The 55,041-nt window shown below is 73.7% G+C and carries 52 protein-coding genes and 1 pseudogene (2 of these 53 cut by a window edge); 24 read left to right on the top strand and 29 right to left on the bottom strand.

Annotation, left to right across the window (positions count from 1 at the left end; genetic code table 11):
- Window positions 1–87, bottom strand: partial view of a redox-sensitive transcriptional activator SoxR gene (soxR, locus tag IEZ05_RS14245; protein WP_189230458.1) — the 5' portion only. Its footprint begins 432 nt before the window's first position; only the first 87 of its 519 coding nucleotides appear in the window; the start codon lies at window positions 85–87; its stop codon lies off the left edge, out of view.
- A 141-nt stretch (window positions 88–228) separates the two neighbouring features.
- Here soxR and IEZ05_RS14240 point away from each other — a divergent pair, with 141 nt between their 5' ends.
- On the top strand, window positions 229–690 hold the full coding sequence (locus IEZ05_RS14240; RefSeq protein WP_189230457.1) for a MaoC family dehydratase: 462 nt from the start codon (window positions 229–231) through the stop codon (window positions 688–690).
- Window positions 691–694: 4 nt separating this feature from the next.
- On the opposite strand, the gene IEZ05_RS14235 is transcribed toward IEZ05_RS14240, so the two are convergent.
- From IEZ05_RS14235 to IEZ05_RS14225, 3 genes are all read right to left on the bottom strand, one after another.
- Complete coding sequence (locus IEZ05_RS14235; protein ID WP_189230456.1) at window positions 695–1,342, bottom strand: TetR/AcrR family transcriptional regulator; 648 nt, start codon at window positions 1,340–1,342, stop codon at window positions 695–697.
- An 81-nt stretch (window positions 1,343–1,423) separates the two neighbouring features.
- A complete protein-coding gene (locus IEZ05_RS14230; protein ID WP_189230455.1) occupies window positions 1,424–1,714 on the bottom strand; it encodes a YiaA/YiaB family inner membrane protein in 291 nt (96 codons plus the stop codon).
- Window positions 1,715–1,775: 61 nt separating this feature from the next.
- Window positions 1,776–2,927 carry an acyl-CoA dehydrogenase family protein gene (locus tag IEZ05_RS14225; protein ID WP_189230454.1) on the bottom strand — a complete coding sequence of 384 codons (1,152 nt, stop codon included), beginning with the start codon at window positions 2,925–2,927 and terminating at the stop codon, window positions 1,776–1,778.
- Window positions 2,928–3,030: 103 nt separating this feature from the next.
- On the opposite strand from IEZ05_RS14225, the gene IEZ05_RS14220 reads away from it, so the two are divergent.
- The 3 genes from IEZ05_RS14220 (at window position 3,031) to IEZ05_RS14210 (ending at window position 5,447) form a co-directional block, all read left to right on the top strand.
- Window positions 3,031–3,672, top strand: a complete 642-nt coding sequence (locus IEZ05_RS14220) for a TetR/AcrR family transcriptional regulator (RefSeq protein ID WP_189230453.1) — start codon at window positions 3,031–3,033, stop codon at window positions 3,670–3,672.
- A 46-nt stretch (window positions 3,673–3,718) separates the two neighbouring features.
- A complete protein-coding gene (locus IEZ05_RS14215) occupies window positions 3,719–4,432 on the top strand; it encodes an ArsR/SmtB family transcription factor (RefSeq protein WP_189230452.1) in 714 nt (237 codons plus the stop codon).
- A gap of 67 nt (window positions 4,433–4,499) precedes the next feature.
- Window positions 4,500–5,447, top strand: a complete 948-nt coding sequence (locus IEZ05_RS14210; RefSeq protein WP_373298784.1) for a DMT family transporter — start codon at window positions 4,500–4,502, stop codon at window positions 5,445–5,447.
- A 287-nt stretch (window positions 5,448–5,734) separates the two neighbouring features.
- Here the strand turns inward: IEZ05_RS14210 and IEZ05_RS14205 are convergent, their stop codons facing one another.
- From IEZ05_RS14205 to IEZ05_RS14170, 8 genes are all read right to left on the bottom strand, one after another.
- A complete protein-coding gene (locus tag IEZ05_RS14205; RefSeq protein ID WP_189230450.1) occupies window positions 5,735–6,832 on the bottom strand; it encodes a Zn-dependent alcohol dehydrogenase in 1,098 nt (365 codons plus the stop codon).
- A 21-nt stretch (window positions 6,833–6,853) separates the two neighbouring features.
- Complete coding sequence (locus IEZ05_RS14200; protein ID WP_189230449.1) at window positions 6,854–8,242, bottom strand: aldehyde dehydrogenase family protein; 1,389 nt, start codon at window positions 8,240–8,242, stop codon at window positions 6,854–6,856.
- 122 nt (window positions 8,243–8,364) lie between these two features.
- Window positions 8,365–9,702 carry an ABC transporter ATP-binding protein gene (locus IEZ05_RS14195; protein ID WP_189230448.1) on the bottom strand — a complete coding sequence of 446 codons (1,338 nt, stop codon included), beginning with the start codon at window positions 9,700–9,702 and terminating at the stop codon, window positions 8,365–8,367.
- A gap of 358 nt (window positions 9,703–10,060) precedes the next feature.
- Window positions 10,061–11,335, bottom strand: coding sequence for an MFS transporter (locus IEZ05_RS14190; RefSeq protein ID WP_229869716.1), 1,275 nt, complete (start codon window positions 11,333–11,335; stop codon window positions 10,061–10,063).
- 20 nt (window positions 11,336–11,355) lie between these two features.
- Window positions 11,356–12,804, bottom strand: coding sequence for a CitMHS family transporter (locus IEZ05_RS14185; RefSeq protein ID WP_189230447.1), 1,449 nt, complete (start codon window positions 12,802–12,804; stop codon window positions 11,356–11,358).
- A 151-nt stretch (window positions 12,805–12,955) separates the two neighbouring features.
- Window positions 12,956–15,193, bottom strand: a complete 2,238-nt coding sequence (locus IEZ05_RS14180) for a molybdopterin oxidoreductase family protein (protein WP_189230446.1) — start codon at window positions 15,191–15,193, stop codon at window positions 12,956–12,958.
- Between the two features lie 112 nt (window positions 15,194–15,305).
- Window positions 15,306–15,923 carry a TetR/AcrR family transcriptional regulator gene (locus tag IEZ05_RS14175; protein WP_189230445.1) on the bottom strand — a complete coding sequence of 206 codons (618 nt, stop codon included), beginning with the start codon at window positions 15,921–15,923 and terminating at the stop codon, window positions 15,306–15,308.
- Window positions 15,920–16,534, bottom strand: coding sequence for a hypothetical protein (locus IEZ05_RS14170; RefSeq protein WP_189230444.1), 615 nt, complete (start codon window positions 16,532–16,534; stop codon window positions 15,920–15,922). Before IEZ05_RS14170 ends, IEZ05_RS14175 begins: the two co-directional genes overlap by 4 nt.
- A 161-nt stretch (window positions 16,535–16,695) precedes the next feature.
- On the opposite strand from IEZ05_RS14170, the gene hmgA reads away from it, so the two are divergent.
- The 3 genes from hmgA to IEZ05_RS14155 are packed head-to-tail and all read left to right on the top strand — an operon-like array spanning window position 16,696 to window position 19,969.
- Window positions 16,696–18,012, top strand: coding sequence for a homogentisate 1,2-dioxygenase (gene hmgA, locus IEZ05_RS14165; protein ID WP_189230443.1), 1,317 nt, complete (start codon window positions 16,696–16,698; stop codon window positions 18,010–18,012).
- Window positions 18,013–18,039: 27 nt separating this feature from the next.
- Window positions 18,040–18,789 (top strand): GntR family transcriptional regulator, encoded by a 750-nt coding sequence (locus IEZ05_RS14160; protein WP_189230442.1) that lies wholly within the window; start codon window positions 18,040–18,042, stop codon window positions 18,787–18,789.
- Window positions 18,790–18,811: 22 nt separating this feature from the next.
- Complete coding sequence (locus IEZ05_RS14155; protein ID WP_189230441.1) at window positions 18,812–19,969, top strand: type ISP restriction/modification enzyme; 1,158 nt, start codon at window positions 18,812–18,814, stop codon at window positions 19,967–19,969.
- A gap of 179 nt (window positions 19,970–20,148) precedes the next feature.
- Here IEZ05_RS14155 and IEZ05_RS14150 read toward each other — a convergent pair whose 3' ends face one another.
- A complete protein-coding gene (locus tag IEZ05_RS14150; RefSeq protein ID WP_189230440.1) occupies window positions 20,149–20,853 on the bottom strand; it encodes a TetR/AcrR family transcriptional regulator in 705 nt (234 codons plus the stop codon).
- A gap of 63 nt (window positions 20,854–20,916) precedes the next feature.
- Between IEZ05_RS14150 and IEZ05_RS14145 the strand changes: the two genes are divergently transcribed.
- Window positions 20,917–21,861 (top strand): ATP-binding cassette domain-containing protein, encoded by a 945-nt coding sequence (locus IEZ05_RS14145; protein WP_189230439.1) that lies wholly within the window; start codon window positions 20,917–20,919, stop codon window positions 21,859–21,861.
- Complete coding sequence (locus tag IEZ05_RS14140) at window positions 21,858–22,676, top strand: ABC transporter permease (protein ID WP_189230438.1); 819 nt, start codon at window positions 21,858–21,860, stop codon at window positions 22,674–22,676. The genes IEZ05_RS14145 and IEZ05_RS14140 overlap by 4 nt, the downstream gene beginning before the upstream one ends.
- A gap of 154 nt (window positions 22,677–22,830) precedes the next feature.
- Here IEZ05_RS14140 and IEZ05_RS14135 read toward each other — a convergent pair whose 3' ends face one another.
- The 3 genes from IEZ05_RS14135 to IEZ05_RS14125 all read right to left on the bottom strand — a co-directional run bounded on the left by IEZ05_RS14135 (window position 22,831) and on the right by IEZ05_RS14125 (window position 24,570).
- The gene (locus tag IEZ05_RS14135) at window positions 22,831–23,100 is read right to left on the bottom strand and encodes a hypothetical protein (protein WP_189230437.1); all 270 of its coding nucleotides are present in this window, start codon (window positions 23,098–23,100) and stop codon (window positions 22,831–22,833) included.
- Window positions 23,101–23,215: 115 nt separating this feature from the next.
- Entirely contained in the window at window positions 23,216–24,031 is an 816-nt protein-coding gene (locus IEZ05_RS14130; protein WP_189230436.1) for an anti-sigma factor, read from the bottom strand.
- Complete coding sequence (locus tag IEZ05_RS14125) at window positions 24,028–24,570, bottom strand: sigma-70 family RNA polymerase sigma factor (RefSeq protein WP_189230435.1); 543 nt, start codon at window positions 24,568–24,570, stop codon at window positions 24,028–24,030. The genes IEZ05_RS14130 and IEZ05_RS14125 overlap by 4 nt, the downstream gene beginning before the upstream one ends.
- Window positions 24,571–24,790: 220 nt before the next feature.
- Here IEZ05_RS14125 and IEZ05_RS14120 point away from each other — a divergent pair.
- The 4 genes and pseudogenes from IEZ05_RS14120 (at window position 24,791) to IEZ05_RS14105 (ending at window position 31,052) form a co-directional block, all read left to right on the top strand.
- A pseudogene (locus IEZ05_RS14120) lies at window positions 24,791–26,329 on the top strand (DUF4331 domain-containing protein).
- 98 nt (window positions 26,330–26,427) lie between these two features.
- The gene (locus IEZ05_RS14115) at window positions 26,428–27,864 is read left to right on the top strand and encodes a tetratricopeptide repeat protein (protein WP_189230434.1); all 1,437 of its coding nucleotides are present in this window, start codon (window positions 26,428–26,430) and stop codon (window positions 27,862–27,864) included.
- Window positions 27,861–29,330 carry an urease accessory protein UreH domain-containing protein gene (locus IEZ05_RS14110; RefSeq protein WP_373298770.1) on the top strand — a complete coding sequence of 490 codons (1,470 nt, stop codon included), beginning with the start codon at window positions 27,861–27,863 and terminating at the stop codon, window positions 29,328–29,330. The genes IEZ05_RS14115 and IEZ05_RS14110 overlap by 4 nt, the downstream gene beginning before the upstream one ends.
- Window positions 29,331–29,399: 69 nt before the next feature.
- On the top strand, window positions 29,400–31,052 hold the full coding sequence (locus IEZ05_RS14105) for a serine/threonine-protein kinase (RefSeq protein WP_268255198.1): 1,653 nt from the start codon (window positions 29,400–29,402) through the stop codon (window positions 31,050–31,052).
- Here the strand turns inward: IEZ05_RS14105 and IEZ05_RS14100 are convergent.
- On the bottom strand, window positions 31,022–31,828 hold the full coding sequence (locus tag IEZ05_RS14100; RefSeq protein WP_189230433.1) for an SGNH/GDSL hydrolase family protein: 807 nt from the start codon (window positions 31,826–31,828) through the stop codon (window positions 31,022–31,024). The genes IEZ05_RS14105 and IEZ05_RS14100 overlap by 31 nt on opposite strands.
- Window positions 31,829–32,447: 619 nt before the next feature.
- Here IEZ05_RS14100 and IEZ05_RS14095 point away from each other — a divergent pair.
- From IEZ05_RS14095 to IEZ05_RS14075, 5 genes are all read left to right on the top strand, one after another.
- A complete protein-coding gene (locus tag IEZ05_RS14095) occupies window positions 32,448–33,275 on the top strand; it encodes a glycosyltransferase family 2 protein (RefSeq protein WP_189230432.1) in 828 nt (275 codons plus the stop codon).
- Complete coding sequence (locus IEZ05_RS14090) at window positions 33,272–34,282, top strand: glycosyltransferase family 2 protein (protein ID WP_229869715.1); 1,011 nt, start codon at window positions 33,272–33,274, stop codon at window positions 34,280–34,282. Before IEZ05_RS14095 ends, IEZ05_RS14090 begins: the two co-directional genes overlap by 4 nt.
- Complete coding sequence (locus tag IEZ05_RS14085) at window positions 34,275–35,090, top strand: polysaccharide deacetylase family protein (RefSeq protein ID WP_229869714.1); 816 nt, start codon at window positions 34,275–34,277, stop codon at window positions 35,088–35,090. Before IEZ05_RS14090 ends, IEZ05_RS14085 begins: the two co-directional genes overlap by 8 nt.
- Window positions 35,091–35,174: 84 nt before the next feature.
- On the top strand, window positions 35,175–36,269 hold the full coding sequence (locus IEZ05_RS14080) for a DUF5925 domain-containing protein (protein ID WP_189230430.1): 1,095 nt from the start codon (window positions 35,175–35,177) through the stop codon (window positions 36,267–36,269).
- 15 nt (window positions 36,270–36,284) lie between these two features.
- Window positions 36,285–37,037, top strand: a complete 753-nt coding sequence (locus IEZ05_RS14075; protein WP_189230429.1) for a DUF72 domain-containing protein — start codon at window positions 36,285–36,287, stop codon at window positions 37,035–37,037.
- A gap of 70 nt (window positions 37,038–37,107) precedes the next feature.
- On the opposite strand, the gene IEZ05_RS14070 is transcribed toward IEZ05_RS14075, so the two are convergent.
- Window positions 37,108–37,476, bottom strand: a complete 369-nt coding sequence (locus tag IEZ05_RS14070; protein ID WP_189230428.1) for a GntR family transcriptional regulator — start codon at window positions 37,474–37,476, stop codon at window positions 37,108–37,110.
- A 71-nt stretch (window positions 37,477–37,547) separates the two neighbouring features.
- Between IEZ05_RS14070 and IEZ05_RS14065 the strand changes: the two genes are divergently transcribed.
- A complete protein-coding gene (locus IEZ05_RS14065) occupies window positions 37,548–38,474 on the top strand; it encodes a GNAT family N-acetyltransferase (protein ID WP_189230427.1) in 927 nt (308 codons plus the stop codon).
- Complete coding sequence (locus tag IEZ05_RS14060; protein WP_189230426.1) at window positions 38,455–38,955, top strand: DUF402 domain-containing protein; 501 nt, start codon at window positions 38,455–38,457, stop codon at window positions 38,953–38,955. Before IEZ05_RS14065 ends, IEZ05_RS14060 begins: the two co-directional genes overlap by 20 nt.
- Window positions 38,956–38,966: 11 nt before the next feature.
- Here the strand turns inward: IEZ05_RS14060 and IEZ05_RS14055 are convergent, their stop codons facing one another.
- Window positions 38,967–39,584, bottom strand: a complete 618-nt coding sequence (locus IEZ05_RS14055) for a class I SAM-dependent methyltransferase (protein ID WP_189230425.1) — start codon at window positions 39,582–39,584, stop codon at window positions 38,967–38,969.
- Between the two features lie 112 nt (window positions 39,585–39,696).
- On the opposite strand from IEZ05_RS14055, the gene IEZ05_RS36775 reads away from it, so the two are divergent.
- The gene (locus IEZ05_RS36775) at window positions 39,697–39,831 is read left to right on the top strand and encodes a hypothetical protein (protein ID WP_268255197.1); all 135 of its coding nucleotides are present in this window, start codon (window positions 39,697–39,699) and stop codon (window positions 39,829–39,831) included.
- 25 nt (window positions 39,832–39,856) lie between these two features.
- On the opposite strand, the gene IEZ05_RS14050 is transcribed toward IEZ05_RS36775, so the two are convergent.
- On the bottom strand, window positions 39,857–40,318 hold the full coding sequence (locus IEZ05_RS14050; protein ID WP_189230424.1) for a GNAT family N-acetyltransferase: 462 nt from the start codon (window positions 40,316–40,318) through the stop codon (window positions 39,857–39,859).
- A gap of 166 nt (window positions 40,319–40,484) precedes the next feature.
- Between IEZ05_RS14050 and IEZ05_RS14045 the strand changes: the two genes are divergently transcribed.
- Window positions 40,485–41,537: a lytic polysaccharide monooxygenase auxiliary activity family 9 protein gene (locus IEZ05_RS14045; RefSeq protein ID WP_189230423.1), complete on the top strand. Its 1,053-nt coding sequence runs from the start codon at window positions 40,485–40,487 to the stop codon at window positions 41,535–41,537.
- An 85-nt stretch (window positions 41,538–41,622) separates the two neighbouring features.
- Here the strand turns inward: IEZ05_RS14045 and IEZ05_RS14040 are convergent, their stop codons facing one another.
- Together IEZ05_RS14040 and IEZ05_RS14035 are read right to left on the bottom strand one after the other, a co-directional pair.
- The gene (locus IEZ05_RS14040) at window positions 41,623–42,486 is read right to left on the bottom strand and encodes an esterase/lipase family protein (RefSeq protein ID WP_189230422.1); all 864 of its coding nucleotides are present in this window, start codon (window positions 42,484–42,486) and stop codon (window positions 41,623–41,625) included.
- A 173-nt stretch (window positions 42,487–42,659) separates the two neighbouring features.
- Window positions 42,660–43,106: a MarR family winged helix-turn-helix transcriptional regulator gene (locus tag IEZ05_RS14035; RefSeq protein WP_189230421.1), complete on the bottom strand. Its 447-nt coding sequence runs from the start codon at window positions 43,104–43,106 to the stop codon at window positions 42,660–42,662.
- A 100-nt stretch (window positions 43,107–43,206) separates the two neighbouring features.
- Here IEZ05_RS14035 and IEZ05_RS14030 point away from each other — a divergent pair, with 100 nt between their 5' ends.
- Complete coding sequence (locus IEZ05_RS14030; RefSeq protein WP_189230420.1) at window positions 43,207–43,581, top strand: cupin domain-containing protein; 375 nt, start codon at window positions 43,207–43,209, stop codon at window positions 43,579–43,581.
- Between the two features lie 12 nt (window positions 43,582–43,593).
- Here the strand turns inward: IEZ05_RS14030 and IEZ05_RS14025 are convergent, their stop codons facing one another.
- Together IEZ05_RS14025 and IEZ05_RS14020 are read right to left on the bottom strand one after the other, a co-directional pair.
- Window positions 43,594–44,562 carry a DNA polymerase Y family protein gene (locus IEZ05_RS14025; RefSeq protein ID WP_189230419.1) on the bottom strand — a complete coding sequence of 323 codons (969 nt, stop codon included), beginning with the start codon at window positions 44,560–44,562 and terminating at the stop codon, window positions 43,594–43,596.
- On the bottom strand, window positions 44,559–48,086 hold the full coding sequence (locus tag IEZ05_RS14020; protein ID WP_189230418.1) for a DNA polymerase III subunit alpha: 3,528 nt from the start codon (window positions 48,084–48,086) through the stop codon (window positions 44,559–44,561). Before IEZ05_RS14020 ends, IEZ05_RS14025 begins: the two co-directional genes overlap by 4 nt.
- A 153-nt stretch (window positions 48,087–48,239) precedes the next feature.
- On the opposite strand from IEZ05_RS14020, the gene IEZ05_RS14015 reads away from it, so the two are divergent.
- Window positions 48,240–49,298: an ABC-2 transporter permease gene (locus tag IEZ05_RS14015; protein WP_189230417.1), complete on the top strand. Its 1,059-nt coding sequence runs from the start codon at window positions 48,240–48,242 to the stop codon at window positions 49,296–49,298.
- A gap of 69 nt (window positions 49,299–49,367) precedes the next feature.
- Here IEZ05_RS14015 and IEZ05_RS14010 read toward each other — a convergent pair whose 3' ends face one another.
- The 5 genes from IEZ05_RS14010 to IEZ05_RS13990 form a co-directional block, all read right to left on the bottom strand.
- A complete protein-coding gene (locus IEZ05_RS14010) occupies window positions 49,368–50,450 on the bottom strand; it encodes a S1 family peptidase (protein ID WP_189230416.1) in 1,083 nt (360 codons plus the stop codon).
- Window positions 50,451–50,751: 301 nt separating this feature from the next.
- A complete protein-coding gene (locus IEZ05_RS14005) occupies window positions 50,752–51,660 on the bottom strand; it encodes a S1 family peptidase (RefSeq protein WP_189230415.1) in 909 nt (302 codons plus the stop codon).
- Window positions 51,661–51,869: 209 nt separating this feature from the next.
- On the bottom strand, window positions 51,870–52,655 hold the full coding sequence (locus IEZ05_RS14000; RefSeq protein ID WP_189230414.1) for a DUF1684 domain-containing protein: 786 nt from the start codon (window positions 52,653–52,655) through the stop codon (window positions 51,870–51,872).
- A gap of 3 nt (window positions 52,656–52,658) precedes the next feature.
- On the bottom strand, window positions 52,659–53,957 hold the full coding sequence (locus IEZ05_RS13995) for an NtaA/DmoA family FMN-dependent monooxygenase (RefSeq protein ID WP_189230413.1): 1,299 nt from the start codon (window positions 53,955–53,957) through the stop codon (window positions 52,659–52,661).
- Window positions 53,954–55,041: the 3' portion of an LLM class flavin-dependent oxidoreductase gene (locus IEZ05_RS13990; protein ID WP_189230412.1), read on the bottom strand. It continues 1 nt past the right edge of the window; the window shows 1,088 of its 1,089 coding nt (coding positions 2–1,089); the start codon is cut by the window's right edge — 2 of its three bases fall inside, at window positions 55,040–55,041; the stop codon is at window positions 53,954–53,956. Before IEZ05_RS13990 ends, IEZ05_RS13995 begins: the two co-directional genes overlap by 4 nt.

Raw genomic sequence — 55,041 nt, 5'->3', positions numbered from 1 at the left:
GAAGTGCAGGGCGGAGACGGCGGCGCCGCTGCGCGCGGCGAGCTGGCCGACCGTGAGCTCGTGAATCTTCTCGGGAATCTGAGGCACTCCCCGAACCCTACCCACCCGCTCGACCCTCGGGTCCGTTGACATGGGCCTCACCGACTACCATGCTAAGCAGTTGCTTAGCAACGCCCGGCAGGCACGGGCAAGCAGAGCCACGAAACCTTTGACGCGAGAGGCCGGGACATGGCAGAGCCGAGGATCTTCACATCCGCCGACGACGTGAAGGCGGCGGTGGGCGAGCAGCTGGGGTACACCGACTGGCTGGAGGTCGACCAGAAGCGCATCGACCTGTTCGCGGAGGCGACCGGCGACCACCAGTGGATCCACGTGGACCCGGAGCAGGCCGCCGCGGGCCCGTTCGGCACGACCATCGCGCACGGGTATCTGACCCTGTCGCTGCTCCCGCTCTTCGGCCCGCAGCTGATCAAGGTCGAGGGCGTGAAGATGGGTGTCAACTACGGCACCAACAAGGTCCGTTTCCCCTCCCCCGTCCCGGTCGGCTCGCGGCTGCGCGCCACGGCGACGATCACCGGCGTCGAGGACGTCAAGGGAGGGATCCAGGTGGCCGTCGCCTTCACCGTGGAGCGCGAGGGCGGCGACAAGCCGGTGTGTGTCGCCGAGTCCGTCTCGCGCTACTACCTGTGAGCCGCTACCGCCCCTGAGCGGCGCCGGGCTCCTTGGCCCGCACCATCCGCAGCACGAGGTCGGCGTAGAGCGCGCCGACCTCGTCGGGCGTCCGGGGGCCGTTCACGTTGAACCAGCGGGCGACGTCGATGCAGAGGGAGAGCACGGCGAGCGTCGTGCCCTGCACGTCCGCCACCTCGAACTCGCCCGAGGCCACGCCCTCCTCGATGATGCCGCGCACCTGAGCGTCGACCTGGCGGCGCAGCGCGACGATCTCGGCGCGGGCGTCCGGCCCGAGCGCGTCCAGCTCGTACTGCACCACGCGCGCGGTGGTGCGCCGCCCGGCGTGCCAGCGCACGAAGGAGCTGACCGCGTCGGCGAGCCGCTCCGTGGCGCTGCCCTCGCCCTCGGCGGCCGTGCGCAGGATGCCGAGCGCCCGGTCGTGGCCGATCCGGCTGATGCGGTGGAGCAGCTCTTCCTTGGTCTTGTAGTGGATGTAGAGCGCGGCCGGGCTCATGCCGGCCCGCCCGGCGATGTCGCGGGTCGTGGTCGCGTGGTAACCGCGCTCGGCGAAGGCCTCCACGGCGGCGACCAGCAGTCGCCGGGCCGCGTCAGGCGTGACCTCTTCCCACGGCTCGATGTCGCCGCCCGCCGTCTCGGCCGCCGTACTCATCGCTTGTTCGCCCCTCTCGGTGACAGGAGCTCCACCATACCGCCGAAGCTGAGCGGGCGCTTAGGGCGCCCGCCGCACAGGTCACCCCAGCTTCTCGAAGGGGTCGTGCTCGGCGAGGAGCTTCTCCAGCCGCGCCTGGTCGACCCGGCTGACGATCTGCCCGGCCTCCTGCCGGTCCCGGATGATCTTGGCCAGGGTGAAGGCGGACGTGACGAGGTACAGGACGGCGATGGCGAGGAAGGCGCGCACCCACGCGTCGGCCTCGAGCCGGTAGATGCCGATGGCGGTGGCGATCATGGCGACGGCGAACGACGCGACGGCCTGCCCGTAGAAGGCGGCGGTGCTCTGCTGCTTGACCGGTGTGTCACTCATGGGGACAAGCGTCGGCGGATGCGGCTGTGACCACATCCGCCGTCGTACTCAGTTCGGCTACTCAGAAGGCCGAGACGCCCGTCAGCGCGCGCCCGATGACCAGCTTCTGGATCTGGCTGGTGCCCTCGTACAGGGTCATGACGCGGGCGTCGCGCAGCAGCTTGCCGGCCGGGTACTCGTCGATGTAGCCGTAGCCGCCGAAGACCTGGAGGGCGTTGTTGGCGGCGCGGACGGCGGCCTCCGAGGCGAACAGCTTGGCCTTGGAGGACTCGACGGTGAAGGGCTGCCCGCGGTCGATCAGGTCGGCGACCCGCCAGGTCAGCAGCCGGGCCGCATCCACGTCGAGGGCGATGTCGCTGATCAGCTCCTGCACCAGCTGGTGGTGGGCGATGGTCTTCCCGAACTGCTCGCGCTCGCCCGCGTACCGCACGGCCGCGTCCAGGGCGGCCTGCGCGATGCCGACGCAGCCGGCCGCGACCGACATCCGCCCCTTGGCGAGGGCCGACATGGCGACCGAGAAGCCCTTGCCCTCGGGGGCCAGCATCGCCGAGGCGGGGACGCGGACGTCCTCCAGGACCAGTTCGGCGGTGGCCTGGCCGCGCAGCCCGAGCTTGCCGTGGATGGTGCGGCGGGTCAGGCCGGGGGTGTCGGTGGGCACCAGGAAGGCGGAGACGCCCTTGTGGCCGGGGGCGTCCGTGGAGCGGGCGAAGAGCAGGACGACGTCGGCCCAGGTGCCGTTGGTGATGAACATCTTGGTGCCGTTGACGACATAGTCGTCGCCGTCGCGGACCGCGCGCGTGGAGAGGTTCCCGGCGTCCGAGCCCGTGCCGGGCTCGGTCAGGCCGAAGCAGCCGACGTACTCGCCGGAGGTCAGCCCCGGCAGCCAGCGGCGCTTCTGCTCCTCGTCGCCCCAGGCGGCGATGGTCTTGGCGACCAGGCCGAGGGAGACGGAGACGATGCCGCGCACGGAGCTGTCACCGCGCCCCAGCTCCTCCGTCACCAGGCAGTACGCGAGGTGGTCGCCGCCGGAGCCGCCGTACTCCTCGTCGACGGTGAGCCCGAGGAAGCCGACCTCGCCGAGCTTCTTGACGATGGACCGGTCCACCTCCTCGGCGCGGTCCCAGGCGACGACGTGGGGGGCGATCTCGCGCTCCACGAAGTCCCGGGCGAGCTGCCGTACGGCGGTCTGCTCCTCGCTGAGCTCCAGGTTCATGACGGGTCACCCCACAGTAGACGGATCCGGACAGACGTATCTTGAAAGCCGGACATTTAAATTAGCACTGCTAGTTTAAGGTCGCAGCCCTACTATGTGCGCCATGGCCCGACCGCGCAAGCCCCTGCTCAGCACCGACCGGATCGTCGAGACGGCCCGCGCGCTGGTGGACGCGGAGGGCCTCGCGGCCGTCTCCACGCGCCGGCTCGCGGCGGAACTGGGGGTGAGCGGGCCCTCGCTCTACAACCACTTCCGCACCAAGGACGAGATCCTGGAGGCCGTCGCCGACTCGGTCAGCGCGCAGGTCGACCTCTCGATGTTCGAGGACGGCCGGGACTGGCGGACCGCGCTGCACGACTGGGCCGTCTCCTACCGGGCGGCCCTGCGCGACCACCCCAACATCGTCCCGGTGCTGGCCCACGGACCGGGGCGCCGCCCGGCCGCGCTGCACCTCGCGGACGCCGTCTACGGCGCGATGGTCGCGGCGGGCTGGCCGCCGGCGCAGGCCACGTCCATCGGCGCGCTGATGCGGTACTTCGTCATGGGCTCCGCGCTCGGCTCCTTCGCGCGGGGTTTCCCGGACGACGCCGGCGCCTACGATCCCGCCGACTACCCCCACCTCGGCAAGGCGCACCTCCTGGCCGAGCAGCAGGAGAAGATCGACGAGCGGGCCTTCGAGACCGGGCTGACGGCCCTGCTGGACGGGCTGGCGCAGCAGTACCGGCAGGCGGGGCGGAACGACTGAGGACACTTCGGCGCCCGCCGAAGTGTCCGTGCCCCATCCTGGACACATGAGCGACAAGGACGGCGAAGCACCCGGGCTCGCGCGGCTGGCCGGGCTGATCGCCGACGAGACCAGGGCCGCCTGCCTGCTGGCGCTGCTCGACGGGCGGGCGTGGACCGCCGGCGAGCTGGCCCGGCACGCGGGCGTCGCCGCGTCGACGCTGAGCGAACACCTCGGCAAGCTCGTCGCCGGCGGCCTGCTCGCCGAGGAGCGCCAGGGCCGGCACCGGTACGTGCGGCTGGCCGACGAGCGGATCGCGCACCTGGTGGAGGACCTGGCCGCGCAGGTCGCGCCCGAGGCGGCGGCCCGGCGTCCGCGCACCCTGCGCGCGTCGAGCGCCGGGTCGGCGATGGCCCGCGGGCGCACCTGCTACGACCATCTCGCCGGGCGGCTCGGGATCGCGGTCACCGACGCGCTGACCGGGCGCGGGCTGCTGCGCCAGGACACCGGCTTCGCGCTCACCGACGCGGGACTCGGCTGGTTCGACGCCGCCGGGATCCGCCTCGACCGGACGAACCGCCGTCCGCTGGCCCGCGCCTGCCTGGACTGGACGGAACGCCGCCCCCACCTCGCGGGTGTCGCGGGCGCGGCCCTGTGCCGGCACGCCCTGGACACGGGCTGGTGCGTGCGCATCGGCTCGGAGCGGGCGGTGAAGGTGACGCCGGCCGGCGAGGACGCGCTGTCCGGGCTGCTGGGCATCGACCCGGCACTGCTGCGCTGAGCGCGCGGGCGCCCCGTCCGGAATCCGCCAGTCCCCCGCCCCCTTCCCGCCTAGCCTCTGGAGCATGATGAGCACCGCCCCGACCCGCCGTGCCGGCCTTCTCGCCGCCGGCGCCGCCACCGTCACCGTCGTTCTGTGGGCCTCCGCCTTCGTCTCCATCCGCAGCGCGGGCGAGGCGTACTCGCCGGGCGCGCTGGCGCTCGGGCGGCTGCTGTCGGGCGCGCTGACGCTGGGGGCGATCTGCCTGGTGCGCCGGGAGGGGCTGCCGCCCCGGCCGGCCTGGCGGGGGATCGCGATATCCGGGCTGCTGTGGTTCGGCTTCTACATGGTCGTCCTGAACTGGGGCGAGCAGCAGGTGGACGCCGGCACGGCCGCCCTGGTGGTGAACGTCGGTCCGATCCTCATCGCGCTGCTCGGCGCCCGGCTGCTCGGTGACGCGTTGCCGCCGCGGCTGCTGACGGGGATGGCGGTGTCGTTCGCCGGTGCGGTGACCGTGGGCCTGTCGATGTCCGGCGAGGGCGGCTCCTCGCTGTTCGGGGTGGTGCTGTGCCTGCTGGCGGCGGTGGCGTACGCGGGCGGGGTCGTCGCGCAGAAGCCGGCCCTGGGCCGGGCGAGCGCGCTGCAGGTGACGACGTTCGGGTGCCTGGTCGGGGCGGTGGTCTGTCTGCCGTTCGCCGGGCAGCTGGTGCAGGAGGCGGCGAAGGCGCCCGCGTCGGCGACGCTCAACATGGTCTACCTGGGTGTGTTCCCGACCGCCCTGGCGTTCACGACGTGGGCGTACGCCCTGGCCCGGACGACCGCCGGCCGGATGGGCGCCACGACGTACGCGGTGCCCGCCCTCGTCGTCCTGATGTCGTGGCTGGCGCTCGGCGAGGTGCCGGGGCTGTTCACGCTGGCGGGCGGGGCGCTGTGCCTGGCGGGCGTGGCGGTGTCGCGGTCCAGGAAGCGCGCGGCGGCGGCTCCGGAGCCGGGCGGGACCCCGGAACCGCGCCGCGAGGACGTGGGCCGGCGGTAGGGCCCCGCCCGGCCGTGCGCGCCTGCCCCGCGGCGCCCGGCGCGCACGCTCGCCGCGGGGCCCGCCCTTCGGGCGCGCGACGGTCGTGGCCCGACGGGGCCTGGGGGCCTCGTTCGGATCTTGCCGGAATCGCGGGGCCTGGCACGCACACCTGCGGCGTTGTCGTCGGTTGCCAGGGCTCCGCCCTGTCGCCCTCCTCCGCCTTGCAGCCGCACGCACCGGACCCCGCTCACAGGTCGGCCACCAGGCACCGTCGCCCGGAGCCGGCCCGCTCCGAACGACACCCCCTAGAAGACCACCAGCGCACGGCCGCCCTTGCCGGCCAGCATGTTGTCGAAGGCCGCCGGGATGCCGTCCAGGGCGATGTGTTCGGTCACCAGGGCGCCCAGGTCCAGGCGGCCGGTGCGGACGTGCTCGGCCAGGACCGGGAGGTCGCGGGCCGGGTCGGCGTTGCCGTAGACGCAGCCGGACAGGGTGCGGCCCCAGTGGAAGATCTCCAGGGCGTTGAAGGTGACGTGCTGGTCCTTGCCGCCGATGCCGACGACCGTGGTGCGTCCGCCGCGCCGGGTGGAGTCCCAGGCGGTGCGGATGGTGACCGCGCGGCCGACGCACTCGACGGCCGCGTCCACGCCCTGCTTGCCGGTGAGGGCGCGGATCTCGCGGGCGGTGGTGTCGGAGGCGATCAGATAGTCGGTGGCGCCGGCGGCGCGGGCCAGCTCCTCCTTCTCCGGCGACACGTCGACCGCGACGATCTTCGAGGCGCCCGCGATCCGGGCCGCCTGGAGGGTGGCGAGACCCACTCCCCCGACGCCGAACACGGCGACCGTCTCGCCCTCCCGGACCTTCGCCGAGTGGTGGACGGCGCCGTAGCCGGTGAGGACGGCGCAGCCGAGCAGCGCGGCGTCGGTGAGCGGGATGCCGTCCGGGCAGGGCAGGACGCAGGACGCGGACACCACCGTCTCCTCGGCGAACGCGGCGACGTTCAGGCCGGGGTGCAGGTCGGTGCCGTCGTCGGCGCGGCGGGCGTGCGTGTTCGCCGCGCCGGCCAGGGCGTTCGCGCACAGCCAGACCTCGCCGAGCGAGCAGGGGTGGCAGGCGCCGCAGGACGGGGCCCAGTTGAGGACGACGCCGTCGCCGGGCGCGACGTGGGTGACGCCCTCGCCGACGGCGACGACCGTGCCGGCGCCCTCGTGGCCGAGGACGGCGGGGAGCGGCACGCGCATGGTGCCGTTGGACAGGGACAGGTCGGAGTGGCAGACCCCGGCGGCGGCGAGCCTCACCCGGACCTGGCCGGGGCCGGGCTCGGGCAGCTCGATGCCGGTGACCTCCAGCGGGGAGCCGACAGCGGGTACGACAGCGGCGCGGACGACATCACGGACGGCCATGACGTGGGCAACTCCCCTGGACTAGAACTGGAGGGACTTGGTCTGGAGGTACTCGGTGAGGCCGTGCGAGCCCAGTTCGCGGCCGACGCCGGACTGCTTGTAGCCGCCGAAGGGGGCCAGCGGGTTGAAACGGCCGCCGTTGATGTCGACCTGGCCGGTGTCCATGCGGCGGGCGAAGGCGACCGCCTCCGCCTCGTCCGCGGCCCAGACGGCGCCGGCGAGGCCGTACACCGTGCCGTTGGCGATCCGCAGGGCGTCCTCCTCGTCCCCGTAGCGCAGGACGGACAGGACAGGACCGAAGATCTCCTCCTGGGCCACGGTCATGTCCTCGGTCACGTCGGCGAGGACGGTCGGGCTGACGAAGTACCCCCGCTCGCGCGGGGCTTCGGGGCCGCCCGCGACGAGGCGCGCGCCCTCCGCGACGCCCTTCTCGATGTAGCCGCGCACCCGCTCCTGCTGCTTGGCGTTGACGACCGGGCCGATCCGGTCGCCGTACTTCGCGGCGGCCTCGGCGGCCAGCTCGACGGCCTCGTCGTACTGGTCGCGGTGGACCAGCATCCGGGTCCAGGCGCTGCACGTCTGGCCGGAGTTGGACATGACGTTGGCGACGCCGACGTTCACGGCCTTGGCCAGGTCGGCGCTCGGGAGGATCACGTTGGCGGACTTGCCGCCGAGTTCCAGGGCGACCTTCTTGACGGCGGCGCCGGCGATCGCGCCGATGCGGCGGCCGACGGCGGTGGAACCGGTGAAGGAGACCAGGTCGACGTCCGCGTGCTCGGCGAGGGCCTGGCCGGCGACCGGGCCGAGGCCGGTGACCAGGTTGAAGACGCCCGCCGGGACGCCGGCCTCGTGCACCGCCTCGGCGAAGAGCTGGGCGGTGAGCGGGGTGTCCTCGGCGGGCTTGAGGACGACCGTGCAGCCGGCCGCGAGCGCCGGGGCGACCTTGGCGACGATCTGGTGGAGGGGGTAGTTCCAGGGGGTGATGGCGCCGACCACGCCGATCGGCTCGTGGTGGACGACGGAGTTGCCGACCTTTTCCTCGAAGGCGTACGTCGCCGCCAGCTCGGCGTAGGAGCCCGCGACCGCGATCGGGGCGCCGGCGTGCACGGCCTGCGAGAACTTCAGCGGTGAGCCCAGCTCGGCGGTGACGGTCTCGGCGATCTCGTCCTTGCGGGCCACCAGCACGTCCCGCAGGGCGGTCAGACGCGCGGCGCGCTCGGCGGGCGGGGTGGCGGCCCAGCCCGGCAGGGCGGCGCGGGCGGCCCGTACGGCGGTGTCCACGTCCAGGGCGGTGCCGGCGGGGACCTTGCCGATCACCTGCTCGTCGGCCGGGTTCACCACGTCGATCGTGTCCCGGCCGTCGGCGGGGCGCCAGGCTCCGTCGATGTACATGCCGTCGTGTGCCTTCATCGCGTTCCTTCCGGGCGGGCCTCGTCGTCCAGCCCCAAACTAGCGCCGATAGTTTTACGGCACCAGGGGCGGCCACCATGGTGGCGCGGCTCACCCTCCCAGAGGGCCGGATGTCGGCGGGATCACTCCTCCAGATCCGGCAGGCGCGCGGGGGCGGGGCAGATCCGTTCGCCGTGCTGGTCGAAGACGAACAGGTGGGCGAGGTCGACGAGGAGGGGGACCTGCATGCCGTGGCGGAGGTGGACGTCGGGGGTGGTGCGGACGATCAGGTCGCCGGGCAGACGGCCGTCGGGGGCGGTGACGGCGGGTCCGGCGTCCTCCGGGTCGTCCATGACCACCACGGGACCGGCCCGCAGGGCGCCCGCCCGCTCCTTCAGCCGGTCGAGGACCGTGCCGTCGCGGCGGCGGCGCCCCGCGGGGCGGGCGTCGGGCCGCGGGGCCTCCAGGTCGGGCACGACGGCGGGCCGCGAACCGGTGTTGAAGTGGACGAGGACCTCGTGGCCCTGGAACTCGACGTGCTCCACCAGGCCGGTGAGGAGCACCTCGCCGGGGCGGGCGGAGGCGGCGTCCGCGATCCGGACGGCCTCGGACCGCAGGCCCACGATGACCTCGCGGCCCTGCTGGACCCGGAGCAACTGGTGGTCCAGGGACAGCGGTTCGGGCAGACGCAGGTACTGCTTGCCCAGGCTGATGGTCATCGCGCCGTCCAGCGGGGCGCGTACGAGGCCGCGCAGCAGGTTGATGCGCGGGGTGCCGATGAAGGCGGCGACGAAGACGTTGCGCGGCAGGGAGTAGACGGTGCGCGGGGTGTCCACCTGCTGGAGCGTGCCGCCGCGCAGGACGGCGACGCGGTCGCCGAGGGACATGGCCTCGGACTGGTCGTGGGTGACGTAGACGGTGGTGACGCCCAGTTCGCGGGTCAGCCCGGTGATCTCGGCGCGCAGGTGGTTGCGGAGTTTGGCGTCGAGGTTGGACAGCGGCTCGTCCATCAGGAAGGCGGTGGGCCGGCGGGAGATGGCCCGGCCCATGGCGACGCGCTGGCGTTCGCCGCCGGAGAGCTGGGCGGGGAAGCGGTCGAGGAGGTCCTCGATGCCCAGCATGCGGGCGGTGGCGTCCACGCGGGGGCCGTGGTCGGCCTGGGGCGCCTCGACGCGCAGCGGGAAGCCGATGTTCCCGCGGGTCGTCATGTTGGGGTACAGGGCGAAGTTCTGGAAGACCATCGACATGCGCCGCTCGGCGGGGAGCAGGTCGTTGGCGTACGCGCCGTCGAGCAGCAGCCTGCCCTCGGTGATCTCCTCCAGCCCCGCGATCATGCGCAGGACGGTGGACTTGCCGCAGCCGGAGGGGCCGAGGAGGACGAGGAACTCGCCGGGCGCGATGTCCAGCGACAGCCGGTCCACCACGCGGACGCCTCGCGCGTAGGTCTTGCTCACGTCGTGCAGGGAGATGGCGCGTGTCATGGAGTGCCCCCGGGGGCTCACTGGCGCTGGGTCTTCGTGGACGGACGCCTCGTACGGGACGCACGGGGCGTGTGAGTCACGGAAGTTAACGGACTGTGCGCGGCCGGGGGAAGACACCGGACCGCAACTCGCGGGAGCGTCCATATGGCGAGAAAGCGGACGATCGAATTCAGCGCGGAGGGCGTCTCACGGGGTGATCACGGCCGGGCACGGGTCCGGGCCCGGCCGTGCCGTCGCCCCCGCTCGACGTCCGGTGCGAGCGGCTGGACCGGAGCCCGGCCGCCGGGGTCGCGCCCGCCACTGCGCGGGCCCGCCGCGGCCCCCGGGCAGCCCGCACGACGCGGGCGCGTCCTCGCCGTCATCCCCCGTTGCCCGGCGGGCCGTCGCGGCGCTCACCGCCCTGACACGCCGTACGACGCGAGGGCCGGGTCCCGCCGGGGCTGCCGGCGGACGTGCGCTCGGGTGCCGGTCCGGACGGGGAGCGCAGGGCCACGCCCGAGGACAGCAGGAGCAGCGCGCCGAGCATCACGAAGGGCGCGGCCACACCCGCGACACCGGCGATCAGACCGGCCGCGGCGGGTGCGGCGACCTGGCCGAGGCGGTTGCCGGTCAGGCGCAGGGCGAGGGCGGTGGAGCGGGCCTCGTCGGGGGCCGCCTGGACGACGGTCGTCATGGACAGCGGCTGGCCGACGCCCAGGCAGAAGCCGAGGACGACGAGCATCACGCCCAGCGCCCACACCGGCACCGGCAGCGCGACGCCGGCGCACAGCACGGCCGCCAGCAGACAGGTGACGGTGAGCAGGACGGTGCGGCCGAGCCAGCGCAGCAGGGGCGTCAGCACCAGCCGGCAGGCGATCGTGGCCGCCGCGCGCAGGCTGAGCAGCACCCCGATGACGGCCGGGGAGATGCCCCGGTGCTCGCCGACCACCGGCAGGTAGGCGGTGAGGATGTCGGTCGCGGACAGCACCGACAGACTGATCAGGATGCCCGCGGGCACGCCCCGGGCGCGCAGGATGCCCCCCACCGGGACGCGCGGCCCCTTTTCCGCACCGGACCCGGCGGCCGTCGGATGCTCTATGCGCCACAGCGACGTGAACGCGACCGCCGCTCCCGCGCCCGCGACGACCAGGGCGAGCGCGCTGCTGCCGGCCATGTCGGGGCCGCCGATCAGGGCGCCCGCGGCGACGGGACCGATGAGCTGGCCGAGCGAGGCGCCGATGGTGAAGTGGCCGAAGTTGCGGTCCTGCTCGTGCGGCGCGGACTGGCGGGCGACCAGCGACTGGGCGCCGATGACGAAGCAGAGGTGCCCGAGGCCCATGACGCCGCTCCACAGCGCCATCGTCCACAGCGACCCGGCGACGCCGCTCAGCGCGCAGCCGCCGGCGATGAGCACCACCCCGACGGGCAGCAGCGGCGCGCAGCGTCCGTGGTCGGTGCGGCGGCCCAGCGGCACGGCGGCGAACAGCGGCAGCAGCGCGTACACACCCGCGATGACGCCGACCGCCCGCTCGTCCGCGCCCAGCGCGAGGGCCCGGTAGGAGACGGCGGGCCGGGCCATCGACACCGCCCCCTGCGCGAAGCCGAAGGCGATGACGAGGCGGAGCAGCCAGCCGCGGTTCCCACCGGGCGCCATGATCGTGTCCTTCCTGACGATCAGATGATGCCGAACAGGATGCCCGCCGCGAGGATCACCAGGCTGGTCAGGACCGCCCACTTCACGACGAACCGGGTGTGGTCGCCGAACTCGACCTTGGCCATGCCGACCAGGACGTACACGGCGGGGACGAGCGGGCTGGACATGTGCAGCGGCTGGCCGACGATCGAGGCGCGGGCGATCTCCAGCGTCGACACGCCATGCGCGTGGCCGGCCTCGGCGAGCACCGGCAGGACGCCGAAGTAGAAGCCGTCGTTCGACATGAAGTAGGTGAGCGGCAGGCTCAGCAGGCCGGTGACGAGGCCCATGTGCGGGCCCATGCCGTCGGGGATGGTGTCCACCAGCCAGTTGGCCATGTGGTCGACCATGCCGGTGCCGGTGAGGACGCCGGTGAAGACGGCGGCGGCGAAGACCATGCCGGAGACGTTGAGGACGTTGTCGGCGTGGGCCGCGATCCGGGCCTTCTGGTCGGGTATCTGCGGGAAGTTGACGGTGAGGGCGAGGGCGGCGCCGATCAGGAACAGCACCGGGATCGGCAGCAGCTCCATGATCATGGCGGTCAGCAGGGCGACCGTGAGCAGCGCGTTGAACCAGTACAGCTTGGGGCGCAGGGTGGCCCGGTGCGGGTCGAGGCCCTGGAATTCGTCGTCCGCGGCGCCGTCCCGGCCGGCCGGGTCCTCGGAGCCCGCGGACGCGTTGCCGGCACCGGAGCCCTTGCCGGCACCCGCGCCGGAGGCCCTGCCCGGGCCCGTGCCGGCCGCCGCGCCGGCGCCCGCGCCGACCAGCACCGTCTCGGTCTCGTCCTGCCGCACCAGCGCCTCGTCCAGCGTCAGGGTGCCGAGCCGCCGGCGCTCGCGCAGACCGAGGACGTAGGCCAGGACGACGACCGCGACCAGGCCGACGGCCAGGGCCGGGATCATCGGCACGAAGATGTCGGTGGCGTCGACCTTCAGCGCGGTGGCGGCGCGGGCGGTGGGACCGCCCCAGGGCAGGGTGTTCATCACACCGTTGGCCATCGCGGCGACACCGGTCATCACGACCAGGCTCATCTTGAGGCGCTTGTACAGCGGGTACATCGCCGAGACCGTGATCATGAAGGTGGTCGAGCCGTCGCCGTCCAGGGAGACGATCGCGGCCAGCAGCGCCGTACCGACGACGATCCGCATCGGGTCGGCCTTGCAGAACTTCAGGATCGCGCGGACGATCGGGTCGAACAGCCCGACGTCGATCATCACCCCGAAGTAGACGATCGCGAACATGAGCATCGCCGCGGTGGGGGCGAGGCTGGACACGCCGTCGATGACGTAGTCGCCGAGCTGGGCGCCCTTGCCGACGAACACGCAGAACAGCGCGGGAATCAGCACGAGCGCCGCGATCGGCGACATCTTCTTCATCATGATCAGGACCAGGAAGGTCGCGATCATGGCGAAGCCGAGGATGGTCAGCATGAATGGATACCTAACGTTCGCCCTTGAACATCCCACCGGGGCAGGCGGTGCGAGCGACGTTAGGTGGCGCGAAGCCGCGTTAACAAGACGTTGACATGCGAGCAATAAGCGCAAAATTCCAGGTCACAGCTTTGCCAGGTCAGGGGTCGGGTCAGGGCGCGGTCACGGGGGCGACCTCGACGGGTACGCCGTTGAGGACCGCGTTGCCCGACAGCGGGTCCAGCAGGCTGCCGTCGAGGAGCTGGTTGACGTTGACGCCGGGGTCGCCGGCGGCGTGGGTGAGGCGGGTGCCGGGCCGGTCGTGGCCCCAGCCGTGCGGGAGGCTGACCACGCCCGGCCGGACCGTGTCGGTGACCTCGGCGGGGGCGGTCACCTCTCCCCCGGCGCCCTTGACGCGCACCGGCTCCCCGTCCCGCACGCCGAGCCGGCCGGCGTCGTCGGGGTTCAGGTGCAGGGTGCAGCGGTTGGAGCCGCCGGTGAGGGCGGGGACGTTGTGCATCCAGCTGTTGTTGGACCGCAGGTGGCGGCGGCCGACCAGGACGAGCCCGCCGGGGCGCTCGGCCATGGCGCGCCGCAGGCGCGGCAGGTCGGCGGCGATCGGTGCGGGCAGCAGTTCCACCTTGCCGCTGCGGGTCTTCAGCGGCTGCGGCAGGCGCGGGCGCAGCGGGCCGAGGTCGATGCCGTGCGGGTGGGCGAGCAGCCGCTCCAGCGACAGTCCGTCGGGGCGGGCGCCGAAGCCGTCGCCGTAGGGGCCGAGGCGCAGCATCATGTCGAGCCGCCGTTCGGGCCCGTCGCTGCCGGTGAGGCGTGCGGCGAGGTCGCCCGGGTCGCGTCCGTGCACCGGTGAGTGCGGGTCCCGTACGGCCTTGCCGAGGGTCTGCTCGATCACCATGGCGTCGACGGCGGCCGGGTCGGCGCCGTGCATGCCGGTGGCGGCGAGGATCAGCCGGGCGAGGATCTCGGTCTCGGCCATGCGGCCGGGTTCGAGCGGGACGGCGGGGCGGGTGTAGCGGACCTGGTTGCGCACGGCGAGGGTGTTGAAGGCGAAGTCGTGGTGCGGACTCTGGGCCGGCGGGGGCGGCGGCAGGACGACGTGGGCGTGGCGCGAGGTCTCGTTCAGGTACGGGTCGACGCTCACCATGAAGTCGAGGGAGTCCAGCGCCTTGTCGAGCCGGTCGCCGTCGGGTGCGGACAGGACGGGGTTGGCGGCGATCGTGATCAGTGCGCGGACCGGATCGCCCTCGTCGGTGGTGGTGTCGATCTCCTCGGCGAGGGCGGACAGCGGCAGCTCGCCCTTCGCCTCGGGATGTCCGCTCACCCGCGAGTGCCAGCGGCCGAGCGCGAAGCCGTGTCCGGGTCCGGCGGGGCGCGGGGTCCGGTCGGTGGCGGCCTGCGGGAAGAGGGCGCCACCGGGCCGGTCGAGGTTGCCGGTGAGGATGTTGAGGACGTCCACGAGCCAGCTGGCGAGGGTGCCGTGCGGGACTGTGCAGCTGCCGATGCGGCCGTAGACGGCGGCGGTGGGGGCGGCGGCGAGTTCGCGGGCCAGGGCGCGCGTCGTCCCGGCGTCGACGTCGCAGGCGGCGGCGACGGACTCCGGAGTGAAGTCCCTCACGGCGTCGGCGAGTTCCTCGACCCCCTCGACGTGCGGGGCGAGGGCGCCGAGGTCGGCCAGGCCCTCCTCGAACAGGACGTGGGCCATCGCGGCGAGGAGCAGGGCGTCCGTGCCGGGGCGGATCGCCACGTGCCGGTCGGCGAGCCTGGCGGTGCGGGTGCGGCGCGGGTCGACGACGGTGAGGGTGCCGCCGCGGGCCTTGAGGGCCTTGAGCCGGCCGGGGAAGTCGGGTGCGGTGCACAGACTGCCGTTGGACTCCAGCGGGTTGGCGCCGATGAGGAGCAGGTGGTCGGTGCGGTCGAGGTCGGGCACCGGGATGGCGTTCGCGTCGCCGAAGAGCAGCCCGCTGGAGACGTGCTTGGGCATCTGGTCCAGCGTGGACGCGGTGAACAGGCTGCGGGTGCCGAGCGCGCCGAGCAGGACGGGCGGGTAGAGGGCGCCGGCCATGGTGTGCACGTTGGGGTTGCCGAGGACGAGGCCGGCGGCGTGCGGTCCGTGCCGTTCGACGACGGGGCGCAGGCCCGCGGCGACCGCGTCGAACGCCTCCTCCCAGGTGGCCTCGCGCAGCTCGCCGTCCCGGCGCACGAGGGGTGTGCGCAGCCGGTCGGGGTCGGAGTCGAGGGCTCCGAAGGAGGCGCCCTTTGGGCAGATGAACCCGCGGCTGAAGACGTCGTCGCGGTCGCCGCGGGCGGCGGTGACCGTGGTGCCGTCGATGCTCAGGGTCAGGCCGCAGGTGGCCTCGCACAGGGGGCAGATACGCAGGGCGGTGCGGGGCACGGGTCCTCCCGGAGGGCGGCGGCGGTGACGCGCGGACGTGGAACCTCGCGGCGAGCATACCGACCGGTAGGCATGTTGGGGAGGTCTCCGGAGAACCCGGGGCCGACCCGCGTCAGTCGAGCACGCGCCCCAGATACGCCGCCAGCAGCTCCCGGGCCTCGTCGATGATCGCTTCGTCGCCGTCCGGCGCCACCCGGAAGGCGAGCTGGACGAGGGTGTCGGCGGTCTCCACGGCGACCAGGAAGGCACGGCGCAGGGCCTCGTCGGGGCGGCGGCCGAGGTAGCCGGAGAGCAGCTCGGTGACCCGGTCGGCGACGCGGTGGTTGGGCTCGGCGTGGCGGTCGCCGACCGGTATCTGGTTGCCGAAGTCCACGAGGGAGAAACCGGGCGCGGTCCGCTTCATCGCCAGGTACTCGTCGAGCACGGCGTCGAGGGCGTCGCGCCAGCCCCCGTCCCCGGCCTCCGTCAGCCGCTCGGTCACGCGCTCGACGTAGCGCTCGAGGTTGCGCTGGGCCAGCGCGTCGGCCATCTGCCGCTTGTTGCCGAAGAAGCGGTACACCGAGCCGATCGGGACGCCTGCACGCTGGGCCACGGCCCGGGTGCTCAACGCGTCGTAGCCGACCTCGTCGAGGAGGGCGGCACACGCGTCGAGGATCCTGGTCAGCCGTTCGGCGCTGCGCCGCTGCACGGGGGCACGACGGAGCGGGGTCGCGTGGGGCACGTGCATCATGATGCCTTTCCGCCGTGCCCCGGGGAACTGTGACCTCCGGTACGCGGGCGGGGGGTGGCGCCGGGCGGGGCTCCGTCCTCGCGCAGCGCCGGCTCCGTGGCACCGGTCGGCTCCGCGTCCGAGGCCGTGATGTCCGCCGTGCTCTCCACCGGCTCACCGTCGACGGCCCAGACGGTGCCGTCGTCGGCGTGCAGGCGCGCGGTGACATGGTGGGTGCCGCGCGGGACGAGCCCGGCGGCGAGGCGGTAGCGCGGGCCGCGCAGGGGGGTGACGAGGTCGCCGTCGACGAAGAGGTACGCCACACCGCGGCCGGCCACCGCCGTCGCCTCCGTACCGGGCGGCGAGAAGCGGAAACCGCGGACGGTCAGGCGGACGTCCCAGCTGTCGTCGGCGTTGGGCTGCACCTCGATGCCGACCTCGGGCGCGTGCGCGGCGTCCACCTCGCGGTAGCGCCGGCCGTCCTCGTCGGTGTCGCCGAGGAGTCTGCCCGCCGACGTCGGCGACGCCCCGGACCCCGGTTCTTCCTCGTCACTGGAGCCGCAGCCCGCGGATCCGGTCAGCAACAGGACACAGACCGCGAGCGCGGCGGCTGCTCCCCGCGTCCACGACATGCCGGGAGAGTAGAACACCGGTCCGACACTCCGGATCCCCCCACGGTCTGGTTCCGGTCATCGTCCCCAGGAAGGAGGGCGAAGGTCCGCACGCCCTCTTGCGCCCGGGAAACCGCAATCCTACGGTGTGGCATAGGAATCAGTTTGCGAGGGAGCGATCCATGAGCGGGGACGCGCGGAAGACCGCGGAGGGCCTGACCTACCTGTCCGGTTTCGGCAACGAGCACAGCTCGCAGGCCGTTCCGGGCGCGCTTCCCGAGGGCCGGAACTCGCCACAGCGGGCGCCCCTCGGGCTGTACGCCGAGCAGCTCAGCGGCTCGGCCTTCACCGAGCCGCGGGCCCACAACCGGCGCTCGTGGCTGTACCGCATCCGCCCCTCGGCTGCGCACCCGGCATTCACCCGGACCGGCAACGGCGCGATCCGCACCGCGCCGTTCACCCAGTGCGTCCCGGACCCCAACCGGCTGCGGTGGAACCCGCTGCCCGAGCCCGACGCCGGGACGGACTTCCTGGCGGGCCTGTGGACCCTCGGCGGCAACGGCGACGCGACCCAGCGCACCGGCATGGCCGTGCACCTGTACCGCGCCAACGCCTCCATGGAGCGGGTCTTCAGCGACGCCGACGGCGAGCTGCTGATCGTCCCGGAGCGCGGCGGGCTGCTGCTGCGCACCGAGTTCGGGCGGCTGCACGCCGAGCCGGGCCATGTGGCGCTGATCCCGCGCGGGGTACGCTTCCGCGTGGAGCTGCTCGACGACGATGCCCGCGGTTACGTCTGCGAGAACTACGGCGCCCCCTTCCGCCTCCCCGACCTCGGCCCGATCGGCGCCAACGGCCTCGCGAACGCCCGGGACTTCCGGGCGCCGGTCGCCGCGTACGAGGACGTGGAGGGCCCGGTGGAGGTGGTCAACAAGTTCTGCGGCAACCTCTGGACGGCCGTCTACGGCCACTCCCCGCTCGACGTGGTCGCCTGGCACGGCAACCACGTGCCGTACGTCTACGACCTGCGCCGCTTCAACGTGATCGGCACCATCTCGTACGACCACCCCGACCCGTCGATCTTCACGGTGCTCACCTCCCCTTCCGACACCCCGGGCCTCGCGGGCGTCGACTTCGTGGTGTTCGCGCCGCGCTGGCTGGTGGGCGAGGACACCTTCCGGCCGCCGTACTTCCACCGGAACGTGATGAGCGAGTACATGGGCCTGATCGAGGGCGCCTACGACGCGAAGGCGGAGGGCTTCGTGCCGGGCGGCGGTTCGCTGCACAACATGATGTCGGCGCACGGCCCGGACCGGGAGACCTTCGACAAGGCGAGCGCCGCCGAGCTGAAGCCGCAGAAGATCGACGACGGGCTGGCGTTCATGTTCGAGACCCGGTGGCCGGTGACCCTCACACCCCAGGCGACCCGAGCCGAGCACCTGCAACAGCGCTACGACGACGTCTGGCAGGGCCTGGAGCGCCACTTCCGCCCCTTGCACTGAGGATTCCCCTACCGGTACGGATGGCCCGTGACCTCCTTCGCCCCGGACTCCATCGTCCTGAACCGCAAGCTGCCCCTCTGGTACCAGGTGTCGCAGTCGCTGCGCGCCTCGATACTCGGCCGCTCGCCCCGGGACCCGCTGCGCCTGCCCACGGAGGAACAGCTGGCCGGCCACTACGGAGTGAGCGTGCTGACCATGCGGCAGGCGCTCAAGGAGCTGGAGGACGAGGGGCTGATCACCCGCCACCGCCGGCGCGGCACGTTCATCGAGCCGCACGCCCGGCGGGGCGCCCCGGTGCGGCTGCTGGGCTCGGTGGACGCCATCGTGGCCCAGCAGTCCGGCATGAAGGCCGAGCTGCTGGGCCACGGCACCGCTCCCGTGCCGCCCGAACTCGCCGAGTACTTCCCGGACCTGGCCGAGGCGGCCACGTACCACCGGCTGCGCTGCGACGAGAAGACCGGCGAGCCCACCAACCACGCACGCAACTGGATCCGTCCCGAACTGGCCGCCCGCATCGACCCGGACGACCTCGCGCGGTGGCCGATGACCAAGGTGCTGCGGGACGTGGTGGGCATGGACATCAGCCGGATCACGGACACCGTCGAGGCCCGGCTCGCGGACCCGGAGACGGCGCGGCTGCTCGAGGTGCCGCTGCTCAGCCCGATCCTGCACTACACCGGCATCACCTACGACACGGCGGGACGGGTGCTGGACGTGGCCGTCATCCACTACCGGGGGGACCGTTTCTCCTTCACGGTCACCCTGGACGCCACCTGAGGCCGCGGCGCCCCGTCGTACGATGCCGGGCGTGACGCACGACGACGCTCCGCGGCCGGCGGACCTCATGCCGTGGTCCGTCGCACCGCCGCGGCTCGGCCGGGGCTGGCCGGCGGCCCCCGACCCGGCGTCCCTGAAGGCCCGCTGGGACGCGCTGGTGAAGGCGGAGGGACCCGACCGCGAGGCCCTGTTCGAGCCGACGCGCTCGCGCACCCTGCACACGGCGGTCGGGCAGTTGCCGGGCACCTCCGGCGGCACGGACCGGCTGCTGCGTGCCTCCGGACCCTGTCCGGAGCCGGTCCGCGTGCTGCGCGCGCCCTTCGACGAGCAGTGGCTGATTCCCGACCACCGGCTGATCGACGCGGCCCGTCCCGAGCTGTGGCGGGTGGCCGACGAGCGGCAGGTCTTCGTCGTGGAGGCGTCCGACGCCACCGGCCCCCTCCTGCTCGCGACCTCGCGCCTCCCCCTGTTCGGTCCGGCCCGCGTCCGCCCCCTGCACCGGCGTCCCGGCGGGGCCGAGCCGAACCTGGCCCCCGGGCTGCTGGACCACCTGGCCGGCCGGCTCGGGCTGCGTCCCGGCCCGCTGGACGTGCTGGCGTGGATGGTGGCCGCCGTCCGTCCCGGCCCTGTGGTGCCGCTGACCGCCGACCCCGCGCAGTGGGAGCACGGCGTCTCACTGGGCCGCCGCGCGCTGTGGCTGATGCGCCGCGACGGCGAACGCCCCAAGCTGCCCGGCGGACGCCGCCCCTACGTCCGCGCCCCACTGCCCGCGCGCCCGCTGACCCTGCGCTACGACCGCGACGAGGAGGCCCTGTACCTGGACGAGGGCCGCGTCTCCCCCGTGCCGCCCGGCGCCTGGGACTTCGAGGCGGGCGGGGTGCGGGTCCTGGAGCAGTGGTTCGCGGCCCGCACCGCCGAGGGCGACCCGGGCACGCTGGCGGCGATCCGCCCGGCCGGCTGGCCGCAGGCCTGGACGTCCGAGCTGCTGGAACTGATCACGGTCCTCGCCCTGCTGGCCGAACTGCGCCCGCGCTGCGCGGAGCTGACGGTGACGGACCCGGTCACGGCCACGGAACTGCGCACCGCGGGCGTACTGCCGGCCCCCGAGACCTCCCGCAGGCCGGCCTCGGTCCTGGACGGCCGGGAGGAGGGCCCGGAGGGGCAGCTGGCGCTGCTGTGAGAAGCAGATCCCGGGTGCGACCAGGCCCGCGCAGAGCTTCTCCGCCGGCTGCCAGGTCTCGACCGCTCCGGACCGGGACCGGGCGGTGAGCATCGCCGGGACCGCCTCGAAGTCCCGGCCGGCTCGCCCTCGTCGACGTGCAGGCAGACGCTCACGCCGGCCGGACGCCGGGCGGGGCTCTACGCGAACCCGTCCAGCACCCGTTGCAGCGCCCGTTCGAACACCGCCTCCAGGTCGATCGGGCCGGCGTCCTGCGTGAAGGAGGCGGCCAGTCGGGGGTAGGCGCCGCTCGCGAGCTGCCGGCCTAGGTAGGCGATGCGCACCGCGTTCTCCTGCTCCTGGGACCAGGGCAGCGAGCGGGTGCGCTCGACCGTGGCGAGTTCGTTGCCGACGTAGGTCGTCACGACGCCGTTCACCATCGCCACCAGCTCCATCTTCGTGCCGTAGGGCGCGTCGAAGGGGTCGAGGCAGGCCAGGCAGTGCTCCAGGTAGCGCAGGGCGTTGGGGCTGAAGCCGTAGACCGGGGACATCAGCCGGGGCAGCCAGGTGTGCCGGTGCATCAGCGCGCGGGTCTGATGGGCGACCCGGAGCATGTCGGCGCGCCAGTCGCCGCTCGGCTCCCACAGCTCGTGCTCGCCGCTGACGGCGTCCATCATCAGCTCGTGCAGGTCCTCCTTGCGGGGGACGTAGTTGTACAGCGACATGGTGCCGCAGCCCAGTTCGGAGGCGACGCGGCGCATCGAGACCGCGTCCAGGCCCTCCGCGTCGGCGATCCGCACCGAGGCGGCGGCGATGTCGGCGCGGGTGTACGCCGGTCTCGGCCCCCGGCCGGTGCGCTCGGGGCGCGCCCAGATCACTTCGGGTACGGCCGCTCGGCCCGCCATCGTTCATCACCTCGGCCACCATCCTAGTTACGTACACCGTACGTAGTGCGCTATGGTCCTCTCATGACTACTACGTACGGTGTACTTAGTGAGGGTCTGGCGAAGCGCTTCGGCGACGTGCGTGCCCTGCGGGGGCTGGACCTCGCGGTGGCCGAGGGCACGGTGTGCGGGCTGCTCGGGCCGAACGGGGCGGGCAAGACCACGGCGGTGCGGCTGCTGACCACGCTGCTGCGGCCGGACGCGGGCTCGGCGCGGATCGCGGGGCACGACCTCGTACGGGAGGCCGCGGCCGTCCGGCGCCGGATCGGCGTGACCGGGCAGTACGCCTCGGTCGACGGGGACCTCACCGGACGCCAGAACCTGCGGCTGTTCGCCCGGCTGCACCGGGTGCGGGACGCCTCCGCGCGGGCCGCCGAGCTGCTCGACCGGTTCGGCCTCGCCGAGGCCGCCGACCGGCCCGCGTCCACCCTGTCGGGCGGCATGCGGCGCCGCCTCGACCTGGCGGCGAGCCTGATCCGCCGGCCCGAGGTGCTCTTCCTGGACGAGCCGACGACCGGGCTGGACCCGGCCAGCCGGAATCAGATCTGGGACGCCGTGCGCGCCCTGAAGGAGGACGGCACGACCGTGGTGCTGACCACGCAGTACCTGGAGGAGGCCGACCGTCTCGCGGACGACATCGCCCTGGTGGACCGGGGGCAGGTGGCGCACACGGGGTCGCCGGCCGAGCTCAAGGCACTGGTCGGGGCGCACGCGGAGGCCGTCGTCGCGGACGCGGACGCCCTGGGGCGGGCGGCGGCCGTCCTCGACCGGCTCACCGGGGCGGAGCCGGTGCTCGACCCCGAGCGCCTGACGGTCGGCGCGGTGAGCACCGACCCGACCCTCACACTCCCGCGCCTGGTCCGCGAACTCGACGCGGCGGGCGTGCCCCTGGTCGACGCGAGCCTGCGCCCGCCGACCCTGGACGACGTCTTCCTCCGCCTGACCGGCAGCAAGGAGCTCGCGGCATGAGCACGACTACGGCAACGACGGCAACGACCACGCCGTACGACCTGGTGTACGACGGCGCCGCGATGCTGGGTCGGCAGTTGCGGCGGATCCGGAACAATCCGGGGCTGCTGATCCTCACCCAGACAATGCCGGTGACGATGCTGCTGTTCTTCGGCTACGTCTTCGGCAGCGCACTGGCCATGCCGGGCGCGGAGTACCGGTCCTTCCTGGTACCCGGCCTGCTGGTGGCGACGGCGGCGAACGGGATCATGACGGGCATGTTCCAGGCCGCCCAGGACACGCACCGGGGCGTGACGGACCGGCTGCGCACCCTGCCGGTGAGCCGGGCCGCGGTGCCGCTCGGGCAGTCGGTCGCGGACGTGCTCGTCACGGCCGCCGGGACGGTGCCGTTCCTCCTGGTCGGGCTCGCCGTGGGCTGGCGGGTGGAGGGCGGTGCGCTCGGCGCCGCGGGTGCCGTGGGGCTGTTGCTGCTGTTCCGGTTCGCGACGACGTGGATCGGGATCTACCTGGGATTGCTCACCCGGAGCGAGGAGGCCGCCGGCCAGCTGGGCGGGGCGACGTTCATCCTGCCGCTGCTGTCCAACGCGTACATCCCGACCGAGGGACTGCCGGGGTGGCTGCGCACGGTCGCCGAGTGGAATCCGATCAGCGCGGTGACCACGGCGCTGCGTGATCTCTTCGGCAACGCACCCGTACCGGAGGGGGCCGCCTGGCCGGTGGCGCATCCCGTCGCCGGATCGCTGGCCTGGTGCGCGGTGCTGCTGGCGGTGTTCGTGCCGCTCGCCGTACGCGGGTACGCGCACGGCGAGCGCTGAGCGGGCCGGGCCTTCGTCACCGCCGGGCGGGGACACGGCAGGACGGGGACGTGCCCGCGCCGGGGATCACACCGGGGCGCCACCGCGTGCCGTGGGGATGACGGACGGGTGCGCGGCGCCGCGCCGGGACGGTGTGATCACCGTGGCGCGGGCCTCAGTTGCCGCCGAACAGCGAGCGGCGCAGTCGGCGCAGTGGCGCGAAGAGCGAGACCCGGCGGACCCGGGCGCCCCTGCTGCTGCGCTTGTGCGCGGGCTCACGCGCGGTCAGCTCACGCATCAGCGACGTCGCCTCCAGCGTCTCCCGCTGCGGAAGGGCGGGGCCTCCGAGCACCGCGAGATGGCGGTCGAGGCGCGAACTGGTCGCGCTGCTCCCGCAGGTGATCGCGGGCACCCTTGCCCTGCTGCGCACTGTTATCTGTTCCATGTCACTCCCCACCCGTACGAGTCCACCCGGCCCGGGCAGGGTAACCCTATCGCCCCGGTGAGGCAGCCGTGTATCGCGGTCACAGGATTCACCTTCCCCGTAAGGGTGTTGACGATTACTCTCCGAATCCAACAGATTCCAGGGCGAGTTGGACAACAGGCCTGCTCGTCGGCCGGGCCGAGCCGCCACCGGGCTCGACGGTCACGGCGAGTGACGTGGCGGACCGGTCCAGGTTCGACGCGACCAGGGGCGTGTCGCCGTCGAAGAGCCCCAGGGAGCGCGGGACGGCGCCGGGGCGCATGAGCCACAGCTGGTGCACGCGGCCGCCGGACGGCTCGCCGTATCCGCGCAGGGTGACGACCGCGCGCCCCTCGGACGCGGAGGCGACCACCGCGGCGCCGCGGCCCAGGCCGTCCACGCCGCTCGTGGCGCGGGCGTCCGGAGCCGACAGGACGTGGGCGATCTCACGCGCCCGGTCCCGCGCGGTGTCCAGCTCGTCCTGGGTCCGGCCGGCCTGCACGGCGAAGAGCGCGGCGACGACGAGGGCCGCGGCGGCGGTCACGGTGGCGAACGGCACCATCAGGGGGCGCGGCCGGGCGGCGCGGGCGCGCTCCGGGGGCGGCCGGACGCCCCAGACGTGCGGCGGCAGCCGGCGCGCTGGCCCACGCCGGGGCGCGGGGTCCTGCGCGGTGGCACGTACGGCGGCCAGGACGCGGTCGCGCAGGGCGGCCGGCGCCGGGGCGGCCGTGGACCAGGCCAGGCGCACGGCGTCCTCGGACAGGTCCCGCACCTCGGCCGCACAGCGGTCGCAGGTGCCGAGGTGCTTCTCGAAGCGGACCCGTTCGGGGCCCTCCAGTGCGTCGAGCGCGTAGGGCGCGGCGAGCGAATGGAGGTCGCCGCGCCGCGGGAACATCCGGCCGAAGAGGCTCATGCGGCTCCTCCCAGGCAGTCGCGCAGGCGGGTGAGTCCGTCTCTCATCCTTGTCTTCACCGTGCCCAGGGGGAGGGAGAGCCGCTCGGCCACTTCCCGGTAGGTGTAGCCGTCGTAGTAGGCGAGGGTGACCGACTGGCGCTGGAGGGCGGTCAGCCGGTCCAGGCAGCGACGCACCCACTCTCGTTCGAGACCGGCCTCGACCTCCTCCAGGACCTGGTCGAAAGCCGGGTGGTGCGCACGCCGGGCCTCGCGCTGCTCGCGTTCGCCGGCCGCGCGGGCGCTGCGCACCCGGTCGACGGCGCGGCGGTGGGCGAGGGTGAGGACCCAGGACAGGGCGCTGCCCCGGCGCGGGTCGAACCGCGCGGCGGAGCGCCACAGTTCGAGCAGCACCTCCTGGGCGACCTCCTCCGACTGGGCGGGGTCGCGCACCACGCGCCGGACGAGTCCGAACACGGGGCCGGACACCAGTCCGTACAGCTCCTCGAAGGCCTTCTGGTCACCGTCCGCCACGAGCATCAGCAGCTCGTCCGCCTCCACCCGGTCCCCCTCTCCGCGAGCCGCGCCGGGCCCGTCCACATCGCCTGGGCCGCGCGCAACGACCGGCCCCTGTGGAGGAGTTACGGATCAGCGGGCGGAAAACGCGGGTCCGCGGGTGTGCGATCGGCCGCGGCGCCGAATCCGGGGCGGGACCAATCCGGGTGCGGTACCGCTCCGAATGCCGGTGCGTCAGGGAAGTCGGCACCGAGGGACGGACGGCATGACACCTATCTCCAGAAGCGGTGGTACGGGGCGCGGACGCACCGGGCGCGGCGGCGTCGCCGCGCTGATCTGCGGCGCGCTGGCCGCCGGAGGGCTCGCGGCCGCCGGGGTGACCGCGCTGGAACCGGGGGCGGCGTCCGCCTCCAGTCACCGGGAGGCACCGCTGACATCGGGGACCCCGCAGTACGACAACACGGACCTGTACGCCTTCGTGAGCCCGGACCGGCCGGACACCACGACACTCGTCGCGAACTGGATCCCGTTCGAGGAACCGGCGGGCGGACCGAACTTCTTCACGTTCGCCGAGGACGCCCAGTACGACCTGAACATCGACAACGACGGCGACGCGCAGGGCGATCTGGTGTTCCGGTACACCTTCAGCACGCACACGAAGAACGACCGGTCGTTCCTCTAAAACACGGGCCCCGTCACCAGCCTCGACGACCCGGACCTCAACATCACGCAGACCTACGACATCGACCTGATCAGGCTGCACGGCGGGAAGGAGATGTCCCGCACCACCGTCGCCGACGACGTGCCGGCCGCCCCGTCCGACGTCGGCAGGGCGTCGATGCCGGACTACGGAGCGCTGCGCGACCAGGCGGTCCACCGGCTGGCCGGCGGCGGGCAGACCTTCGCCGGGCAGGCCGACGACCCGTTCTTCCTGGACCTGCGCGTCTTCGACCTGCTGTACGGCGGGAACCTGTCCGAGGTCGGCAACGACACCCTCAAGGGGTACAACGTCAACTCGATCGCCCTCCAGGTCCCCACCGACATGATCGTGGAGTCGGCCGGGCAGCCGGTCGTCGGGATCTGGTCGACGACCCGGCGCAAGAACGCGCAGGGGCACTTCACGCAGGTGTCGCGCCTGGGCAACCCGCTGGTGAACGAGGTCGTCAACCCGCTGGCGGACAAGGACACGTTCAACGCGTCCGCGCCGGCGGACGACGCGCGGTTCCTGCCGAACGTCACCCAGCCCGAGCTGCCGAAGCTCGTCGAGGCGATCTACAAGATCAAGGCGCCCGCCGAGCCGCGCGACGACCTCGTCGACGTGTTCCTCAAGGGCGTGCCGGATCTCAACCAGCCGCCCCACGTGACGCCGTCGGAACAGCTGCGCCTGAACACCTCGGTCGCCCCGGCCGCCGAACCGAAGCGGCTCGGCGTCCTCGACGGCGACACCGCCGGCTTCCCCAACGGGCGGCGGCTCACCGACGACGTGATCGACGCGGCGCTCCAGGTCGTCGAGGGCGAGCTGGTCGGCGCGAAGAACGACCTGGGCGACGCGGTCGACGCCAACGACAAGGAGTTCGGGCACACCTTCCCGTACCTGGCGCACCCGACGGAGGGTTCGCGCGGTCCGCTGGCGGGCGGTGCGGGAGAGGGCAACGGCGTACGCAACCAGCTGGGCGACGCGCTGCGGCCCGCCGGTTCCGACACGACGCTGATCGCCGCCTCGGCGGGCGCGGGCGCCGTCGGCATCCTGCTGGCCGGCGGCGCCCTGGTGTGGTGGCGCCGCGCCCGGGGCCGCGCCTGGTGACCGGCCCCCTCTGACCGGCGCGGCCCGCTCCTTCCCCTCCCCCACGGCGGGCCGCGCCGCCTTCCGTCCCGTCGTCCCCTGTTCGCCCGAGGAGAGGCATGCCCCCGCACAGCGAGAACAGCGCGCTCGAGAAGGACCCGGCCGGCGCCGGAGCGCGAGATCCCGGAACCCCCGCCCGCGGCACGGCCTCCCGCGACCGTCGGGGTGCCGGGGTACGGTCGCTGCGGCTCGCCGGGGGTGCCGTGCTGCTGACCGTGGCACTGACCGCGGGGGCCGTCGCGGCCGGGGGCGCGCAGGAGGGGCGGGACGTTCCGGCGGCCGCTGCGGCCGACCGGCCCGGGGCGCCGGGACTGCTGAGCGTTGCGGAACCGGCCGGCGACATCCGCGCCCTGGAGGACCGCCTGCGGGAGCAGCCACGGGACTCCGCCGGCTGGGCGTCCCTCGGCCTGGCCTACGTCGAGCAGGCCCGTACCGACGGCGACCCCTCGCGCTACCCGCGGGCCGAGCGGGCCCTCGAGCGCTCGCTGGAGCTGCGTCCCGGCAACGACCACGCCCTCGCCGGCCGCGCCGCCCTCGCCGGCGCCCGGCACGAGTTCACCGACGCGCTGACGTACGCCGACCGCGCCCTGAAGGCGAACCCCTACAGCGAGCGCGCCCTGTGCTCCCGAATCGACGCCCTCGTCGAACTCGGCCGCTACGACGACGCGGCGCGGGCGGCCGACATCGCCGACGCGCGGGCGCCGGGCGTCCCGGTCTTCACCCGGTACGCGTACGTACGGGAGCTGCGCGGCGATGTGGACACCGCCCGCCGGGTGCTGGGCCAGGCCCTCGCCGCGGCCTCCTCGCCCGGGGACGTCGCCTACGTCGCCACCCAGCTGGGCCGGCTCGCCTGGAGCCGGGGCGAGTATCCGGCGGCCCTGCGCCACTACGCCCGTGCCCTCGCCGCCGACGACGCCTACCTGCCCGCCCTGGAGGGCCGCGCCCGCGCCCGGGCCGCGAGCGGTGACGAGGACGGTGCCGTCGCGGACCTGGAGGCCGTGGTGGCCCGCGCCCCGCTGCCCGGTCCGCTCGTCGCGCTCGGCGAGCTGTACGAGGCCCGGGGCGACACGGCCGGGGCCCGCGCGGAGTACGCCCTCGTCGACGCGTGGACGGCACTCGCCCGCGCGGGCGGCGTCAACGCCGACCTGGACACCGCCCTCGCCGCGGCCGACCACGGTGACCGGGCGGCGGCGCTGCGCGCGGCCCGCGCCGAGTGGGACCGCCGCCGCACCGTGCACACGGCGGACGCCCTCGCCTGGGCGCTGCACGTCAACGGCCGTGACGCCGAGGCCCTGCCGTACGCCCGCCGGGCCGCCGCCCCCGGTTACCGCGACGCCGTCTTCCTCCACCACCTCGGCGTGATCGAGCGGGCCGTGGGCCGGCACCGGGACGCGCGCCGGCATCTGCGGGCGGCCCTGGACCTCAACCCCGGGTTCTCGCCGCTCGGCGCCCGCGAGGCGCGTGCACTCCTCGACGGCCGGGAGGCGGACCGGTGAGCCGCGTGCGTCCGGCCCTCGGCCTCCCGGCGCGCGCCGCGGCCGTGCTGCTCGCCGCCGCCGCGCTTGCCCTGCTGCCCGTTCAGGCCGCGGACGCGCACCCGCTCGGCAACTTCACGGTCAACCGCTACGACGGCCTGGTCGCCGCCCCGGGCGAACTGCGCGTCGACCACGTCGAGGACCTCGCCGAGATCCCGGCGACCCAGGCCGGCCCGGACCGCGAACGGCTCGGCACGGCCGAGTGGGCCCGGCGGCGCTGCGAGACGGCGGCCCGGGACAGCCGGCTCACCGTCGACGGCCGCGCCGTCGCCCTCACCGCGCGGCACAGCCACGCGCGCGTGCGGCCGGGCCAGGCCGGGCTCGACACCCTGCGCGTCGAGTGCCGGCTCACGGCGCCGCTCCCCGCGTCCGCCACGGTCGCCGTCGCCTTCCGGGCCGCCGGTTCCTCCTCCGGCCCCGGCTGGCGGGAGATCAGCGCGCGCGGTGACCGGACGACGCTCATCGCGTCGGACGTGCCCGAGGCGTCGGTCTCGCGGGAACTGACGCGCTATCCCGACGAGCTGCTCTCCTCCCCGGCGGACACCGCGACCGCCTCGCTGCGGGTCCGGCCCGGCGGGCCGGCCCTGGACGGGCAGCGGCAGGACGCTCCGGCCGCTTCCGTGCTGCCGCGCGGCGCCGACCGCTGGACGCGGGCGCTCGACTCGCTCGTCGCCCGCCGCGACCTCACCCTGGGCTTCGCCGGTCTCGCCCTCGCCCTCGCGGTCGGCCTCGGCGCCCTGCACGCGCTCGCGCCGGGCCACGGCAAGACCCTGATGGCCGCGGCGGCGGCCGCCCGGGGCGGCGGGGCCCGGCTGAAGGACGTCCTGCCGCTGGCCGCCTCGGTGACGGTCACGCACACCCTGGGCGTGGTCGCCCTCGGCCTCCTGGTCACCGCGGGGTCGGCCGCCGGGCCCTCGGTCGTCGCCTGGCTGGGCGTCGCGGGCGGCGTCCTGGTGACCCTGGCGGGCGCGAACCTCCTGCGCCGGGCCCTGCGCGACCGGGGACGCCGGCACTCCCACTCCCACTCGCACTCCCACAGCCACAGCCACAGCCACGGGGACCATCACGGGGAGCACCCCCATCCCAGCCTGCGCGGCACCGTCCTCCTCGGCTTCGCCGGCGGGCTCGTGCCCAGTCCGTCCGCGGTGGTGGTGCTCGTCGGCGCGGCGGCGCTCGGGCAGGCCTGGTTCGGGCTGCTGCTGGTGGTCGCGTACGGCGTCGGGCTCGCCCTCACCCTCACCGCGGCCGGTGTCGCGGTGATCCGGCTCGGCGACGGTGTGCGTCGCGTGCTGAACCGGCGCCCCCACTGGACGTCGAGCCCGCCGGCCGCCGTGGTGCGCCGGGCCGCGCCCTTCGCGTCGGCCTGCGCCGTCGTGGCCGTCGGCGCCGGATTGGTGTTCAGGGGGGCGGCATCCGCACTGGGCTGAGCTACTTTTGGGAAGAATCTCCGGGATCAGCGCGGGGCGAAGCCGCGCGAGACGTCATAGGGGGCGCCGGTGTTCGAAGACCCCGGCAGTGAGCGTGTGGTCGCCGGCCGCTACCGTCTCCTGTCCCCTCTCGGCGAGGGCGGCATGGGCACCGTGTGGCGGGCCCGCGACGAGGTGCTGCACCGCGAGGTCGCCGTCAAGGAGGTCCGCGCGCCCGCCGGGCTCCCGGATGCCGAGGTGGGACGGATGTACGCCCGGCTGGAGCGGGAGGCGTGGGCCGCCGCCCGCGTCGCCCACCGCAACGTCGTCACGGTGTACGACGTGGCCACCGACGACGGCAGGCCCTGGATCGTGATGGAGCTGGTGCGCGGTCTGTCCCTGGCCGACCTGCTGGACGCGGAGGGCCCGCTGGAGCCGCGGCGGGCCGCCCGCATCGGCGCCGAGGTGCTGGCCGCGCTGCGGGCCGCGCACGCGGCGGGTGTGCTGCACCGGGACGTGAAACCGGCCAATGTGCTGCTGGCCAACGACGGCCGGGTGGTGCTCACCGACTTCGGGATCGCCATGGTCGAGGGCAGCTCCGCGCTGACCATGACCGGCGAGGTCGTCGGCTCCCCCGAGTACCTCGCCCCGGAACGGGCGCTGGGCCGCACGCCCGGTCCGGAGTCCGACCTGTGGTCGCTGGGCGTGCTGCTGTACGCGGCCGTCGAGGGCTCCTCGCCGTTCCGTCAGGACACTCCGCTGAGCACCCTGCGGGCGGTCGTCGACGAGGAGCTGCCGCCGCCGCACCGGGCCGGCGCGCTCGCGCCCGTCGTCGAGGGCCTGCTGCGCAAGGACCCGGCGGAGCGGCTGCCGGCCGGGCGGGCCGAGCAGGACCTGCGGCTCGTCGCGGCCGGCGGCACGCCTGCCGCGGGAGGCCCGACGCTCGCGGCCACGGCACCGGCCGGCGCGTACGACCCGACGGTCGCGGCCGGCCCCGGGCCGGTGTCGCCGACGCCCCCGATGCCCGTGCCCGTGACGTCGGCGGAGCCCGGCTCCAGCGGGCCCGAACACCGGGAGGGCCGCGCACGGGCCGTGCTGGTCGTGGGGCTGGCCGTGCTCGCGCTCGCGCTGGCCGGCCTGACGTACACGCTGCTGAACCGCTCGGACGGCGGTGGCGGCACGGAGGGTTCGGGCGGGAGCCGTTCGCCGGGGGCGAGTTCGGCGGCGCCGAGCCGGACCGGCGACAGCACGGAGCCGAGTCCGTCGGCCGGTTCCGGGAGCGGCAGCCCTCGGAGCAGTCCCCCGCCGCAGTCGGTGGAGGTGTCCCTGAGGGGCTCGCACACCCACTACTCGGGGAGCTGTCCCCCGCCGCGCGGCCAGGCGCCCGTCTTCACGGCGACGTTCACGGTGGGGCGGCTGCCGGCGCAGGTCGGCTACCGGTGGGTGACGGAGGACGGGAAGGTCTCCGACCCGGGCTGGAAGACGCTGTCCTTCCCTGCGGGCGGCGGCCGCTCGCGGCAGGACACCGTCGTCGTGACGACGGCCGAGGACAGGGGCGCGTTCGAGAGCGCGGTCCGCGTGGAGGTACGCGAGCCGGTGGAGGTCACGTCGGACGCGGTGGCGTTCTCGGTGACCTGCGAGACGGAGACGGAGACCCCGACGGGCGGGGCCTCCCCCTCCTCCAGTTCTTCCGCTTCTCCTTCCGCTACGGATCAGGCCGCGCTGTTGAGGACCGGCAGGTAGCCGCCGGACTGGCCGCCCGCGGTCGGGTGGTACGACTCACCGATGTTGAGCCAGTTCACGCTGTGCAGCCAGGCACTGCCGGAGCAGATCTCGTGCCCGGTGAAGGGGGGACGCACGTCGCCGAAGGTGAAGCCGTGGTCGGCGGCGCGCTTGGCGATGGTGGTGTTGAGCAGGTCGGAGGCGTCGTTGATCGCCTTCCGCTTGGTCTCGGAGAGGCCGATACAGGAGGTGCCGAGCTTGTAGAAGCGCGGGTAGCCGATGACGACGACGTGGGCGTTCGGGGCCTTGGTGCGGATCGCCGAGTAGACGCTGTCGAGGTTGCCGGGCAGGGTCTGGTCGACGTACGCCCGCGCGGTGGCGACGCGCGAGAGGCAGGAGCTGTCGGACTGGAGCACACAGGTCGTCATGACGTCGGCGAAACCGGCGTCGTTGCCACCGATGCTGATCGAGACGAGGCCCGTGGAGGAGCTGAGCGGGCCGAGCTGTCCGGGGAGAACATCACCCGTACGGGCGCCGGAGCAGGCGGTGAAGTCGAACGACGAGGGTGAGTGGGAGGCCGCCCACAGGTACGGGTAGGCCTTGGTGCTGCGCTTGCAGTCGCCACTGGAGCCGATGTAGCTGCCCGCTCCGACGCCGGAGGAGTAGGAGTCGCCGAGGGCCACGTAGCCGCCGGTGACCGCGGTCGGGGACGCCTGGGCCGTCGCGGCCCCGGTGAGGGCGGCGCCGGCGGCCAGGAGGACTGAAGTCAGGAAGCCGACAAGTCGGGAACGTCTCATGGAACCTCCCTTTAGCAGGATCTCTGCCTCAACCGTGGTAGCAGCTACGCGTGTTGACAGGAAGTGTCCATGCCAAGAAATGGCTGACGGTGCTTCAAAATCGGACGAAAGTCAGCGCGAACACCAGTGCCGTCTTGACGCTCTCCGGCGGGCTGGGCCACATTGAGGCCCGGCATCTTGGGCTTCGGGGGGCAAAGCGGAACGGTCTGGGGACCCACACCCGCGGGAGATCACCTCCCAAGAAGAACGGATGACGGCAAAACAACAAAAACGTGAGACCTCGTTTCAGGTCTTGCCATAGAGGTTCAATCGTCAATACCGTCATACATCTCCCGCATCGGTACGTCGGCAAGCGGCTCAGGGGAGGGCTCGAGGCCGCGGCGGACCGGGGCGGGGCGCGGTAGGGGGGTGCCGTGCTCGGTGACCACTTCGGTGGCCGGGCCGTGCCGCGCGGTCGGCTGCCGTTTCTCTTGTCGGCGTCGACAGGCTTTGCCAGCTCACCTGGCACGCACGGGGGTCCATGCCGTCGCGCCATGCGTGAGAACCCCCCTTTCGAACCGGATTCAGAGCCGGACCGCCCCTGGGGCGGGCGGTCCGCCGGACGAGAGGGATCAGACTCATGAGCTCAGTTCTGCAGCCGGCGGCGACGGACAACGATCCGTCACCCGCCGGGAAGTACCGGCCCGTCTCCTCGCACCTGGCCATCGCTCCGCCGGTGAGCGTGGTCATCCCCGCGATGAACGAGGCGGAGAACCTTCCCTACGTCTTCAAGACGCTGCCCGACTGGATCCACGAGGTCGTCCTCGTGGACGGCAACTCCACCGACAACACCGTCGAGGTCGCCCGGGGACTGTGGCCGGACGTCAAGGTCGTCGAGCAGCGCGGCAAGGGCAAGGGCGACGCGCTGATCACCGGCTTCAAGGCGTGCACCGGGGACATCATCGTGATGGTCGACGCCGACGGCTCGGCCGACGGCCAGGAGATCGTCTCGTACGTCTCCGCCCTCGTCTCGGGCGCCGACTTCGCCAAGGGCTCCCGCTTCGCCAACGGCGGCGGCACCGACGACATGACCTTCATACGCAAGCTCGGCAACCGCGCCCTGTGCGCGGTCGTCAACCGGAAGTTCGGCGCCCGCTACACCGACCTCTGCTACGGCTACAACGCGTTCTGGCGGCACTGCCTGGACAAGATCGACCTCGACTGCACCGGCTTCGAGGTCGAGACCCTGATGAACATCCGCGTCGTCAAGGCCGGTCTGAAGGTGCAGGAGATACCCAGCCACGAGTACCTGCGCATCCACGGCGTGAGCAACCTGCGCGCCGTGCGGGACGGGCTGCGGGTGCTCAGAGTGATCCTCGACGAGCGCTCCAACCGGCGTGCCCTGCGCAGCCGTACGCACTCGCCGACGCTCGTGTCGGTCGGCTCGGCGCGGGGGAAGGTGTCTTGAGCACTGCCGCCACCCCGCTCACGATCTCGGTGGTGATCTGCGTCTACACCGAGGACCGCTGGGAGGACATCCTCGCGGCGGTCTCCTCGGTGCGGGCGCAGTCCCACCCGGCCCTGGAGACCCTGCTGGTCGTCGACCACAACGAGGCGCTCCGGGACCGGCTGGCCAAGGAGTACAAGGAAGTCCCGGACACGCGGGTGCTCGCCAACGCGGGCCCCCGCGGGCTGTCGGCCGGCCGCAACACCGGCATCGCGGCCTCGCGCGGCGAGGTCGTCGCCTTCCTCGACGACGACGCCGTGGCCGAGCGCGACTGGCTGCGGCACTTCGCCGCCGGGTACGCCGATCCGGCGGTCATGGCCGTCGGCGGGCGCACGGAGCCCGTCTGGGCGTCGGGGCGCCGGCCGGACTGGTTCCCGGAGGAGTTCGACTGGGTGGTGGGCTGCACGTACCGCGGCCTGCCGCCCGGCCGGGTGCGGGTGCGCAACGTGCTCGGCGGCAACGCCTCCTTCCGGCGCGAGGCGTTCGACGCCGCGGGCGGCTTCGCCACCGGCATCGGACGCGACGGCGACAAGCGTCCGCTGGGCTGCGAGGAGACGGAGCTGTGCATCCGGCTCTCCCGCGCCCGGCCCGACGCGGTGCTGCTGATCGACGACCGGGCGGTGATCCACCACCGGGTGCCCGGGGCGCGCGAGCACTTCGGCTACTTCCGCACCCGCACCTACGCCGAGGGCCTGTCCAAGGCGCTGGTGGCCCGGAGCGTCGGGGCGGACAAAGGGCTGGAGTCCGAACGCCGGTACACCACCCGCGTGCTGCCGGCCGGAGTGGTGCGCGGCCTGCGCGACGCCGCGCTGGCCCGGCCGGGCGGCGCGCGCCGGGCGGGGGCGATCGTCGCCGGGGTGCTCACGGCGGCGGGCGGCTATGTGGTGGGCAGCGTACGGGCGCGGCGGGGCGGGGCCACGTTCTCGGTGGCGCCCCTCGAACCGGCGGAGGGGGGCGCGCATGGCTGAGGTGTCCGTGGCCGACGCGCGGGTGCCGATCCTCATGTACCACGCGGTCGCGGCCGACCCGAACAAGGCGACCCGCGCCCTGTCGGTGACCCCGCGGGCCTTCGCCGAGCAGATGGCGGCGATCGCCGACCGGGGCCTCACCCCGGTCGGCACCGCGGAGCTGGCCGCCGCCTGGCGCTCCGGCCGCCCGCTGCCCGAGCGGCCGGTCCTCATCACCTTCGACGACGGCTACGAGGGCGTGCACCGGCACGCGCTGCCCGTGCTCGCCAAGCACGGGTTCCCGGCCACGCTGTTCGTCTCGACCGGCTGGCTGCGCGGCCCGTACGACACCGGGGGCGCCCTGGACACCATGCTCGACTGGGAGCAGGTCCGCGAACTGGCCGCCGCCGGCGTGGAGATCGGCGGGCACAGCCACACCCATCCGCAGCTCGACCAGCTCGGCGAGGGCCCGCTGCGGTACGAGCTGATCCACTGCCGGGAGATCCTCACCGACCAACTGGGCACCGCTCCGGCCTCGTTCGCCTACCCGTACGGCTACTCGGACCGCCGGGTGCGGCGGGCGGTGCGCGAGACGGGGTACGCCCAGGCGCTCGCCGTCGGCAACGGCCTGGCGCGCCGACGCCAGGGTCCGTACGCCTTGCGTCGGGTCACCGTGCGCCGCGGCACGGGGGCCGAGGAGTTCGCCCGGCTGATCGAGGGGCGCGCGATCGCCCGCACGTTCGCCCGCGACCGCGCCCTCACCAAGGGGTACGCCCTGCTCCGCGGGACACGCCGGGCGCGGGCGCGGATGCCGGGGGCCGGTGCCTGAACCACCGGCCGCCATGTGCCGCGTATGCCGCGTGTGCCCGGGAAACCGGGTGCACGCGGCGTCCGCGTGCCCGATCATGGCGGCATGTCCGTGAACCCGCACGACGCCCTGCCGATCCGGCTCAACGTCGACGACAGCGACTCCCCCTCCGACGTGGTCGACGCGCTGTTCCTCGGCCGTTTCGCCACCGGCGAGCAGCCGTTCGCGCACGCCGCGAACATCGAACGTGTGCGGTCCGGGGCGACACTGCTGCCGCCCGGGGCGCGTGTGCTGCGCGTCGCCCGCGACGACGACCGCAGCGCCACCCTGGCGGAGGGCGACGGCTGGACGCTGCTCGTCTCGCGCTGGAGCCGGGGCGCCGACGTCACGGTGACGGCGACCAGCGCCGACCTGGCCCAGAAGGTGCTCGGCGACGCGACGGACGGCGCGACGGACGAGCCCGAGCCGCAGCCGGAGAACGTCACCATGGGCTTCTGGTACGTCTCCCCGCGGCGCGGCCCGCACCGCACCACCCGGCAGATCTCGGCCGGCACCTGGGCCGAGGTCCGGGCCAACTACACGGCGCCGGTCGCGGAGGCGATGGACGGCCTGATGAAGACGACCCCCGAGGACATCGCGGGCCGGCTGCTGCTCCTGCACGGGCCGCCGGGCACCGGCAAGACGTCGGCGCTGCGGACGCTCGCCCGGTCCTGGCGGGACTGGTGCCAGGTGGACTGCGTGCTGGATCCCGAGCGGCTCTTCTCCGACGTCGGCTATCTGATGGACATCGCCATCGGCGAGGAGGACGCGTCGGGCAAGGACCGCTGGCGGCTGCTGCTGCTGGAGGACTGCGACGAGCTGATCCGCGGCGAGGCCAAGCACACCGCCGGGCAGGCCCTCTCGCGGCTGCTGAACCTCACGGACGGGCTGCTCGGCCAGGGCCGCAACGTCCTGGTCGGGGTGACGACCAACGAGGACCTGGAGCGGCTGCACCCCGCCGTCGTCCGCCCCGGCCGCTGCCTGGCCCGCATCGAGGTGGGCCCGCTCACCCGCCGGGAGGCGGTGAACTGGCTCGGCACCGAGGAGGGCGTCGGCCGGGAGGGCGCGACGCTGGCGGAGCTGTTCGCGCTGCGCCGGGGCACTTCGCCGACCACGCTGCCGGAGCCGCGGGACGGCGCGGAGGCGGGGCTGTACCTGTAGCTGTTTGATGGGGGTATGACCCTGTTCGTCGGCACGTCGGGCTGGCAGTACCGGGACTGGCGGGACGTCCTGTACCCACCCGGCCTGCCCGTACGGCTGTGGCTGGAGCGGTACGCGGCCGGCTTCGCGACGGTGGAGATCAACAACGCGTTCCACCGGCTGCCCGCGCGGGAGACCTTCGAGGGCTGGCGCGAACGGGTGCCGCCGGACTTCGTGGTCGCGGTCAAGGCGAGCCGCTATCTCACCCACATCAAACGCCTGCGGGACCCCGAGGAGCCGGTCGACCGTCTGATGGCCCACGCGGCCGGTCTGGGCGACCGCCTCGGCCCGGTGCTGCTGCAACTGCCGCCGACGCTGCGCGGCGACGCGGGCCTGCTGGACGCCTGCCTGGCCTGCTTCCCGCCCGGCACCCGGGTCGCGGTGGAACCCCGGCACGAGTCCTGGTGGACGCCCGAGGTGCGCGGGGTGCTGGAGTCCCGGGGCGCGGCGCTGTGCTGGGCGGACGTCCTGGCCCGCCCGGTCACCCCCCTGTGGCGCACCACCGACTGGGGCTACGTCCGCTTCCACCAGGGCAGGGCCGCCGCCTGGCCGCACTACGGCCGCCGCTCACTGGCGACGTGGCTCGACCGCATCGCCACGACCTGGCCGGACGGCCACGACGTCTACACCTACTTCAACAACGACCCGAACGGAGCGGCCGTTCGCAACGCGGTGACGTTCGCCCGGCTGGCCCGGAGTAGGAATCTGACGGTCACACGCACCCCCTAGGGGCGCGGGGAACTGCGCGACCAGCCGCGATGCACCCGCGGACGAGAGACCGGCCCCGCCACAACGGCGCTCAGTCCCCGTAAGCCGCCCGCAACGCATCCCGCACAGCGGCCACCGCATCCCCCTCCGGAAGCCCGAGCCGCCGAGCCCGCTCGGCATAAACCCGCGCCGCCGCCGCCAGCTCCCGCTCCGCCGCCGAGCCCGCCGCGGCGACGAACGTTCCGTTGCGCCCCCGCGTCTCGATCACCCCGTCCGCCTCCAGGGCCCGGTACGCCTTGGCGACCGTGTTGGCGGCGAGCCCCAGGGACTCGGCCAGTCCGCGCACCGTCGGCAGCCGGTACCCGACGGGCAGCGCGCCCGACCGCGCCTGTTCGGAGATCTGCGCGCGCACCTGCTCGTAGGGCGGGGCGCCGTCGTCGATGTGGATCTTCAAGGTCACCCGGCGATTGTCCCGCACCCGCCGGAAATTCGAAGGCATCGCGCCCCCCGCCCCGCGTAGCGTGCGGCCCCATGACCGTCATCGTGCGCGATCTGCGCCCCGGGGTGCGGGCCGACCTGGAGGGCTTCGCCCGGGTCCGGCACGCCGCCCTGCCGTACATCCTGTTCACCCCGGACTCGATCGTCCACGCCCTCACCCGGTCCCACCCGAAGGCGCGCTTCCGTTCCCTGGTCGCGGAGGAGGACGGGGAGATCATCGGCACCGCCCAGGTCGGGCTGGTCCACGACAGCCCGGAACCCGGGCAGGGGTTCCTCAACATCTACGTCCACCCGGACAAGGTCCGGCACGGTGCCGGCGGACTGCTGGCGCGCACGGCCGAGGAGTACCTGGCCGGCGAGGGCGCCACGAAGCTGTTCGCCTGGGTGCTGGACGAGCCCGCCGCCCGGGCCTTCGCCGAACGGCACGGCTACGAGCGGCGGCGCTCGGCCCACTTCCTCCGGCTGGACCTGGTGAACGGCACGCTCCCGCCCTCGTCGCCCCCTCCCCCGGGCGTCGAGTTGCGCACCGCGGCCGACTTCGAGGACGACCCCCGCCCGCTGTTCGCGCTGGACGCGGAGACGGCGGCGGACGAACCGAGCGACGTGGACTACGAGTTCACGGACTACCAGGCCTGGCTCGCGGAGACCTGGCGCCATCCGCTGCTGAACCGGGAGCTGACCACGGTCGTGCTCGTCGACGGCCGCCCGGCCGCGTTCAGCGTCGCCCACACCTCCGGCACCCGCTACTCGACCGCCATGACCGGCACGGCCGGCACCCACCGCGGCAGGGGCCTGGCCAAGCTCGCCAAGACCGACTCCCTGCACCGCGCCCGTGCGGCGGGGTGCACGGAGGCCTTCACGGGCAACGACACCGGCAACGGCCCGATGCTCGCCATCAACAAGGGGCTCGGGTACGAGGTCTGCGCGACGGAGGTGCGGTATGTCCGCGAACTCGGCTGAGTCACCGGCCCGGCTGGAGGTCGTCCTGGTCAAGGCGGGCCGCACCAAGATCCGTTACCCGGGCGAGCTGCTGTACGACGACGGCACGCGGGTCGTGGTCCGCGCCCTCTGGGCCGGTGACGGCGTCCGCGACTTCGGCTTCGTCCGCTTCGAGGCCGGTGACGTCTTCACCGAGTACTACTGGCGCGACCGCTGGTACGCCGTGAAGGAGGTCCGTGCCGCCACGGGCGCGGTGAAGGGCTGGTACTGCGACATCACCCGCCCCGCCCTGCGGACGGGTGAGGAACTGGTCGTCGAGGACCTCGACCTGGACCTGTGGCGCTCCGCGGACGGCACGGACGTACGCCGGCTGGACGAGGACGAGTTCGCCGAGAGCGGCCTGGCGGAGCGGGACCCGGAGGCCGCCGGTGCCGCCGTGGCCGCGCTGGACGAACTGGAGCGGCTGGCCCGCGGGGACCGCTTCACGGATCTGCTGGCGTAGGGACCCGGTGGTCACGCGGGCAGCGCGACCACCGCGTACCGCTCGTCGTCGACCTCCTTGCCCCACAACGACGGGTCGTCCGACAGCCGTTCCACCCGGACCTGACCGCCGAGCGAGGCGAGGAGCCCGGTGAGCCGGCCGGCGGGTATGCCGACCGGGGTGACACTCCCCCACACGCCCTCGATCAGAACCAGCCGCCCTCCCGGCCGCAGCAGCTCCCGCCAGTGCGCCAGGACGCGGCCGGGGTCGGGCAGCGTCCACAGCACGTGCCGGACCAGGACGGCGTCGAAGCGCCGCTCGCCCACCGGCGGTGCCCCGGCGTCACCGACCAGGAACACCGCGTCGCGACCGGCGAGTTTCGTCCGGGCCAGCTCCACCATCGCCGGGGAGAGGTCGACGCCGGTCACCCGGTGTCCCTGCTCGGCCGCGAGGAGCGACAGACTGCCGGTGCCGCAGCCCAGATCGAGGACGTCACCGGGACGGCCGGGCAGCCAGGACCGCAGCCGGGCGGCCCAGGCCCGGCGCACGGCGGGGTCGCGCAGCCCGTGGTCGGACTCCTCGTCGAAGGTGGCGGCCCTCGAGTCCCAGTCGATACTCGATGCAGTCGTCCCGTCACTCTCGCTCGTCATGTACTCAAGCGTGACATCCACCACTGACAGCGACGCATCGATGAGGAACTCTCGGGGAAAGGGTCTACCTCCGTGAGAATGCGGAACCCGGTGGATCCGTGAGGAGGCAGCCATGCGCCGTCTGACCGTGCAGAAGCCCCTGAAGAAGACCGACGCCCGCCGAGTCCGTGAGGAGGCCGACGAGCGCCCCGCGGGGCGTCCGGAGGTCCGGAAGGACATCGCGCGCACATGGTGGCCGGACCACTGACCGGGGCTCCCGGCCATGAGACGCGTCAGAGCAGCCGCTTGCGGTAGTGGACGCGGTCGTAGGGTCCGTCCACCCGGCGCTCCACGACCTCGTACCCGTACTTCGGGTAGATCCGCTGGTTCTCCCACATCAACGCGTTCGTGTAGAGCCTGACCTCGGGCAGGCCCAGCGCACGCGCGCGTGCGTCCACGAACCGCAGCAGCCGCCGCCCCACGCCCGTGCCGTGCGCGTCGGGGTGGACGGCGATGCTGTCGAGGAACAGATGGTCCTCGAACGCCTCCAGCACCACGAGGCCCACGACGGGACCGCCCGGGGCTCCTTCCGTGACGAACACCTTCCCCGCGGCCACGTCCGCCGCGTGGTCCGCCTCCATGGGCTTCGGCACCACCCCGATGCGCTCGATGTACGGGCGGTACGCCGCGTCGGTGACGGCCTCGACGGCGGGCACGTCGGCCGCGGCCGCCGGCCTGATCTCCTCGTTGCTCATACCGCGAACGGTAGTTACCTGAGGGCAGTCTGAGCACTCCCTTAACGCGGCCATAAGGATCGCCGCTACCCGCTCCCAGCAGGGGATTTCTCGGTTTCCAGGGGCTAGCTTGCTGATCACCCCACGGGTTCCGGCCCAAGTCCCAGTGATCGTCGAGGAGTTCCCCATGCCCGCACCCCGCAGGGTCGCCGCCGCCGTCGCCGTCGGCCTCGCCCCGCTCGCCCTGACCGCGCTGGCCGCCGCGCCCGCGTCGGCGCACGGCTCGATGGGCGACCCGGTCAGCCGGGTGTCGCAGTGTTACGCCGAGGGCCCCGAGAGCCCGAAGTCGGCCGCGTGCAAGGCCGCGGTCGCGGCCGGCGGCACTCAGGCGCTCTACGACTGGAACGGCATCCGCATCGGCGACGCCGGCGGGCGGCACCAGGAGCTGATCCCGGACGGCAGGCTGTGCAGTGCGAACAGCGAGGAGTTCAGGGGCCTCGACCTGGCCCGCGCCGACTGGCCCGCGACCGGGGTGAACAGCGGCTCGTACACCTTCAAGTACCGGGTGACGGCCCCGCACAAGGGCACCTTCAAGGTCTACATCACCAAGCCCGGTTACGACCCCGCGAAGCCGCTCGGCTGGGGCGACCTGGATCTGTCCGCCCCGGTGGCGACGGTCACCGACCCGGTGGCCTCGGGCGGCTACTACACGTTCTCCGGCACGCTCCCCGAGCGCACCGGCAAGCACCTGCTGTACGCGGTCTGGCAGCGCTCGGACAGCCCGGAGGCGTTCTACTCCTGCTCGGACGTGTCCTTCGGCGGTGACAGCGGCGGCGGTACGAGCGACGGTGACGCGGAGAGCGGCGCCGCCCCGGCTCCGTCGGCCTCCGCACCGTCCGAGGAGCAGCTCGCGGCGGCGGAGGACAAGGCGACCGTCGAGCACCACGGGCACGGCGACCAGGACGCCGCGACGACGACGGACCCGACCGACCCGGCCGCCGCTCCGGCCACGCCGGCGGCTCCGGCGGCTCCGGACGAGACCCCCGGGGCCGCCGCGGCCGGTGAGCCCAACGAGGTCAGGGCCGCCGGTGCCGGTACCGAGAACCTCGCCGAGACCGGCGGTGACAGCAGCACCTCGTACCTCGCCGTCGGCGGTGCCGCCACCCTCGCGCTCGGCGCGGCGGTGCTGTTCGCGTCGGTGCGCCGGCGGGCGCTGGTCGGCGGCCGGCACGGTCGCTGACCGGGGCCGCAGGGGGAACGCGGGGCTTGTCCGGCGGCTCAGGCCGGGCAAGCCCCGCGTGGTGTGCCGGATGCCGGTGCCGGGGTCAGCCGAAGACCGAGGCGCAGGTGGTGGGGGTGGCGCGCGCCGGGTCGAGGGCGTTGGCCACCTCGTGGAAGGCGATCCGGTCGAACAGCCCGATCGCCAGGTGCTCGGACAGGTCGAGCGGGCACAGGTCCTGCAACAGGACGTTGCGCACGCCGGGCCCGCTCAGGTACTGGCCGCGGTACGGCGTGACCACCTCGTCGTACCGGGTGGCGAGGACGGTGTAGCGGACGCCGGGCACGGTGTCGCCGCCCTCGTTGAGCTTGGTGAGGACGTCGGAGCCGACGATCTGGTCGGCGAGGGCGGGGGTGTGCTCGTTCAGCAGGTCCTCGGCTCCGGGGAAGTACGGCAGCAGGTGCGTGAGGCCGGACAGGGTGGTGCCGTGGTTGCTGGGCGCGATGCCGACGAGGGCGTTCACCTTGCCGGCTCCGCCGAGGAACTTGAGGTAGTAGCGGGGCATCATGCCGCCCTGCGAGTGGCCGACGATGTCGGCCTTCGCGGCGCCGGTCGCGGCGAGCACCTTGTCGACGTGGGCGGAGAGCTGCTCGGCCGACTTCTCGACCGGTCCGAGGCCGTGGAAGAGCGGGACGCCGGGCAGTTGCCCGTAGTCGAGGGAGAAGACGCAGTAGCCGCGGTGCGTCAGGTAGGGCGCGAGGCCCAGCCAGTTGTCCACGGAGTTCCCGAGGGTGCCGTGGACCAGGACGACGGGGCGGGGGTGGGCGGCGGACGGCTTGCAGGTGTAGTCGTTCCAGCCGGTGCTGGGGCGCGCGTCGGCGGCGTGGACGGTGGTGGCGGGGACCAGGACGGCCGCGGCGGTCAGCAGCAGCGCGGCGAGGGGTCTGAGCACTCGCTTCCAGGGCAGCATCGGGTGATCTCCTTGCGGATCGAGGGAGGTGCGACGGCATGACGCCCTGTGATCCGGATCACGGGATGCTGTTCACCCGTCAAGTTACGGGCGAGTAGTGCAAGTGTGAAGTTACGCGTCAGTAAAAACTTCCAGTGATAACTGACACCGGTCGCGCCCCTGGTGATAGAGGGTCACCAGCTGGGCCGCACAGGCCCGTTGGGTGCGACGCGGGCCAGAAGGCCGTACAGCGTGCGGACCTCGCCCTCGCCGATCACGTCGGTCCACCCGCGCACGGCCTCGGCCGCCGCCTCCTCGGCGGCCCGCGTGCACGCCCACCCCCGCTCGGTCAGCACGACCAGCCGGGCCCGCGCGTCGGCGGGGTGCGGCCGGCGTTCGGCGTACCCCTTGCGGACCAGCTCGTCGACGAGCTGACTGGCGGCCTGCTTGGTCACCCCGAGGTGCGCGGCGAGGTCGGTGACCGTCGCGCCGTCCGGGGCGAGCCGGGTGAAGGCGAAGCCGTGGGCGGGCCGCAGTCCTGCGAAGCCGCGGGCGACGACGCCCTCGTGGATGCGCTGCGTGAGCCCGCCGGCGGCGGCGAGCAGGGCGGCGGACAGGGCCATGGCATCGGAGTTCTGCACGGGGGCATTGAAACACCCTTGACGAATTGGTCAAGCAACTTGACCATAGGGGCATCCGAATCAGTCAAGCTGCTTGACCATTGCCTCCAGGGAGACCGTCATGCCCGTCGTCCGCTCGTCCGAAGGCGTCACCCACGAGATCCACGGCGCCCGCTTCGTCTCGTACGCCACCCCCCGCACCGGCAGCAAGGAGCTGTGCGCCTGGCGGGGCGAGATCCCCGCGGGGACGAAGGCGCCCGCGCACACCGTCAACCGGGAGGAGATCTTCCATCTGCTCACCGGCGAGCTGCTGATCACTCTCGACGGCCGCACCGAGCGCGTCACCGCGGGCGACACCGTGATCATCAACCCGGGCGCGACCCTCGCCGTGGAGAACCCCACCGACCGGACGGCGACGTCCTGGGTCACCACCTCCGTCGGCCTGGAGGCCGAGCTCGCGGACGGCACCCGGATCACTCCCCCGTGGGCCAACTGACCCGCGGGGGCGTCACGCCGCCAGCGACCCCGGCATCACCGCCCTCGGTCCGAACTTCGCCCGCGCGCGGTCGGCGACCTCCTCGATCCGGCGGACCTTCTCGTCCACGGGGTCGAAGGTGAGCTGGTGGGAGGCCTGCTCGGCGGGGGCGAGGCCCTCGGTGCGCAGGGTGACCGAGCGGACCCGGGCGCGCTGGAGGCCGAGCGCCTCGTACATGCCGTACGCGGCCCGCGTCAGCGCCGCCGAGTGGGCGGTGGGCTCCTTCAGGGTGCGGCTGCGGGTCGTGGCCGAGCGGTCGGCGTAGCGCACGGTGAGGGTCAGGGTGCGGCACACCTTGTCCACGGCGCGCAGCCTGGAGCCCAGTTCCTCGGCGGCCGAGAGCAGGGCGCGGCGGTGCCGGCCGGGGTCCAGCTCGTCGCGGGTGAAGGGGCGTTCGGCGGCGAGGGAGCGCGAGATGCCGTTGGGGACGACCCGGCCGCGGTCGACGCCCTGCGCCTTCTCGTGCAGCTCGCGGCCGGCCCTCGCGCCGACCAGCCGCTGGAGCGTGGACAGGGGTGCGGCGGCGACCCGGCCGAGGGTGTCGAGGCCGTACTCGCCCAGGGTGCGGGCGGTCGCGGTGCCGACGCCGGGCAGCGCGGCGACGGGTTTGCCGGCGAGGAACTCCCGCGCCTCGTCCCCAGGCACCGCGCGGGTCAGCCCCGGCCGGGCGTCCCGCAGCGCCATGCGGGCCAGCATCGGGCCCGGACCGGCGCCGATCACGCAGTCGACGCCGTACAGGGCGAGGGCGCGGACGCGGATCACCGAGGCCAGTTCCACGGCGTCGCGCCCGAAGTACCGCTCGGCGCCGCGCAGGTCGGCCAGCGCGCCGTCCGGCGGCAGCGCCTCGACGACCGGCGTGAACTCCTCCAACAACCCCAGCAGCCGGGGCAGGGCCGCCTCGTACATCGGCGGCAGCTGGAAACGTACGCAGAGGATCGTCATCCCGCACTCCCCGGACTCTGGTGCCACAACTTCCTTCCCACCGCGGGCCCTTCGCCCGCGGGGCGCAGATCGGCCCAGGGGTGCATCTCGTACCCCGTGGACATGCGGATCTTCCGCTGCTCCATCGGGTCCCGGGCCGCGGAGCCGGCCGGCGCGGGCTGCCCGTCCGAACCGGCGAGGCGGCGGCGCGCCGGGCCGCCCCCGGGGTCGTCGTCCCGGCTTCCGCCCACTCCGGCCAGCCGGGCCGCGACGCCCTCCAGCCCTTCCTCCCGGCGTACTTCCAGCAGGTCGGCGAGGTTCCAGGCGGCGGAGCCGACCACGCTGAGGCTGCGCGGGCCGCGCCGCTGCACCACCCCGCGCACGAGCAGCAACCAGGAGTGGAAGACGGTGTGCGCGCAGGTGTCGTGGGAGTCGTCGAAGAAGGCGAGGTCGACCAGGCCGGAACCGTCGTCCAGGGTGGAGAAGATGACCCGGCGCCCGGAGCGGATCGGCGGGGTCTGGGTGGCCGCCTTGGCGCCCGCGACCAGCACCGTCTCCCCGTGCCGGGCCTCGCGCAGCCGCTTGGCCGACACCACGCCCAGCTCACGCAGGAAGGTGCGGTGGTCGTCCATCAGGTTGCGCGAGGCGTCCATGGAGAGCACGCCCAGTTCGGCACTGAGCTTCTCCTCCGAGGTGAGGTCCGGCAGTCCGGCCGACGCGGTCCTCCGACCGCCGGACAGCGGGAGCTGGTCGCCGCGTCCGCCCCGGGCGCCGCGGTGCAGTTCGGTCAGGTGCAGTTGCAGGTCGCGGCGGTTGGCGCCGAACGCGTCCAGCGCGCCGACCTGGGCGAGCCGTCCGGCCAGCGGCCTGCTGGGGCGGGCCCGTTCCCAGAAGTCGAGCAGGGAGGCGTAGGGCTGCCCCTCGGCGATCCGTTCCGCCTCGGCCTCGCTGATGCCGTGCACGTCCGAGAGGGCGAGGCGCAGTCCCCACGCGGCGGGCTTCCGGGACCGCGATTCAGACACCAGTTCGATCCTGTGTGCGACCCCCGACTTGTTCACGTCCAGCGGCAGGATCGGCACCCCGCGCCGCCGCGCGTCCGCCAGCAGCAGCCGCTTGGGGTACATGCCGGGGTCGTGGGTGAGCAGACCGGCGTAGAAGGCGGCCGGGTGGTGCGCCTTCAGCCACGCCGACTGGTAGGTGGGCACGGCGAAGGCGACCGCGTGCGCCTTGCAGAAGCCGTAGCTGCCGAAGGCCTCGACGATCTCCCAGGTCCGCTGAATCGTTTCCGCGTCATAGCCGTTCGCCGTCGCGTGCTGGGCGAACCACACCTTGATCCGCCCCTGCGACTCCGGGTCGGACAGCCCGCGCCGCACCCGGTCCGCCTCGCCGCGCCCGCAGCCGGTCATGATGGCGACGATGTCGATGATCTGCTCGTGGAAGACGACGACCCCGTAGGTGCCCTCCAGCGGCTTCGCCAGGTCCTCGTGCGGATAGCGCACCGGCGCCCGCCCGTGCCGGGCCTCGATGAACGGCCGCACCATGTCGGCGGCGACCGGGCCCGGCCGGAAGAGCGAGATGTCGACCACGAGGTCGTGGAAGGTCGACGGCTGGAGCCTGCCGACCAGGTCCCGCTGGCCCGGCGACTCGATCTGGAAGCAGCCCAGCGTCTCGGCGGAGCGGATCAGCCGGTACGTCGCCGGGTCGCCCTCCGGTACGGCGTCCAGGTCGACCTCGGTGCCCGTGGCCCGCTTCACCTCGGCGACCGCGTGCGCCATCGCCGACTGCATCCTGACGCCGAGCACGTCCAGCTTGAGCAGCCCCAGGTCCTCCACGTCGTCCTTGTCGAACTGGGCCATCGGGAAGCCCTCGCCGCTGGTCGGCATGACCGGCGTGCGGGAGAGCAGCGAGGCGTCCGACAGCAGCACTCCGCAGGGGTGCATGGCGATGCCGCGCGGGAGGGCGTCGAGGCCCTCGACCAGTTCCCAGAGCCTGCCGTACCGCTCCTTCTCCCCCGCCAGCTCCCTCAGCTCGGGCAGTTCCTCCAGCGCCGCGCGGGCGTCGCGGGCGCGGATGTGCGGGAAGGACTTGGCGACGCGGTCGATCTCGGCGGGGTCCATGGACAGGGCGGCGCCGACATCGCGGATGGCGTGGCGCACCCGGTACGTCTCCGGCATGGCGACCGTGGCCACCCGCTCGGTGCCGAACCGGCCGATGATCGCGCGGTAGACCTCCAGGCGGCGCGCGGACTCCACGTCGATGTCGATGTCGGGCAGCACGACCCGCTCCTTGGACAGGAACCGCTCCATCAGCAGCCCGTGTTCGACCGGGTCGGCGTGGGCGATGCCGAGGAGGTGGTTGACGAGGGAGCCCGCGCCGGAGCCGCGCGCGGCGACCCGGATGCCCATGTGCCGTACGTCGTCCACGACCTGGGCGACGGTGAGGAAGTAGGAGGCGAAGCCGTGGTGGGCGATGATGTCCAGCTCGTGGTGCATCCGCTCCCAGTACTCCCGGCGGCCGGCGTATCCGCGCAGCACCATGCCCGCCGCCGCCCGGGAGGCGAGCGCGCGCTGGGCGGTGCGACGGCCGGCGCCGACGAGGTGCGGTTCGGGGAAGTGGACGGCGCCCATGCCGAGGTCGTCCTCGGGGTCGACCAGGCACTCGGCGGCCGTGGCCCGGGTCTGCTCCAGCAGGCGGTGGGCGGTGTCGCGCCGGAAGCCCGCGGCCTCGACGATCCGTTCGGCGGCCTCCCGCATGGCACCGGCGTCCTTGAGCCAGGCCTCGCCGGAGTCCAGTTCCTTGGTGGCGTCGACGGGGACCAGGCGGCGGGCGGCGTCCAGGACGTCGGCGACGGGGCCCTGGCCGGGGTCGGCGTACCGGACGGCGTTGGCGAGCACCGGCCGGATGCCCTGCTCGGCGGCGAAGCCGACGGTGCGGGCGGCCAGGCGCAGGGAGCCGGGGCCGGTTCCTGTGCGGCCGTGCCAGACGGCCTCCAGGCGCAGGGCGTCGCCGTAGACCTCCCGCCAGGGGGCGAGGAGCTTCGCCGCGCGGTCGGGGCGGCCGGCGGCGAGGGCGCGGCCGACGTCGGAGTCGGGGCCGAGCAGGACGGTCAGGCCGTCGGCGTGGTTGTCGGGCCAGGACAGCAGCGGGGAGGTCTCGGCGGTGTGGGCGGCGGAGACCAGACGGCACAGGTCGGCCCAGCCGCGGGCGCCGTCCCGGGCGAGGAAGGTCACCCGGGGGGCCGACTCGTCGACGAAGGCGCCCCCGCGCACGGGGGTGCGGCGCCGGTCCCGGCGTACGGCGGTGTCCGTGCGGTCGGCTTCGGGCTCGGGGGCCGCCACCGCCAGCTCCGCGCCGAACAGGGGGCGGACGCCCGCCTTCGCGCAGGCCTTGGCGAAGCGGACCGTCCCCGCGAGGGTGTCGCGGTCGGTGAGCGCGAGGGCGTCCATGCCCCGCTCACCGGCACGCTCGGCCAGCCGCTCCGGGTGGGAGGCGCCGTATCGCAGGGAGAACCCGGAGACGGTGTGCAGATGCGTGAAACCCGGCACACGCACCTCCCGATCTCATGAACCCGACGCCCTATCGAACGTCTGTTCCCAACTACCTCACCCCCACCATAGACCAATTTTCGAATGTGTGTGCGACATCCGTTCGGCCCCTCCCCACCTGCGCAAACACCCGCCGCCCCGGACCGTGGGGACATGTCCCACACCCCAGGCACCAGCACGCGGAGCGGCTCCTTCCTCGGGGAGGTGAAGGACGCCGTCACCCCGCGGGCCACCCTGCTCGTGCTCGGTGTGATCGCGCTCCAGCTGCTGTTCATCGCCTCCTACGTGGGAGCGCTGCACGACCCGAAGCCGAAGGACGTACCCTTCGGGGTCGTCGCCCCCCGGGGCGCGGCCGAGCAGACGGTGGCCCGCCTGGACCGGCTGCCCGGGTCGCCGCTGGACCCGCGCACGGCGGCCGACGCGGCGAGCGCCCGGCAGCAGATCCTGGACCGGGAGATCGACGGCGCCCTGGTCGTGGACCCGGAGGGCGGGACGGACACCCTGCTGGTCGCCTCCGGCGGCGGCACCGTCCTCGCCACCGCCCTGGAGGGCATCGTCGGCAAGCTGGAGGCGGCCGAGCGGCGCTCGGTGCGCACCGTGGACGTGGCCCCGGCCTCGGCCCAGGACTTCGACGGGCTGTCGTCCTTCTACCTCGTCGTGGGCTGGTGCGTCGGCGGCTACCTGTGCGCCTCGATCCTGGCGATCAGCACCGGCGCCCGGCCCGCCAACCCGCGCCGCGCGGCGATCCGGCTGATCGTGATGGCGCTGGTCGCGATCGTCGGCGGCCTGGGCGGCGCGGTGATCGTCGGGCCGATCCTGGGTGCGCTGCCCGGCAGCGTGGTGGACCTGTGGGGGCTGGGCGCCCTGATCACCTTCGCGGTGGGCGCCGCCACGCTCGCACTCCAGGGCCTCTTCGGGATCGTCGGCATCGGGCTGGCGATCCTGCTGGTGGTGATCGCGGGCAACCCGAGCGCGGGCGGCGCCTTCCCGCTGCCGATGCTGCCGCCGTTCTGGAAGGCGATCGGCCCGGCGCTGCCGCCGGGCGCGGGCACCTGGGCGGCCCGCTCGGTCGCGTACTTCAAGGGCAACGACCAGACCCTGTCCTTGCTGGTGCTGTGGTCATGGGCGGTCGCGGGGACGGTGATCACGCTGCTGGCGGCCGCGCTGCGCCGCCGGCGGCAGGAGACGGAACTGCCCACGCAGGCCGGCTGACCGCCGTACGCACGCGGAAGTCCCGCCCCTCGCGCGCGGGACGGGACTTCACGGGTGTGCGGGCCGTACTCAGCCGATCTGCGTACCGGTGGCCGACAGGGCCTCCGTCACCGGCTGGAAGAAGGTCTCCCCGCCCGAGGTGCAGTCACCGCTGCCGCCGGAGGTGAGGCCGATGGCCTTGTCGCCCGAGAAGAGCGAGCCGCCGCTGTCGCCGGGCTCGGCGCAGACGTCGGTCTGGATCAGGCCGTTGACGATGTCGCCGTTGCCGTAGTTCACGGTGGCGTCCAGGCCGGTGACCGTGCCGTCGTGCACCTGGGTGGTGGAGCCGCTGCGGGTCACCCCCATGCCGACGGTGGCCTCGGCCGCGCCCGAGATCGCCTGCGCGGAGCCGTTGTAGAGGTTCACCTCGCTCGGGTGGGCCACGTCGGCGCTGTACTTGACCAGCCCGTAGTCGTTGTCCGGGAAGCTGGAGACCTCGTTCTGGCCGATCACGGTGCCGGAGGAGTCCGACCAGCTGGAGATGGACTCGGTGCAGTGCCCGGCGGTGAGGAAGTACGGCTCGCCGCCCTTGGTCACGTTGAAGCCGAGCGAGCAGCGCCCGCCGCCTCCGGTGATGGCGTCGCCGCCCGCGAGGAAGGGCTTGTACTCACCCTTGGTCCGCTTGAGTTCGGCCTTGGCGCCGAGCCCGTCGACCACCTCGGTCAGCTTGGCCCACTCGGCCTCGGAGACCGTGCGGTCGGCGGTGACGACGACCTTGTTGGTGATCGGGTCGGTCGCCCAGGAGGTGCCCGGGATGGTCGCGTCCTCGGCGAGGGTGGTGCGCGCGCTCTTCAGCTCGGCGAGCGAGTTCTCGACGACTCTCGCCTTGGCGCCGGCCTCCTCGACGGTCTGCGCGGCGGCCTCGTCGAGCACGTTGACGACGAGGCTCTTCGCCTGTGCGTCGTAGTACGTGCCGGCCGCGTCGGCGCCCAGGTCGCCGAGCAGCGTGGAGGCGAGCTTTCCGGCCGCCGTGACCGACAGGGTCTCGGGCGCGGAGGCCTTCGGGGACTCGCTGGCGTTCGCACTCTGGAAGGTGACTCCCGCGGCGACCAGTGCGGTGATGCCCGCACCTACCACGGCTGCCCGCCGCTTGGGTATGCGTCGGTGCTTCAACTCATGTCCTCCTGTGGGGGGTCGGTCCGGGAGGTCGTGGGGATCTCACGGACCGGAAGGCTGGTTGACGAGCGCCAACTCTTCCCACTCCACAGGCGGCACACAAGGTCGACTTGAGGACGTGCGCACGACAACTCCAGCGCGGTCACACGTCCTTCACCCATCATGTCCCTTCCAGGAGGATTCGCGGAGCAAAGCGCATCGCGAACACTGCGGGCGGTGACCCGGGCAAGGGGGAGCCCCCGCACGCAGGCTGCGTGCGGGGGCTCGTCAGTGCTGCCGGCTGCGCTGTGGGACGGTCTCAGTAGACGCTGACGCCGTAGGCGCTCAGAGCCTCCGTGACCGGCTGGAAGAACGTCGTGCCGCCGGAGGAGCAGTTGCCGCTGCCGCCGGAGGTCAGGCCGTAGGCGGTGCCGTTGCTGCCGTAGAGCGGGCCGCCGGAGTCACCGGGCTCGGCGCAGACCGTGGTCTGGATCAGCCCGGAGACGATGTCGCCGCCGCCGTAGTTGACGGTGGCGTTCAGCGCGGTGACCCGGCCGCTGTGGGTGCCGGTCGTGGAGCCGTCACGGATGACCGTGGTACCCACGCTCGGGGTGGCCGCGCGGGTGATGTCCACGCCGTTCGCCGTACCGGGCCTGCTGACGGAGCCCGAGTACCGGACGATGCCGTAGTCGTTGCCCGGGAAGCTGGAGCCGGCCGTCGAACCGATGACCGAGGTGCGCCCGGAGTTGGAGTACCAGGTGCCCGCGCCGTCGGTGCAGTGGCCGGCGGTCAGGAAGTACTCGGTCCCGTTGCTCGCACGGACGTTGAAGCCGAGGGAGCAGCGCCAGCTGCTCGCGTAGATGGCGTCACCGCCCTGGATGAGCTTGTTGAACGTGCCGGGGGTGCGCTTGATCGTGAGGGCGCCGGCCTTGTCGCCGGCCTGTTCCTTGATCTTCGCGATCTCGGCCTGGGTGACCGTGCTGTCGACGGTGACGAGCACCCGGCCGGACTTGGCGTCCACGGCCCAGGCGGTGCCGGGGACGTCGGCCTGGAGCACGGCGCTGCCGGCGCTCTGGAGCTCCGCGCCGCTGAAGGTGGCGGGGGTGCTGTCGGACGCGTTCGCGCTGGGGACCGCGATCGCGGCCGCGGCCACGAGGCCGGTGGATACGGCGATCAGCCGGGTCCGTCTCGAGATGCCGCTGCGGGGGTTGGTGCGCTTGATCCTCACTTTTCGTTCCTCCACGGGGGAAGTAGGGGGCCCTCTCGTGGGGTTGGGGCCCGTGAGGCGCAGCCAGAGGACGGGCGTCCGGGTTCCGGACACGCCGTGCCCCTGACAAGCGCTGAGGTTGGAGTATTCGGCCGAACGGCCGGTCGGCGCAAGGGTGCCTTTCGGACTTCAACCACCGCCCGGCCGCCGCCACCAACCCCCGTGCGAGGTCAGAGCAGTTCGCGCTCCCCCGCCTCGATCCCGGCCTCCAGCGTGTTCCCCGGCGGCGGGAAGGGGCAGATGAAGTGGTCGGCGAACGCGCACGGCGGCAGCAGCGCGCGGTTGAGGTCGACCGTCGTGCGCCCCTCGGCGTCCGGGGCGGCCGGGCGCAGGAACCGGAAGCGGTAACTGGTGCTCCCGCTGGTGGCGTCCGCGAACACGGCCCACAGCGAGCCGTCCTCCTCCACGGACACCTGGAGCGTGTGCCGCCTGCCGCCCAGGTCGAAGGCCAGTTCCCCGCCGAGGCCGAGCCCGCGCTCCCGCCCGTCCGCGTTCGGCACCCGCACACTGCGCCGCCCGGTGTCGTACGGCGTGAAGCGCCCCGGCACCGACCAGCGCGGATCGTAGGGGGTGGCCACGATGCCGCGGAACGCGCGCCTCGCTTCGGCGGCCGGGTCGAAGTCGCGCACGCCCCAGGCGCCCTCGCGGAGGAGGACGACCAGCCGCCGTTCGCCGTGGGCCACCCGGGCCGCGCTCGCCGGTCCCGCGTCGGCCGTGAGCCGTACCTCGCCGTCCAGGGGCCGGCCGTCCACGGTCAGCCCGTCCGCCCCGGCGGCCGTCAGCACCACGGCGTCGCCGTCCGCCGCCCAGGTGCCCGGGATGCCCGGGAGTCGCCCGTCCGGATGGTCCTCCAGCCAGTGCGTGCCGGTCAGCGCGAGCGGCCCGTAGGGCGCCGACACCGTCGCCACGCGCTGCTCGTGCCAGCGCTTCCACTCGTCGGATGCGTCCGTCGTCATGGATCAACCCTTCCATACCGGCTCGGCCAGACCGAGGTGCGAGCGCAGGGTGGCGCCCTCGTACTCGGTACGGAACGCGCCGCGTTCCTGAAGCAACGGCACCACCCGGTCCACGAACTCGTCGAGTCCGCCGGGGGTCAGATGCGGTACGAGGATGAAGCCGTCGGCGGCGTCCCGCGCCACGAACGCCTCCAGTTCGGCGGCGACCGCCTCGGGGGTGCCGACGAAGGACTGCCGGGCACCCGCCTCGATCACGGTCTGCCGGATGGACAGCCCCTTCTCCTGCGCCAGGGCCCGCCACTTCTCGGCGATCGCCGTGCTGTCGCCCTGCCGGGTCCGCCCCTGGCTGAGCTGCGGGTCCGGCACCGGATCGATGTCGGGCAGCGGCCCGTCGGGGTCGTACGCGGACAGGTCGACGCCCCAGATCTGCTCCAGCGTCAGGATCGCGGTCTGCGGGGAGACCTGCTGCCGGCGGATCTCCTCGGCGCGCTCCCGTGCCTCGGCGGCGGTGTCCCCGAGGACGACGGTGACGCCGGGCATGATCTTGAGGTCGTCCGGGCGCCGGCCGTACCTCGCCAGGCGCCGTTTGACGTCGGCGTAGAAGGCGCGGCCGGCCTCCAGGGTGCCGTGCCGGGTGAAGATCACGTCGGCCGAGGACGCGGCGAACTCCCGGCCCTCGCCGGAGTCGCCCGCCTGGATCACCACCGGGTGCCCCTGCGGCGCGCGGGGCAGGGTGAACTCGCCCGCGATGTCGAAGTGCCGCCCGTGGTGGGCGAAGGGGCGGGGGGTGCCGTCCGGGGTCCAGGAGTCCCACAGTTCCCGGGCGGTCGCCACGAACTCGGCGGCGCGCGTGTACCTCTCGGACCGGTCCAGGTAGCCGCCGCGCCGGAAGTTCTCGCCGGTGAAGGCGTCGGAGGAGGTGACCACGTTCCAGGCCGCCCGGCCGCCGCTGAGGTGGTCCAGGGTGGCGAGCCGGCGGGCGAGTTCGTAGGGCTCGTTGAAGGTGGCGTTGACCGTGGCGGCCAGGCCCAGGCGCTCGGTGACGGCGGCGAGCGCGTTCAGCACGGTCAGGGACTCGGGGCGGCCGACCACGTCCAGGTCGTGGATGCGGCCCTTGTGCTCGCGCAGCCGCAGCCCCTCGGCGAGGAAGAAGAAGTCGAACAGGCCGCGTTCGGCGGTGCGGGCGAGGTGCTCGAAGGAGGCGAACTCGATCTGCGAGGCCGAGCGGGGATCGGCCCAGACGGTGGTGTTGTTGACGCCGGGGAAGTGGGCGGCGAGGTGCATCGTCCTGCGTGCGGTCATGACGCTCCTCCCGCGGTGGCCGCGACGGCGTACCGGTTGGCGGGCCGGCTCAGGCCCAGGTGGTCCCGGAGCGTGCTGCCCGGGTAGAAGGTGCGGAACAGGCCCCGGTGCTGGAGCAGGGGGACGGTGCCGTTGACGAGCCGTTCCAGGTCGCGGCGCGGCTCGGCCGGGGTGAGGTGGAAGCCGTCGACGGTGCCGTCCCGGTGCCATGCGGCGATGAGTTCCGCCAGGTCGACGGGGCCGCCGCGGTACAGCGGGCCGCGCGGGGTGGGCCGGGGTCCGCCCCCGCCGTGGCCGGGCTCGGCCGCGTACTCGCCGTCCCCGAGGTCGACGTCCAGGGCGGCGAGGACGCGCAGGGCGTCCGGGTCGCGGCCGTGGGCGGCGGCCGAGGCCCGCAGCTCGGCCCGCGCGGCGGCGGCCTCGGCGGGACGCGCGGTGCGGACGAGGGCCACGTCGGCGTACCGGGCGGCGACCGCACGGGCGGGCGCCTCGGTGGCGTCGACGACGCGGACGGGGTGGCCCTGCGGGGGCCGCGGCACGATGGAGGGGCCCTTGACCGAGAAGTGGGTGCCGGTGAAGTCGACGTGGTGCAGCTTGTCCCGGTCCACGAAGCGGCCGGTGGCCACGTCCCGGATCTCGGCGTCGTCCTCCCAGCTGTCCCACAGCCGCGCCGCCACGTCGGCGGCCTCGCCGGCCTCCTGCCACAGGGCCTCGGCGGGTGCGGCGTGGCGGCGGCCGAAGAGACGGGCCTCGCCCTCGGTGGCCGACACCCCGATCCGCCAGCCGGCCCGGCCGCGGCTGACCCAGTCGAGGGTGGCCACGGCGGCCTGGACGTGGAAGGGCTCGGTGTGCGTGGTGGTGACGGTGGGGACCAGGCCGACGCGCCGTGTGGCGGGTGCGACCCGGGACAGGACGGCGAGCGCGTCGGGGCCGGGACGACCGAAGCCGTCGTCCAGGGTCACGAAGTCGAGCGCACCGCGTTCGGCGAGCCGCGCCGCGTCCACGTGGGAACCGGCGTCGTACACCGACCGCTGGTCGAGGGCGGCGGCCAGGTGCAGCCGGCGCCGGTCGTGGGATGAGGTCA

Source organism: Streptomyces flaveolus, from assembly GCF_014648815.1.
Taxonomy (GTDB): domain Bacteria; phylum Actinomycetota; class Actinomycetes; order Streptomycetales; family Streptomycetaceae; genus Streptomyces; species Streptomyces flaveolus.
Note: the sequence above shows the minus strand (reverse complement) of the source record. Positions and strands in the feature narration are given on the sequence as shown.

Coding starts and splice junctions, on each gene's coding strand:
- hmgA (WP_189230443.1), top strand. CDS start 16,696: ATGAGCGGGGACGCGCGGAAGACCGCGGAGGGCCTGACCTACCTGTCC.
- IEZ05_RS14240 (WP_189230457.1), top strand. CDS start 229: ATGGCAGAGCCGAGGATCTTCACATCCGCCGACGACGTGAAGGCGGCG.
- IEZ05_RS14225 (WP_189230454.1), bottom strand. CDS start 2,927: ATGAACCTGGAGCTCAGCGAGGAGCAGACCGCCGTACGGCAGCTCGCC.
- IEZ05_RS14055 (WP_189230425.1), bottom strand. CDS start 39,584: ATGACGAGCGAGAGTGACGGGACGACTGCATCGAGTATCGACTGGGAC.
- IEZ05_RS14140 (WP_189230438.1), top strand. CDS start 21,858: ATGAGCACGACTACGGCAACGACGGCAACGACCACGCCGTACGACCTG.
- IEZ05_RS14045 (WP_189230423.1), top strand. CDS start 40,485: ATGCCCGCACCCCGCAGGGTCGCCGCCGCCGTCGCCGTCGGCCTCGCC.
- IEZ05_RS14080 (WP_189230430.1), top strand. CDS start 35,175: ATGTCCGTGAACCCGCACGACGCCCTGCCGATCCGGCTCAACGTCGAC.
- IEZ05_RS14170 (WP_189230444.1), bottom strand. CDS start 16,534: ATGTCGTGGACGCGGGGAGCAGCCGCCGCGCTCGCGGTCTGTGTCCTG.
- IEZ05_RS14135 (WP_189230437.1), bottom strand. CDS start 23,100: ATGGAACAGATAACAGTGCGCAGCAGGGCAAGGGTGCCCGCGATCACC.
- IEZ05_RS14190 (WP_229869716.1), bottom strand. CDS start 11,335: ATGGCGCCCGGTGGGAACCGCGGCTGGCTGCTCCGCCTCGTCATCGCC.
- IEZ05_RS14200 (WP_189230449.1), bottom strand. CDS start 8,242: ATGAAGGCACACGACGGCATGTACATCGACGGAGCCTGGCGCCCCGCC.
- IEZ05_RS14145 (WP_189230439.1), top strand. CDS start 20,917: ATGACTACTACGTACGGTGTACTTAGTGAGGGTCTGGCGAAGCGCTTC.
- IEZ05_RS14065 (WP_189230427.1), top strand. CDS start 37,548: ATGACCGTCATCGTGCGCGATCTGCGCCCCGGGGTGCGGGCCGACCTG.
- IEZ05_RS14060 (WP_189230426.1), top strand. CDS start 38,455: ATGTCCGCGAACTCGGCTGAGTCACCGGCCCGGCTGGAGGTCGTCCTG.
- IEZ05_RS14100 (WP_189230433.1), bottom strand. CDS start 31,828: ATGAGACGTTCCCGACTTGTCGGCTTCCTGACTTCAGTCCTCCTGGCC.
- IEZ05_RS14030 (WP_189230420.1), top strand. CDS start 43,207: ATGCCCGTCGTCCGCTCGTCCGAAGGCGTCACCCACGAGATCCACGGC.
- IEZ05_RS36775 (WP_268255197.1), top strand. CDS start 39,697: ATGCGCCGTCTGACCGTGCAGAAGCCCCTGAAGAAGACCGACGCCCGC.
- IEZ05_RS14150 (WP_189230440.1), bottom strand. CDS start 20,853: ATGGCGGGCCGAGCGGCCGTACCCGAAGTGATCTGGGCGCGCCCCGAG.
- IEZ05_RS14205 (WP_189230450.1), bottom strand. CDS start 6,832: ATGGCCGTCCGTGATGTCGTCCGCGCCGCTGTCGTACCCGCTGTCGGC.
- IEZ05_RS13995 (WP_189230413.1), bottom strand. CDS start 53,957: ATGACCGCACGCAGGACGATGCACCTCGCCGCCCACTTCCCCGGCGTC.
- IEZ05_RS14085 (WP_229869714.1), top strand. CDS start 34,275: ATGGCTGAGGTGTCCGTGGCCGACGCGCGGGTGCCGATCCTCATGTAC.
- IEZ05_RS14115 (WP_189230434.1), top strand. CDS start 26,428: ATGCCCCCGCACAGCGAGAACAGCGCGCTCGAGAAGGACCCGGCCGGC.
- IEZ05_RS14130 (WP_189230436.1), bottom strand. CDS start 24,031: ATGAGCCTCTTCGGCCGGATGTTCCCGCGGCGCGGCGACCTCCATTCG.
- IEZ05_RS14025 (WP_189230419.1), bottom strand. CDS start 44,562: ATGACGATCCTCTGCGTACGTTTCCAGCTGCCGCCGATGTACGAGGCG.
- IEZ05_RS14210 (WP_373298784.1), top strand. CDS start 4,500: ATGAGCACCGCCCCGACCCGCCGTGCCGGCCTTCTCGCCGCCGGCGCC.
- IEZ05_RS14000 (WP_189230414.1), bottom strand. CDS start 52,655: ATGACGACGGACGCATCCGACGAGTGGAAGCGCTGGCACGAGCAGCGC.
- IEZ05_RS14235 (WP_189230456.1), bottom strand. CDS start 1,342: ATGAGTACGGCGGCCGAGACGGCGGGCGGCGACATCGAGCCGTGGGAA.
- IEZ05_RS14040 (WP_189230422.1), bottom strand. CDS start 42,486: ATGCTGCCCTGGAAGCGAGTGCTCAGACCCCTCGCCGCGCTGCTGCTG.
- IEZ05_RS14015 (WP_189230417.1), top strand. CDS start 48,240: ATGTCCCACACCCCAGGCACCAGCACGCGGAGCGGCTCCTTCCTCGGG.
- IEZ05_RS14195 (WP_189230448.1), bottom strand. CDS start 9,702: ATGACACGCGCCATCTCCCTGCACGACGTGAGCAAGACCTACGCGCGA.
- IEZ05_RS14185 (WP_189230447.1), bottom strand. CDS start 12,804: ATGCTGACCATCCTCGGCTTCGCCATGATCGCGACCTTCCTGGTCCTG.
- IEZ05_RS14230 (WP_189230455.1), bottom strand. CDS start 1,714: ATGAGTGACACACCGGTCAAGCAGCAGAGCACCGCCGCCTTCTACGGG.
- IEZ05_RS14220 (WP_189230453.1), top strand. CDS start 3,031: ATGGCCCGACCGCGCAAGCCCCTGCTCAGCACCGACCGGATCGTCGAG.
- IEZ05_RS14095 (WP_189230432.1), top strand. CDS start 32,448: ATGAGCTCAGTTCTGCAGCCGGCGGCGACGGACAACGATCCGTCACCC.
- IEZ05_RS14215 (WP_189230452.1), top strand. CDS start 3,719: ATGAGCGACAAGGACGGCGAAGCACCCGGGCTCGCGCGGCTGGCCGGG.
- IEZ05_RS14050 (WP_189230424.1), bottom strand. CDS start 40,318: ATGAGCAACGAGGAGATCAGGCCGGCGGCCGCGGCCGACGTGCCCGCC.
- IEZ05_RS14075 (WP_189230429.1), top strand. CDS start 36,285: ATGACCCTGTTCGTCGGCACGTCGGGCTGGCAGTACCGGGACTGGCGG.
- IEZ05_RS14155 (WP_189230441.1), top strand. CDS start 18,812: ATGCCGGGCGTGACGCACGACGACGCTCCGCGGCCGGCGGACCTCATG.
- IEZ05_RS14175 (WP_189230445.1), bottom strand. CDS start 15,923: ATGATGCACGTGCCCCACGCGACCCCGCTCCGTCGTGCCCCCGTGCAG.